Source organism: Chryseolinea sp. T2, assembly GCF_037203685.1.
In the GTDB taxonomy this organism is placed as follows: domain Bacteria; phylum Bacteroidota; class Bacteroidia; order Cytophagales; family Cyclobacteriaceae; genus Chryseolinea.
Genome location: NZ_JBBCAU010000001.1, coordinates 692,059 through 749,729, shown reverse-complemented (window position 1 = coordinate 749,729; position 57,671 = coordinate 692,059). Strand labels below are relative to the sequence as shown.

Annotated in this window: 55 protein-coding genes (2 of these 55 only partly in view); 19 read left to right on the top strand and 36 right to left on the bottom strand. The window is 47.8% G+C overall.

The genetic code is table 11. The features are described from left to right. Nucleotides 1-187, top strand: the 3' portion of a protein-coding gene (locus tag WBG78_RS03225; RefSeq protein WP_337324926.1) for a hypothetical protein. The gene continues 494 nt to the left of window position 1, outside the view; the window shows 187 of its 681 coding nt (coding positions 495-681); its start codon lies off the left edge, out of view; its stop codon occupies nucleotides 185-187. Nucleotides 188-360: 173 nt separating this feature from the next. Here WBG78_RS03225 and WBG78_RS03220 read toward each other — a convergent pair whose 3' ends face one another. Then, nucleotides 361-1,518 (bottom strand): S1C family serine protease, encoded by a 1,158-nt coding sequence (locus WBG78_RS03220; RefSeq protein WP_337324925.1) that lies wholly within the window; start codon nucleotides 1,516-1,518, stop codon nucleotides 361-363. Next, entirely contained in the window at nucleotides 1,499-2,056 is a 558-nt protein-coding gene (locus WBG78_RS03215; RefSeq protein WP_337324924.1) for an RNA polymerase sigma factor, read from the bottom strand. The genes WBG78_RS03220 and WBG78_RS03215 overlap by 20 nt, the downstream gene beginning before the upstream one ends. 118 nt (nucleotides 2,057-2,174) lie before the next feature. On the opposite strand from WBG78_RS03215, the gene WBG78_RS03210 reads away from it, so the two are divergent. Together WBG78_RS03210 and WBG78_RS03205 are read left to right on the top strand one after the other, a co-directional pair. After that, complete coding sequence (locus tag WBG78_RS03210; RefSeq protein WP_337324923.1) at nucleotides 2,175-2,363, top strand: hypothetical protein; 189 nt, start codon at nucleotides 2,175-2,177, stop codon at nucleotides 2,361-2,363. Between the two features lie 286 nt (nucleotides 2,364-2,649). Then, entirely contained in the window at nucleotides 2,650-3,492 is an 843-nt protein-coding gene (locus WBG78_RS03205; protein WP_337324922.1) for a DUF4349 domain-containing protein, read from the top strand. Nucleotides 3,493-3,504: 12 nt separating this feature from the next. On the opposite strand, the gene WBG78_RS03200 is transcribed toward WBG78_RS03205, so the two are convergent. The 6 genes from WBG78_RS03200 to WBG78_RS03175 all read right to left on the bottom strand — a co-directional run bounded on the left by WBG78_RS03200 (nucleotide 3,505) and on the right by WBG78_RS03175 (nucleotide 8,406). Then, entirely contained in the window at nucleotides 3,505-3,966 is a 462-nt protein-coding gene (locus WBG78_RS03200) for a DUF4268 domain-containing protein (protein WP_337324921.1), read from the bottom strand. Nucleotides 3,967-4,044: 78 nt separating this feature from the next. After that, nucleotides 4,045-5,151, bottom strand: coding sequence for an adenylate/guanylate cyclase domain-containing protein (locus tag WBG78_RS03195; protein WP_337324920.1), 1,107 nt, complete (start codon nucleotides 5,149-5,151; stop codon nucleotides 4,045-4,047). Between the two features lie 547 nt (nucleotides 5,152-5,698). Continuing rightward, a complete protein-coding gene (locus WBG78_RS03190) occupies nucleotides 5,699-6,316 on the bottom strand; it encodes an alpha/beta hydrolase (RefSeq protein ID WP_337324919.1) in 618 nt (205 codons plus the stop codon). A gap of 51 nt (nucleotides 6,317-6,367) precedes the next feature. Further along, on the bottom strand, nucleotides 6,368-6,673 hold the full coding sequence (locus WBG78_RS03185; protein ID WP_337324918.1) for a GNAT family N-acetyltransferase: 306 nt from the start codon (nucleotides 6,671-6,673) through the stop codon (nucleotides 6,368-6,370). Between the two features lie 81 nt (nucleotides 6,674-6,754). Continuing rightward, nucleotides 6,755-7,681 carry a ring-cleaving dioxygenase gene (locus WBG78_RS03180; RefSeq protein WP_337324917.1) on the bottom strand — a complete coding sequence of 309 codons (927 nt, stop codon included), beginning with the start codon at nucleotides 7,679-7,681 and terminating at the stop codon, nucleotides 6,755-6,757. A gap of 122 nt (nucleotides 7,682-7,803) precedes the next feature. Further along, entirely contained in the window at nucleotides 7,804-8,406 is a 603-nt protein-coding gene (locus WBG78_RS03175) for a Crp/Fnr family transcriptional regulator (RefSeq protein ID WP_337324916.1), read from the bottom strand. A 193-nt stretch (nucleotides 8,407-8,599) separates the two neighbouring features. On the opposite strand from WBG78_RS03175, the gene WBG78_RS03170 reads away from it, so the two are divergent. From WBG78_RS03170 to WBG78_RS03145, 6 genes are all read left to right on the top strand, one after another. Continuing rightward, on the top strand, nucleotides 8,600-10,168 hold the full coding sequence (locus WBG78_RS03170) for a choice-of-anchor I family protein (protein ID WP_337324915.1): 1,569 nt from the start codon (nucleotides 8,600-8,602) through the stop codon (nucleotides 10,166-10,168). A gap of 173 nt (nucleotides 10,169-10,341) precedes the next feature. Further along, nucleotides 10,342-11,499 carry an AraC family transcriptional regulator gene (locus WBG78_RS03165; protein ID WP_337324914.1) on the top strand — a complete coding sequence of 386 codons (1,158 nt, stop codon included), beginning with the start codon at nucleotides 10,342-10,344 and terminating at the stop codon, nucleotides 11,497-11,499. A gap of 12 nt (nucleotides 11,500-11,511) precedes the next feature. Further along, on the top strand, nucleotides 11,512-11,901 hold the full coding sequence (locus WBG78_RS03160; protein WP_337324913.1) for a VOC family protein: 390 nt from the start codon (nucleotides 11,512-11,514) through the stop codon (nucleotides 11,899-11,901). Nucleotides 11,902-12,038: 137 nt separating this feature from the next. Next, on the top strand, nucleotides 12,039-12,752 hold the full coding sequence (locus tag WBG78_RS03155; protein WP_337324912.1) for an ABC transporter ATP-binding protein: 714 nt from the start codon (nucleotides 12,039-12,041) through the stop codon (nucleotides 12,750-12,752). Beyond that, on the top strand, nucleotides 12,749-15,148 hold the full coding sequence (locus WBG78_RS03150) for an ABC transporter permease (RefSeq protein ID WP_337324911.1): 2,400 nt from the start codon (nucleotides 12,749-12,751) through the stop codon (nucleotides 15,146-15,148). The genes WBG78_RS03155 and WBG78_RS03150 overlap by 4 nt, the downstream gene beginning before the upstream one ends. A 108-nt stretch (nucleotides 15,149-15,256) precedes the next feature. Continuing rightward, nucleotides 15,257-15,922, top strand: a complete 666-nt coding sequence (locus WBG78_RS03145; RefSeq protein WP_337324910.1) for an FAD-binding oxidoreductase — start codon at nucleotides 15,257-15,259, stop codon at nucleotides 15,920-15,922. 83 nt (nucleotides 15,923-16,005) lie between these two features. On the opposite strand, the gene WBG78_RS03140 is transcribed toward WBG78_RS03145, so the two are convergent. Continuing rightward, nucleotides 16,006-16,470 (bottom strand): hypothetical protein, encoded by a 465-nt coding sequence (locus WBG78_RS03140; protein WP_337324909.1) that lies wholly within the window; start codon nucleotides 16,468-16,470, stop codon nucleotides 16,006-16,008. 294 nt (nucleotides 16,471-16,764) lie between these two features. On the opposite strand from WBG78_RS03140, the gene WBG78_RS03135 reads away from it, so the two are divergent. After that, nucleotides 16,765-17,088, top strand: coding sequence for a PadR family transcriptional regulator (locus WBG78_RS03135; RefSeq protein WP_337324908.1), 324 nt, complete (start codon nucleotides 16,765-16,767; stop codon nucleotides 17,086-17,088). Continuing rightward, complete coding sequence (locus WBG78_RS03130) at nucleotides 17,088-19,742, top strand: ABC transporter permease (RefSeq protein ID WP_337324907.1); 2,655 nt, start codon at nucleotides 17,088-17,090, stop codon at nucleotides 19,740-19,742. Before WBG78_RS03135 ends, WBG78_RS03130 begins: the two co-directional genes overlap by 1 nt. 101 nt (nucleotides 19,743-19,843) lie before the next feature. On the opposite strand, the gene WBG78_RS03125 is transcribed toward WBG78_RS03130, so the two are convergent. Then, entirely contained in the window at nucleotides 19,844-22,204 is a 2,361-nt protein-coding gene (locus tag WBG78_RS03125) for an ABC transporter permease (RefSeq protein ID WP_337324906.1), read from the bottom strand. Nucleotides 22,205-22,425: 221 nt separating this feature from the next. Beyond that, nucleotides 22,426-23,397 carry a helix-turn-helix transcriptional regulator gene (locus WBG78_RS03120; protein ID WP_337324905.1) on the bottom strand — a complete coding sequence of 324 codons (972 nt, stop codon included), beginning with the start codon at nucleotides 23,395-23,397 and terminating at the stop codon, nucleotides 22,426-22,428. Nucleotides 23,398-23,604: 207 nt separating this feature from the next. On the opposite strand from WBG78_RS03120, the gene WBG78_RS03115 reads away from it, so the two are divergent. Both WBG78_RS03115 and WBG78_RS03110 read left to right on the top strand, forming a co-directional pair. Beyond that, complete coding sequence (locus tag WBG78_RS03115; RefSeq protein ID WP_337324904.1) at nucleotides 23,605-24,138, top strand: cupin domain-containing protein; 534 nt, start codon at nucleotides 23,605-23,607, stop codon at nucleotides 24,136-24,138. Nucleotides 24,139-24,239: 101 nt separating this feature from the next. Further along, nucleotides 24,240-25,118: a c-type cytochrome gene (locus WBG78_RS03110; protein WP_337324903.1), complete on the top strand. Its 879-nt coding sequence runs from the start codon at nucleotides 24,240-24,242 to the stop codon at nucleotides 25,116-25,118. A 142-nt stretch (nucleotides 25,119-25,260) separates the two neighbouring features. Here WBG78_RS03110 and WBG78_RS03105 read toward each other — a convergent pair whose 3' ends face one another. Together WBG78_RS03105 and WBG78_RS03100 are read right to left on the bottom strand one after the other, a co-directional pair. After that, nucleotides 25,261-26,805 carry a GAF domain-containing protein gene (locus WBG78_RS03105; protein ID WP_337324902.1) on the bottom strand — a complete coding sequence of 515 codons (1,545 nt, stop codon included), beginning with the start codon at nucleotides 26,803-26,805 and terminating at the stop codon, nucleotides 25,261-25,263. Nucleotides 26,806-27,686: 881 nt separating this feature from the next. Beyond that, on the bottom strand, nucleotides 27,687-28,166 hold the full coding sequence (locus WBG78_RS03100) for an SH3 domain-containing protein (RefSeq protein ID WP_337324901.1): 480 nt from the start codon (nucleotides 28,164-28,166) through the stop codon (nucleotides 27,687-27,689). 228 nt (nucleotides 28,167-28,394) lie between these two features. Between WBG78_RS03100 and WBG78_RS03095 the strand changes: the two genes are divergently transcribed. Together WBG78_RS03095 and WBG78_RS03090 are read left to right on the top strand one after the other, a co-directional pair. Beyond that, nucleotides 28,395-29,228, top strand: a complete 834-nt coding sequence (locus WBG78_RS03095) for an alpha/beta fold hydrolase (protein WP_337324900.1) — start codon at nucleotides 28,395-28,397, stop codon at nucleotides 29,226-29,228. Between the two features lie 49 nt (nucleotides 29,229-29,277). Beyond that, nucleotides 29,278-29,592 (top strand): hypothetical protein, encoded by a 315-nt coding sequence (locus WBG78_RS03090; protein ID WP_337324899.1) that lies wholly within the window; start codon nucleotides 29,278-29,280, stop codon nucleotides 29,590-29,592. A 6-nt stretch (nucleotides 29,593-29,598) separates the two neighbouring features. Here WBG78_RS03090 and WBG78_RS03085 read toward each other — a convergent pair whose 3' ends face one another. The 17 genes from WBG78_RS03085 to WBG78_RS03005 form a co-directional block, all read right to left on the bottom strand. Continuing rightward, on the bottom strand, nucleotides 29,599-30,276 hold the full coding sequence (locus WBG78_RS03085; RefSeq protein WP_337324898.1) for an adenylate/guanylate cyclase domain-containing protein: 678 nt from the start codon (nucleotides 30,274-30,276) through the stop codon (nucleotides 29,599-29,601). 159 nt (nucleotides 30,277-30,435) lie between these two features. After that, complete coding sequence (locus tag WBG78_RS03080; RefSeq protein ID WP_337324897.1) at nucleotides 30,436-31,338, bottom strand: CheR family methyltransferase; 903 nt, start codon at nucleotides 31,336-31,338, stop codon at nucleotides 30,436-30,438. 32 nt (nucleotides 31,339-31,370) lie between these two features. Then, nucleotides 31,371-33,128 (bottom strand): PAS domain-containing protein, encoded by a 1,758-nt coding sequence (locus WBG78_RS03075; protein WP_337324896.1) that lies wholly within the window; start codon nucleotides 33,126-33,128, stop codon nucleotides 31,371-31,373. Between the two features lie 19 nt (nucleotides 33,129-33,147). Then, nucleotides 33,148-33,723 carry a chemotaxis protein CheC gene (locus WBG78_RS03070; protein ID WP_337324895.1) on the bottom strand — a complete coding sequence of 192 codons (576 nt, stop codon included), beginning with the start codon at nucleotides 33,721-33,723 and terminating at the stop codon, nucleotides 33,148-33,150. 4 nt (nucleotides 33,724-33,727) lie between these two features. Continuing rightward, nucleotides 33,728-35,482, bottom strand: coding sequence for a chemotaxis protein CheA (locus WBG78_RS03065; protein WP_337324894.1), 1,755 nt, complete (start codon nucleotides 35,480-35,482; stop codon nucleotides 33,728-33,730). 19 nt (nucleotides 35,483-35,501) lie between these two features. Further along, nucleotides 35,502-36,536: a chemotaxis-specific protein-glutamate methyltransferase CheB gene (gene cheB / locus WBG78_RS03060; RefSeq protein WP_337324893.1), complete on the bottom strand. Its 1,035-nt coding sequence runs from the start codon at nucleotides 36,534-36,536 to the stop codon at nucleotides 35,502-35,504. A gap of 8 nt (nucleotides 36,537-36,544) precedes the next feature. Continuing rightward, a complete protein-coding gene (locus tag WBG78_RS03055; protein WP_337324892.1) occupies nucleotides 36,545-36,901 on the bottom strand; it encodes a response regulator in 357 nt (118 codons plus the stop codon). Between the two features lie 21 nt (nucleotides 36,902-36,922). Then, nucleotides 36,923-37,387, bottom strand: a complete 465-nt coding sequence (locus WBG78_RS03050; RefSeq protein ID WP_337324891.1) for a chemotaxis protein CheD — start codon at nucleotides 37,385-37,387, stop codon at nucleotides 36,923-36,925. 17 nt (nucleotides 37,388-37,404) lie between these two features. After that, nucleotides 37,405-37,911: a chemotaxis protein CheW gene (locus WBG78_RS03045; RefSeq protein WP_337324890.1), complete on the bottom strand. Its 507-nt coding sequence runs from the start codon at nucleotides 37,909-37,911 to the stop codon at nucleotides 37,405-37,407. A 14-nt stretch (nucleotides 37,912-37,925) separates the two neighbouring features. Beyond that, entirely contained in the window at nucleotides 37,926-39,890 is a 1,965-nt protein-coding gene (locus tag WBG78_RS03040) for a methyl-accepting chemotaxis protein (RefSeq protein ID WP_337324889.1), read from the bottom strand. A 363-nt stretch (nucleotides 39,891-40,253) separates the two neighbouring features. Further along, nucleotides 40,254-40,898 (bottom strand): response regulator transcription factor, encoded by a 645-nt coding sequence (locus WBG78_RS03035; protein WP_337324888.1) that lies wholly within the window; start codon nucleotides 40,896-40,898, stop codon nucleotides 40,254-40,256. Further along, entirely contained in the window at nucleotides 40,891-42,324 is a 1,434-nt protein-coding gene (locus tag WBG78_RS03030; protein WP_337324887.1) for a response regulator, read from the bottom strand. The genes WBG78_RS03035 and WBG78_RS03030 overlap by 8 nt, the downstream gene beginning before the upstream one ends. Nucleotides 42,325-42,628: 304 nt before the next feature. Further along, on the bottom strand, nucleotides 42,629-43,951 hold the full coding sequence (locus tag WBG78_RS03025; RefSeq protein WP_337324886.1) for a glycosyltransferase: 1,323 nt from the start codon (nucleotides 43,949-43,951) through the stop codon (nucleotides 42,629-42,631). 140 nt (nucleotides 43,952-44,091) lie between these two features. Continuing rightward, complete coding sequence (locus tag WBG78_RS03020) at nucleotides 44,092-44,709, bottom strand: Crp/Fnr family transcriptional regulator (protein ID WP_337324885.1); 618 nt, start codon at nucleotides 44,707-44,709, stop codon at nucleotides 44,092-44,094. Nucleotides 44,710-44,790: 81 nt separating this feature from the next. Then, complete coding sequence (locus WBG78_RS03015) at nucleotides 44,791-45,246, bottom strand: DUF1569 domain-containing protein (protein WP_337324884.1); 456 nt, start codon at nucleotides 45,244-45,246, stop codon at nucleotides 44,791-44,793. 113 nt (nucleotides 45,247-45,359) lie between these two features. Beyond that, nucleotides 45,360-46,298: an SMP-30/gluconolactonase/LRE family protein gene (locus WBG78_RS03010; RefSeq protein WP_337324883.1), complete on the bottom strand. Its 939-nt coding sequence runs from the start codon at nucleotides 46,296-46,298 to the stop codon at nucleotides 45,360-45,362. A 113-nt stretch (nucleotides 46,299-46,411) separates the two neighbouring features. Next, entirely contained in the window at nucleotides 46,412-46,660 is a 249-nt protein-coding gene (locus WBG78_RS03005; protein WP_337324882.1) for a hypothetical protein, read from the bottom strand. 294 nt (nucleotides 46,661-46,954) lie between these two features. Here WBG78_RS03005 and WBG78_RS03000 point away from each other — a divergent pair, with 294 nt between their 5' ends. After that, the gene (locus WBG78_RS03000; RefSeq protein ID WP_337324881.1) at nucleotides 46,955-47,203 is read left to right on the top strand and encodes a hypothetical protein; all 249 of its coding nucleotides are present in this window, start codon (nucleotides 46,955-46,957) and stop codon (nucleotides 47,201-47,203) included. 82 nt (nucleotides 47,204-47,285) lie between these two features. Beyond that, entirely contained in the window at nucleotides 47,286-48,602 is a 1,317-nt protein-coding gene (locus tag WBG78_RS02995) for a M20/M25/M40 family metallo-hydrolase (RefSeq protein ID WP_337324880.1), read from the top strand. Nucleotide 48,603: 1 nt separating this feature from the next. Here the strand turns inward: WBG78_RS02995 and WBG78_RS02990 are convergent, their stop codons facing one another. After that, a complete protein-coding gene (locus WBG78_RS02990; protein WP_337324879.1) occupies nucleotides 48,604-49,998 on the bottom strand; it encodes a hypothetical protein in 1,395 nt (464 codons plus the stop codon). A 171-nt stretch (nucleotides 49,999-50,169) separates the two neighbouring features. On the opposite strand from WBG78_RS02990, the gene WBG78_RS02985 reads away from it, so the two are divergent. Beyond that, the gene (locus WBG78_RS02985; protein WP_337324878.1) at nucleotides 50,170-50,850 is read left to right on the top strand and encodes a hypothetical protein; all 681 of its coding nucleotides are present in this window, start codon (nucleotides 50,170-50,172) and stop codon (nucleotides 50,848-50,850) included. Nucleotides 50,851-50,892: 42 nt separating this feature from the next. On the opposite strand, the gene selD is transcribed toward WBG78_RS02985, so the two are convergent. The 5 genes from selD to WBG78_RS02960 all read right to left on the bottom strand — a co-directional run bounded on the left by selD (nucleotide 50,893) and on the right by WBG78_RS02960 (nucleotide 56,287). After that, entirely contained in the window at nucleotides 50,893-51,948 is a 1,056-nt protein-coding gene (gene selD, locus WBG78_RS02980; RefSeq protein ID WP_337324877.1) for a selenide, water dikinase SelD, read from the bottom strand. 29 nt (nucleotides 51,949-51,977) lie between these two features. Then, nucleotides 51,978-52,997 carry a tRNA 2-selenouridine(34) synthase MnmH gene (gene mnmH, locus WBG78_RS02975; protein WP_337324876.1) on the bottom strand — a complete coding sequence of 340 codons (1,020 nt, stop codon included), beginning with the start codon at nucleotides 52,995-52,997 and terminating at the stop codon, nucleotides 51,978-51,980. Nucleotides 52,998-53,016: 19 nt separating this feature from the next. Further along, complete coding sequence (locus WBG78_RS02970; RefSeq protein ID WP_337324875.1) at nucleotides 53,017-53,502, bottom strand: hypothetical protein; 486 nt, start codon at nucleotides 53,500-53,502, stop codon at nucleotides 53,017-53,019. Nucleotides 53,503-53,558: 56 nt separating this feature from the next. Continuing rightward, complete coding sequence (locus tag WBG78_RS02965) at nucleotides 53,559-55,697, bottom strand: heavy metal translocating P-type ATPase (protein ID WP_337324874.1); 2,139 nt, start codon at nucleotides 55,695-55,697, stop codon at nucleotides 53,559-53,561. An 89-nt stretch (nucleotides 55,698-55,786) separates the two neighbouring features. Beyond that, nucleotides 55,787-56,287 carry a Fur family transcriptional regulator gene (locus tag WBG78_RS02960; protein WP_337324873.1) on the bottom strand — a complete coding sequence of 167 codons (501 nt, stop codon included), beginning with the start codon at nucleotides 56,285-56,287 and terminating at the stop codon, nucleotides 55,787-55,789. 15 nt (nucleotides 56,288-56,302) lie between these two features. Here WBG78_RS02960 and WBG78_RS02955 point away from each other — a divergent pair, with 15 nt between their 5' ends. Further along, nucleotides 56,303-57,671, top strand: the 5' portion of a protein-coding gene (locus WBG78_RS02955; RefSeq protein WP_337324872.1) for a M81 family metallopeptidase. The gene runs 212 nt beyond the window's last position; only the first 1,369 of its 1,581 coding nucleotides appear in the window; its start codon is at nucleotides 56,303-56,305; its stop codon lies off the right edge, out of view.

Sequence of the window (57,671 nt, the reverse complement as noted above, 5' to 3'; positions counted from 1 at the left end):
CATTGCGCACGATTTTGATCGCGACTGGAATCACGACGCTCACTATTCGTCAGATGAGGACAAGGACAAAGACAAGGATAAAGTAAAAGAAGACAAAGAGGTCAAAGACAAGTCTTCGAAGACGAAAGCAGATAAAACGGATAAGTCCAAAGACGATAAGACCAAAGGACTGAAGAAGATTAACTAGATCAATTCGCTAAGAATCAAATTCGGTTAGTACGTATAATTTGCAAATGAAAGAGGGACATCAAAAGTGTCCCTCTTTCTATTTAATTCTGAGACGGCGCGGAGCGCCGCAGGCAGGGGAGACTGCGGCTTTGCTATTGTAGTGTGCGTGTAGGACCGCCGCGTTGATACCGGTTATTGTTCCTTGTACACACGCACCATGAAAACGTACTTACGCCATTCGTTCACCTGGTCTACGCGTGAAGGTATTTTCTGTGAGCTGACCCGTGAAGGTCGGATGAGGGTCTTGATGGAATCAGGTGCCTGATCAATTGATGCCAGCAGTATCGTTGACTTTATTGCGAATGCCGTACCCGAGCTTTGGGTTTGCTGCCCACTGATGATGCCGACAAGGTCGCCTCTGTTATTAAAGAGGGGGCCTCCGCTGTTGCCCGGATTCACAGGAACCGAGATCTGGTAGGCGATTGGATTTCCCTTGTAACCCGTCATCGCGCTGATAGAGCCTGCGCCAAAAACCACATCTTCCTTAGGATAGCCCAGTGTAAACACATCTTCAGCCAGACTGCTCTCCTTCTTCGATATTGCATAAGGAAGGCTCGATTTCTCCAGCACGAAACCTGGAATCTTTAAGAGGGCGATGTCGTTCTCGCGATCCTGGTAGACAACTTTTGCTTTGAGGTTACCAAATGCTTCATTCTCTACAAAGATTGAATCAGATTCACGTACAACGTGATAGCTGGTGGTCAGGTATCCGTTAGAAGAAATCATAAAAGATGTGCCGGCATAGTTAGCCGGTGCGGGCGCAACTTTCTGTTCCGCGATGTCATCCATCATCAGCTTCTGCGAGCGCTTGATCTGCTCAACATTTCTTCGGAGTTCTTTATAGTTAGCTGATTGTTCGTTCTTAAGTGAACGCGTGATGATGAACGTTGCCACGACGCTGATCAAGGCCACGGAAGCGGCGATTCCTGAAAGCTTCCAATAGCCTACCTCGAATCTCCGTGACTGTTTTTGATTGGTTTGGCGGGCTGAAGACGATATCATCGAAGCTTGAGATCCCGCGGCTGTACCGGCCTCTGCAAGTGCAGGTTCGGCGTTTACTTCGCGATGGGCTGCTTCAAGCAATTGCCGCACGCGCATGCGTTCTCCATGGCGTACCACCACCTGAATCAAGGCGAGGTGTTCCTTTGCAAGCTGGCGATAAGAGGCATCGGAATTCATCCGGTCCTCCACCGCTGCTATTTCCTTCTGGTCCGACGTACCCTTAGCATAGCGGTCCAGCTGGTCGATTTCTTCAACTGAAAGTCTCATATTAATCTTCCTGGCGTCCATCGAAGAATAGTTTCTTCAATCGTTGCAGGCATTTGTATTTCTGGTTCTTGGCGTTGTCGGCGTTGGTATAGTTATACTTGGCGCTGATTTCCTCCATTGAGTTTCCTTTTACATAGAAGTCCCGAATGATACTCTGGCAGGGCTCGCCGAGGCCATTCATGGCTTCATTCATTCTATCATAGTCGAGCTCCATTTCCTCGATGCTCCGCATTTCTTCTTCCACGCGAAGAAAGGACTCCGCTACCTCGAAGCTGCCATGGTATCGTTTCTTATGCGTGAGCCGTTTCAGCCAAAGACGCCAGCTGACTGCGTAGATGTAGGTTTTAATCTTGCAGGTCAGCACGAAATCAGGCTGTTGCGCTCTTTCGTAGAAGGCAATCATTGCATCCTGATAAATGTCCTTAGCCTCTTGCTCTGTGCCGTTGTTCGAGCAAATAAGATGGACTATCATGGGGTAGTGTGTCTTATAAAGCTCCTGGAGCGCTACTTCATTCTTCTTTCTGATTTCAGCAATGATCAGCTCGTCGAAATAGTACACAGGTTTTCGAAGTCGGTTTTATACTTGAACGTCCCAAAGGTAACCCAACAAAAATTCTCCTTTTTTCTTGGGTGACCTTTTCAAAAAGTCGGTATGAAGGCCAAATTTCTTAAAACCTATGAAAACAATCGTAAAATCTATCGCTTCTTTGATGGTTATCGCCGCACTCGTTGTAGCCTGCGGTCCTAAAACTGACAATTCAGCACAATCTGAGACTGAAACAGCTCAGGATTCTGTTGAAACGGTAGCTCCTGCTGACGAAGTTCCTGCGGACTCTGCTGCGGTTGACTCAACTGCAGTACACTAGTCGTCCCAAAAAAATACCCCGTAAACTAAAGTGAAATGGCGCGGGAGGTGTGCGAGCCTCCTGCCCTGACACTTTTCCGTATCCTCTCCGTTGCTTGCATTAAGCAAACCTTTAGGGCCTCCGCCCTGTCATAATTTCTGTTCACTGTATTGATTTATTGCTCAGCCGGCTATTGTCTGCGCAATACTGCTATGCGTTCTATTTCGAAAATGATCGTTTTCGGAGCGAGCGTCGCTTTGCTGTAGTGAAAACTCAAACCTCATTAAGAAACTAAATCATCGTTAATATGGAAACACGTCTTAAGTTCGCTTTGATTGCCGCACTCACTGCTGTTGTCGGATGCAGTGGAAAAATGGAGCCTTCATCAATTGAGGACGCTTCAAGTGATGCACTTGCCAAAGAAGTAGCCCAGGCTACGCCGGTTGCTCAGGCTAATCCCGTCCCCGACCTGTATTCGGACGGTTTTACAAAATTGATCAAGACTGCCAACTATCGGTTTGAGGTGGAAAATGTCCACAAGGCCTCTGATGCTATCGAAGTGGCTATACGCCGGCACAATGCATTCCTTTCCTCTTCAGATCTGCGCCTCGACAATCCAATACTGGAGAGTAAGATGACAATCCGCGTTCCAAATGAACAGTTTAATGATCTATTAAAGGAAATCGATCTGGAAGCGCGCTTCGTGAACTTTCGCGATATTAAAACGGAGGATGTATCCAAACAATTCGTCGACCTCGAGTCAAGGCTGAGATCCAAACGCGAAGTGGAGCAGCGCTACATGGAAATACTTCGAAAGAAAGCAGGCACAATTGAAGAGCTGTTGAAGGCCGAGGAACAGATCGGTGATCTGCACGAAGAAATTGAGGCAACAATCAGTCGCATCAACTACCTGAAAGATGAAGTCAGATACAGTACGATCAACCTGGAGATCTATCAGCAAGTGCAACAGGCCGTTGCAGGTACTGATCCATCTACGCTTGATGAAATGAAGAATGCACTGGCTTCAGGATGGAAGGGGCTCATAGGGGTAACAACGGCTGTGCTCTATCTCTGGCCGTTGATAGTACTCGGCGGTGCAGGTTTATTGATTGCCCGCCTTGTAAGAAGAAAGCATCGTGTACAGGTGTAAACTGTCCGGCATTCACCTTAGCGCTTCGAAGCTATAACGCGCATTCTCCCAGAATGCATCAAGCGCTATGATCCTGGGCTTAAAGAAAGAAATCAATTCGGGCCAGTCGTCCTTATTGAAAACCGATACGTTTGATAACTCTTTTTCAATGCGCGCCACCGGTCTGCCACTTTCATCGGTGGTCGCGCGTTTCCAATCCCATTCTTCGCTTAGCTGATCATGCAGCAGCATCTTCAGCTCAAGAAACTGTTCGAAGTACAGGTCACGGATACTTGCGTCGCCATGTTCAATTGAGATGGATATAGAAGCAGTTTTGTTTCCCGCGTGCATCCGGAAATAAACATCCTTCACCCTCGTGTGATAGTTGATCCAGTTAATGCGCAGTCCCTCGGATGAAAGCACAGGGTTCAGATATTTGCCGAAAGTCGTCCAGAACTCCTGCCTCGTCCGCGATGCCTCTTCACGTGTATACATGCGGCAAAATACAAAACAGCGGCCTGACCTTTGTTGCAGGTTATGTTGAGCTGAAGGAAGAATCCACGCTGCTTAAGGTCATGCAATGACACCAAGTGCAGAGTTTAACGGCATGTACGATTGTAAAGTAACTTCCCTCTCCTTTCCCTTAAGAGCAAAGGCTCCATGAGTATGAAACTCATATCTGCCACCAAGAATAGACGCCAGCTCTGAAGATAAGAGGAGATCTGTGTTCAGACGAGTGCACATGCTCATAATACGCGCTGCCGTATTTAATACGTCTCCCGAATAAGTGATCTCGCGCTTTACGGTTCCCACTTCTCCCGCAATGACGCGGCCATAATGCAATCCTGCTTTAAAAGAGGGAACGACACCATACCTATTGACATACTTGACTCCCTCTCTCGACATTTTCGCCTTGATATCAAAGAATGTTTTTACGCACCGATCGTTGGGTCCATCTTCCTGGTAATCCCACTGAACGACCACCTCATCACCTACATATTGATAGATCCTTCCACCATTGTTGACGATTTCGTCTGATATGTCGGCAAAAAAATCGCGCAGAAGTCCGTGATATTGTTCGTCACCCAAACTCTCAGCTAACCTGGTTGAATCATTCAAATCAAGGAACATAAAGATCTTCCGTTCCTGGTGGGCGACGTTGTATTGTCCCTTGAGTATGCGGAGCAAGTTGCCTTCTCCGAATCTCTTGTTGATCTGAAGGATGACCTGAGTGATTGCTACAACGCAATACCAGGTGAAGATATTCTTGATTCGAGTATCGTCAGAGAGAAAGCGCTTTATAACATTCCAGGTGTTGGAAACTTCAATTGAATTAGTCAACGCATGTAAATATGCAATGCAGGTAATGACGACAACAATGATGGCTATAACTCCCAAATAAACTACGGTCGCCACTAATACTGTTGATATGATGGGCTTCGTATCGTACCTCGTGTTGATAACGAAGATGAGGAAAGAACCGCCGGTGAGGCCACCGATCATAGCAGAAATACAATTGGATACCAGAGCGTATTGAAATGAATAGAACGAAGAAGCACCATTGGAGTTCATGGAGTTTATGATCAGGTGATCATATAACGTCATGACTATAGCAAAAGCCATCCATGCTCCCAGCAAAACAAGCAGTTGATAAAATTGGATCTTTGTTCTTGCGCTCATGACTTTGATCGTGTTTGATAAATCAAAGGTATGTATGAGCTGTAATAACAATAGCCAGCCAACACGACAAAGAAGGGGTGCTTTGCGACATTCGGGTTACGAGTGACTTTAAGAATCGTGGCCAGGAAGGATTGGCGGATAAAAAGCGAAGGGCCGTCTGCTTTGAGGAGACGGCCCTTCTGTCGAACTACTTGAAAATTTTCCTTTCGCTGGTTTTCAAGCCAGAGCAAGTTATGAGGATGTGATCTCAGACTTATTTTAGGGACGTGCCCTATCTAATTCAAAAGCCACTCCTAATTTTCAGTTGTTCTTTGACTGATCTATATACAATTGCATGCCATCAAAGCTTTGACGCTAATTCTTTCAAAAAAGGCTCTTTTGGTCGATAGTAACCCAATACTCGTATATCATACGACTCACGACGGGGACTGATCGTGGAGTTGTTTCACCACATGCAAAATTCCTTCCATTGATGGTAATTTGATTATCGTGAAGGCAGAGACTCGCAACGCCCGCAATCCATCGATCACCGTACAATTATCATTGCTCAGCTAAACAGGATCTTATTCACGATCTGAATTTCATCACGATTGATGGTATGTCCCATCCCTGGATAAACTTTCTCCGTCACGACACCCTTCATTTCGCGGATAATGCCCGTGGATTCATTGACCCGACTTACAGGAACGTGAGGATCGGGATCGCTCGTGCCAATAAACACCGGTGTTCCATTGAAGTCTCCCCTATAATTTTCACTATATATCCTGTCGCCGATAAGGCCGCCGGTGAAAGCAGCAACGCCACCCCATCGTCTCGCATTTCTTGTTGTGTACTCCAGAGTAAGACAGGCGCCCTGTGAGAATCCCATGAAGTAGATGTTCTCGTCTTTGATGCCGGCCTTTCTTATTTCCTCGACTGTTTCATCCACGATTTGTACCGCCGAGGTAATCCATGGCTCGTTTTGTTTCACAGGAGCCATGAATGAAAAGGGATACCAAGTGTAGTTTGTTGCTTGTGGTGCAATGAGAGCAAAGTCTTTAAGATTAAACTCTCTTGCCAGTCCAAGAATATCTTCGGCAGTTCCACCACGGCCGTGAAGCATGACCAGCGCCTTCGTAGCCTTATCTAACGGCTGGCCTGCTCTTACTATCTTCTTTTGATGCATAATGTCTCCTTCCTATTTGTTAACACGAAACTTTGGTTGTAATTCCGTGTTCTATCCATTCTTCCAATTCTGGTCCCAGATGTCGTTGTATAATTCCGGATGCCGCTTGAATTGTGCATGGACATACTGGCAAAGAGGTACAACCTTGAGATGATTGGAGCGCGCATAGCCTATCATTTGCTCCAGCAGTTTAGCAGCTATGCCTTCGCCGCGTAACTTTTCGGACACCTCTGTGTGATAGACCACTAAACGTTCTCCGATGATGGCGATCACCATCTCAGCGAATCGTTCTCCATTTTCTTCGATCACAAAGGCTCCGCGCTTCTGATCGTTTAATTTTAGTTCTATTGCGTTCATGGCCAGTCTCTTTCTAATCTGCTTGAATGATTGTATTTCTAAATGCTGCGTTCACTTAATCCGGAACTACAACTACCAGTATTATGACAACACAGGAAGTACTTGCTCAATCTTCGAACGACTTCCTTCGTATTGTGGCGGCAGCATGAGGTGCGTTCCCAGTTCTTCTACCGTTTCATCTGTTGCAAATCCGGGATTGTCTGTTGCTATTTCAAACAGCACGCCACCTGGCTCGCGGAAGTACAGTGAGAAGAAGTAGTTCCTATCGATCTTTGGCGTGATCTGATAACCTGCCTTAACGATTTGCTCGCGTATAGCGGCCTGTACTGTTTCATCCTTCACCCGGAAGGCGATATGGTGAATCGTTCCCGCTGCATTCACGCCGCGTGGACTGCTCACTTCGAGTATGTCGACTACGTTGGCTGTGTCGATAGCGTCAGTCGCAAACCTGTAACGGTTGTTTTCTTCAGAAACCAACTTATAGCCTAACAGCTCAAGTACTTTTTCTGTTGCGTCCTTTCTGTTCAGCGTTAGCGTCACACTATGAAAGCCTTTGATCGCTACATCGACTGCTACTTCTGCAGTACTCCAGCCTTTGCGATTGTCTTCTTTGTTTGAAACGAGCAGGGTCAGCGGTAATCCATCGGGATCTTTGAATGACACATAATCATCGCCAAATCTTTTACCTGTTTCATACTTCACCTGATGTGCTTCCAAACGGGTCTTCCAGAAATCAAGACTTCCTGCTGGGACGGCGTATACCACTTCCGTTGCCTGTCCTGCACCAGGTGTACCCGATGAGATACCTTCCCATGGGAAGAAAGTCAGAATAGAACCAGGCGTTCCTACTTCATCGCCAAAATAGAAGTGATAGGTTCCAGGATCGTCGAAGTTCACGGTCTTTTTAACCAGGCGTATTCCAAGCACGCGGGTGTAAAAGTCGAAGTTTCTTTTTGCGTTTCCAGCAATGGCCGTCACGTGGTGAAGGCCTAATATTGAGTTTTTCATATGTCCTTTGTTTGGTTCACTGGTATAACGCAAGTTTAGCCGCCAAAGATCAGTGATTATCTTGAACTAGATTAAGAAAACGTACAAGATCACGTTGCCCTACCCCACAGTATTTCAGCACTTTATTTCCTGATGGCAATGCGGCGCCTGATTTTGCTGAGGAACTCGGGCGTCATACCCAGATAGGAGGCAATGTTGTGCAAGGGAGCGCACTCCATTACAAAGGGATACTTCTCAGTAAAAGTAAGGTACCGCTCCTCTGCTGTAAGCGTGAGATTATTGATGATCCGCTGCTGGCTGGCCACCAGTGCATTCTCTGTAATGATCCTGAAAAAGCGTTCGAACTTTGGTATCCTTTCGTAGAGTTCTTCCTGTTTCTGCTTTGATAACAGGAGCAGACTTGAATCGGCGAGCGCCTCGATGCGCAATACGCCGGGCTTCTGATGAATCAGACTGTACATGTCAGCGATCCACCATCCGCTTAAAGCAAAGCTGATCACATGTTCATTGCTTTGCTTGTCTACAGTGTAGCTCTTCAATGCGCCGTCGACGACGAAGATAGAATGCTTGCATACTTCACCTTCTTTGGCCAGCAGCGTCCTTCTTGAAACTGTTTTCTCTTCAAGTCGGGAAAGGAAGAAGGCAACTTCGTCATCGCTAAGCCTGATGTGCTTTTCTACACTGGCGAGTAATGGTGCGGTATCAGTTTTATGCCTGCGTAGCATGTCTTGGTTTGTGCATTAGGTTTTCGTTAGGGCTTACTCTGGAAGAACCTCTCAACTTTTTGATAGTGCAAAATTAGTGAGAATATCGGCAGAACCGGCCATAGACGTTAACAGTATGTTAACCTATGCATCATCTGAACATAAATCCCGGCCAGTACTTTCACGGGATTAATCAACCCTAATCCCACGACTAATGAGACGATCGCTACCTCTGGCACTATGTGCTCTATTTTATCTTTCTTCCTGTCAGTTCTTTGAAGACCATCCCGGTAACTATGAAAAGTATACGCAGTTCGTGCGTGTCGATGAAATCAAGCTTGACGGTGGTGAAACCGCTGCTGAGATTTCAGCATTTGACCCAAAGACAAAAAGGTTGTTCACCGTTAATGCGGTGAAAGGTGCCATCGACGTCATCAACATGTCCGATCCTTTTAATCTGGCTTATGAGCAGGAGATTTCCATTACTCAATTTGGTGGAGGCGTTAACAGTGTAGCCGTAAAGAATGGCCTGCTCGCTGCCGCAGTCGAGGCTGAAGACAAGACCGCGCCGGGAAAGGTAGTCGTTTGGAATACGTCTACCCTGGCCGTGGTGTCGTCAGTGCAGGTTGGATCATTGCCGGACATGGTTGCTTTCAGTGATGACGGCAAGTTCATCGTATCAGCAAACGAAGGCGAACCCAACGAAGATTATACAGTGGACCCGAAAGGCACGGTATCTATCATTCGCGTTCCCGGATACCGCGTAACCACCATCGACTTTTCTGCGTGGGCGGGATCCGCCGAGGCCTTGAAAAAGAAAGGCTTCAGAACTCCTGGCCGTGCCGGTACCACATTCGCGCAGGATGTAGAGCCAGAGTATGTAGCGATCTCCGACAAGTGCGATAAAGCCTGGGTTACATTACAAGAGAACAATGCAGTTGCCCGCATCGACCTTTCAGGTGCACGTATTGAAGCGATCCTTCCACTCGGATATAAAGATCATTCTAAGGCAGGCTTTGAACTGGATCCCACAGATCGCGCCGGGCTCCCTCCAAAATTTGTTAACGGCCCCGTGAAAGGAATGTATTTGCCAGATGGAATCGCCGCATTCGGCAGCATTTTTCCCTATATCATCACTGCCAACGAGGGGGATAGCCGCATTCGTCCTACGAGCGACGATGCACTGCCACCCTATGAAGAAGGTGATCTGTTCAATGAAGAAGAACGCATCGGTGGCGTAAAGCTTGATACAGTAAAGTTTCCCAACTATAAGGAACTTCAGAGCAACGTGAACTTCGGTCGCCTGAAGATTACCAATACGCAAGGTGACACGGATGGCGACGGCGACTACGACGAGCTCTATAGCTTTGGCGCCCGCTCATTTACGATCAGAGATGGTCTCTCCGGAAATATCGTGTATGAAGCCGGCAGTGCATTGGAAAAGTTCCTCATCGAAAAGGATGCATCTCTTTATGATGATGCACGCAGCGACGATAAGGGCGCAGAACCTGAGTCGGTCCTTGTTGGTAAAATCGGCCCGAGGACATTGGCATTCGTTGGACTAGAGCGCGCAGACGCTATAGTAATAGTGGACGTAACCAATCCAAATGCTCCGATCTACCTGCAGGTTCTTCATACAGGCGATGCTCCAGAAGGTGTGTTGTTTATTTCTGCGAAGGAGAGCCCTAACAAGAAGTCGTTGCTTGTTACCAGCTGCGAAGGCGATGGAACGGTACAGGTATTTCAGTTGAGCGGCAAAGAGGAAGATCTCGCAGGCATATAATTACGCAACGGATCTCTGGTTAAACCAGATCAGCTAGCATTCGGGGCGGTACTGTTCATTCAGTACCGCCTCTTTTTTTTGGACTAATAAATAAAAGTATGAAAGTGATCACCTGACAGCATTCAATCGCCGTTGTTATTTTTTGAAGTAACTTAGCACTAAGGCACAACATCGTGGGGACTTTCATTCATCAGTTCTTTTTTTTGCTTTGCTATGGCAGCATCATTCTGAGTGCCTTCGTCGTGTTGCTTCTGAATTCGCGTGACGTTAAAAAAGGCAGGGCAAATGTATTTCTGTCCATTCTTCTCGGTGCGCTCGCTTTCAGTGTTGCTCATATTTTGTTCGCAGGTGCCGTAGTCTCACACCTTTCCGCCAGCGTTTATTCGGTAGGCGATCCGACGTTCTTTCTCATTGCACCATTGCTTTGGTTCTATATAAGAGCGCTTTGTGGTGAGTACATAACCATGAGCTGGAGCACGCTGCTTCATTTTGTTCCGTTCTTGCTGATCATAGCTCTATCACTTTCATTGAGATCAATTCAATCACAGGAAGCCATCGATGTACTTAACCGCATTCATGGAACGGTGATCCTGGCATTTTGGGTACTGCTCATCATTCAATTTACCAGTTACCTCACGGCCGCGCGTAGGAAGTGGCAGCAATTCAGATTAATGATTCAACAGGAAGTTTCGAATACAGAGCATGTAAGCATTGAGTGGGTACAGTTTTATATGATCATCTTCCTAACCATTAATGCGGTTTTGTTCATCAGCCTGATCGTTGCTTTACACCTTGACGACCGATCATGGCTTATCAGGATAACTGCGGTCCTGTTCTCTGTTTCGATTTTTGCATTAGGCTATAAGGGTATTCTGCAACGTGAGATTTTCTCCCAGCACACAATGCCGTTGACAAGCGAACCAAAGGCCTCCATGACGGTCCGGACGAACAATGAAGATGAGCGTGTTCAGCAATTGAAGTCGTTCATGGAAAAGAGTAAGCCGTATCTCGACGCCGAGCTAACACTGACAAGTCTGGCAACGCAATTGAACATCACGCGGGGGCAGCTTTCCCTTTTGATCAATGAAGGCACCGGAAGCAACTTCTACGATTTCGTTAACCGATATCGCGTGGATGAAGTAAAGAGGCTCATGACTGATCCTTCGAAAAGCAATTTCAACATGCTTGGCCTTGCGCTCGACGCGGGGTTCAAATCGAAATCAACTTTCAACCTGATCTTCAAAAGATTTACCGGTTTAACTCCAACCGAGTACCGTAAGAATTCGTCAGAGCAATCATCACTGGAATCAGAGCAACCACCTCAGGAATAGAACACAGTAAGCATGAACAACCAGACACAGTTTGCACCCCACCTTGCGATTAAAGTGCTTCGCCCTGCCGTCGACTTTTATGAAGCTGCGCTGGGTGCCAAAACACTTCATACATGGAATAACGACGACGGAAGCATTCATGTCGCGGAAATGTCTCTCGAGGGCTTACTTTTCCATTTGCATGAGGAGTCCCCCCATGTCAATCAACTAAGTCCTGAATCTGTGTCGTCGACAAGTGTACTCATCGGAATCTTTGTTGCCGATCCTGACACACTCTATAATAGAGCACTTTTGGCAGGAGCAACGATTGTCAGCCCTATGCAGGATTACGATTATGGGTATCGCCAGGCGACGGTCGTCGACCCGTTCGGTCATCAATGGCTGATTCAGAAGAAATTGTAGTTCCTCAATTGGCCATCTCTGATCTGCTGAAGTCTTAGGGCATTCAGGAAGTCCAAATGCGTTTTCACACGTCCTTCTGGATTCCGATGGACGACTAACAGGTCATCAAAGTGTTCATTGCAGCCAAAAAGCAAGCTATGAGCACACCTAATTCGCTGATCGAAATCTCTGATGTCAGTAAGTCGTATTCACTTTCGTCGGGTACATTCTTCGCGCTGCAGCAAGTGAATCTGAAGATTGATTCCGGGCACCTGGTGGCGATCACGGGAAAGTCGGGAAGCGGAAAGACAACGCTGTTAAACGTCATAGCGGGTATTGACCGGCCAACTGCAGGGCGCGTTGTGGTGAACGGGGCGCAGATCGATCGCATGACGGAGCGACAGCTGGCTCCGTGGCGTGGGGCGAACATAGGCGTCGTATTCCAGTTCTTCCAATTATTGCCAACGTTAACCATCGCCGAGAATGTGATGCTGCCGATGGACTTCTGCAATACGTTCCACCGATCTGTTCGCAGGAAGAGAGCCCTGCAACTACTTGAAATGGTCGATGTTGCTGAGCAGGCCGACAAGCTACCTTCCGCACTATCAGGAGGGCAGCAACAGCGGGCTGCCATTGCTCGCGCACTTGCCAACGACCCGCCCATTCTGATCGCCGATGAGCCTACAGGCAACCTTGATTCATCGACGGCGCAGACAATATTTCAGTTGTTTATCAATTTGTCGAAAGGTGGCAAGACAGTCATCCTGGTCACGCACGAACGCGAACTGGCAGAATCATTTGATGTTGTTTTTGAAATGAAAGACGGGCGTATATCTCAGGATGCCTCAAACAAAATGTCTGTTTCGATATGAGCACCAGGGTACTGAAAGTTATACGCGACCTCAAGCTTGAGTATGGCCGGTCAGCCATGCTGATAACGGCAATCTTTATCGGCGCAACAGCAATAGGAATTATACTCGGCGCATATGCAGTGCTGAAACGGGAGATGAGAAATAACTATATGGGCACTGTTCCTGCATCAGCAACCCTTGAGGTAGACGACAGCATTTCTACTGACATTCTAAACGCAGCCAGAAAATTTGACGGCGTCCTCTTAGCCGACAGGCGCGCAACAATAACAGCCCGCATGAAGGTAGACGGACGCTGGTTTCATTTGCTGCTTTTTGTTGCTGACGACTTCAGTGATTTACACACTAACAAATTCACTCCGGTATCTGGTAAAGTAATACCGGGCCGAGGTGAAATGCTTGTGGAGCAAACGGCCTTTGGAGTTATGCACGCAGCAGAGGGAGACAGTCTCCTGGTGAAGTTGGAGGACAGGGAAATAAAGATCAAACTTAGCGGCACCGTACACGATCCAAGCCTGGCACCCGCCTGGCAGGAACAGGCTGGATATGGATACATTTCAATGTCAACATTGAAGCTGTTGAATCCTGAGGCGAGGTTTAATCAGTTGCGTATTGTGGTAACTGAACGTTCGGATTCCAGAGAACATATTACAAAAATATCACGCGCGTTGTCAGATCATCTTGCGGGCATGAGTGTGGGGGTGCATGAAATTCAGGTTCCGTCGCCCGGCAGGCATCCTCACGAGAGCCAGCTCACGACCGTAATGACAATCTTCGTTGTGTTCAGTCTGCTGATACTTGTCCTTGCATCGATCCTCGTATCAACTGTAATGGAGACCGTAATGATTAAAGAGATCAGACAGATCGGCGTGATGAAAACCATTGGAGGCCGGACAGGTCAGATCTTTGTAATCTATCTGTTATCCATTGCAATTCTCTCAGGTGCCGGATGCATGCTGGCGATACCAACGGCACGCTTAGGCGCAGCAGCATTTTATAACATGCTCGCCGGACTACTGAATATTACGGTTCACGATAATAGTATCCCTTTTTGGACAACAATGGCGCTGATTTTCGCTGGCACAATGATACCATTAGTTGCCGCAGCAATACCGGTTCTTCGCGGCAGCAGGGTTAGTGTTAAGAAGGCGATCTCCAATTTTGGTTCGTCACAGCGCATTTCAAATATCACACTTGCCATTACAAAATACATTGAACTTCTGTTTGGTTCTCAGCTTTTCAGAATTGCCGTTAGGAACGTATTACGTCAGCAGCGTCGTCTGACCATGACAGTGTTGCTGCTTGCCATTGCCGGGGCGGTATTTATGACCGCCCTGAACGTGTCAGCGGCCTGGGACAAAAATCTTAGCCGTCTATATGTTCAAAAGAAGTTTGACTTCGATGTCAGATTCGACTCAAGCGTGGACACCGTTATGATCGGCAGGGAACTGAAGCAAGTGAATGGAATACACACATATGAATTCTGGTCTATGCTTTCCGCCTCCGCTGAAATTAAAGACAAGCTTTCTATCACGCGAACATATCCAGACAAGGGGCACGGAAGTTTCAATATTGCCGGACTGCCGCCAAACACGGAGTTGTTGAACCCAACGGTCAGGCTAGGACAATGGCTCAATGATCAACATCCGGAGGGTATTGTGCTCAATCAGCTTGCTGCTGCCCAGATAGAGGATGCTAAGCCCGGAAAGGATATCGAACTGATGGCCGAGGGAGTAGTAACGAGGTGGAAAATCATTGGAATAACCGAGGATGTTGGCACCCCGGCCACCGCGTATGTGTTGCTGGATGCGTTAATGAAACAGCGCGAATCTTCGGTAAACACCTTGCGGGTTGCATACAAAGACCGGTCGTATGAGAACGCCGTTGCCAACAATGAATCAATTGAAAAGTTGCTTCAATCGCTTTCTGTTCCGGTAGCCTTCGCGTTGCCTGTGTGGGTTCTGCGCAACGCCGTAGCTGCCCATATGAAAATCCTGGTGGATACATTGCTGACGCTCTCATTATTAATGGCTGTTGTCGGAACGCTTACGCTGATCTCCAGTATGAGTATCAGCATACTTGAACGGACGCGTGAGTTTGGTATATTGAGGACTATCGGCGCCACGCCCTCCAGGGTAATTCGACTCGTCGTATATGAGGTGGGTTGTGTAAGCATTCTGAGTCTGGCAGTTGCCTTCCCCCTTTCCCTTGGGCTATCAACCTACCTGAGTTACCTTGTTGGCGCCCTTTCTTTTGGCACTCCCCTTTCGCTAACGGTATCCTATCCGGGCATACTCGAATGGACGGCCCTTCTGATCGTCGTAGGATTAACAGCGAGCATCGCCCCTTCAATACGAGCTAACTCAATCACAATCCGTGAGGCAATAGCTTTCGAATAATAGTGTTTATTAAGGAGGATCACAGCTTAGTTTTTAATGCAAATACTTTTTCATTGCATTACTCCTTCATATTGATGACCTTTCAAGGGTAATCGCGCCTCTCAAGATATGGAAGTTCCTGTTAAAATTATTTCTGCCGAGTATGTAACGCACGATGTGAAGCAGTTTCGTGTTGAACGTCCGGCAGACTATTCATTTGTTCCCGGGCAGGCAACAGAAGTATCCGTCAATCTTCCTGAATGGAAGGACCGGAAAAGTCCGTTCACATTCACGGCACTGACAGACAAACCCTATCTTGAATTCACCATCAAGATCTATCCTGACCGGCATGGTGTAACGGACCAGCTAAGTAATCTGCGTCCAGGGGATGAGTTGATTTTACGTGACGTGTGGGGTGCAATCGAATATAAGGGTCCTGGTTATTTCATAGCCGGCGGCGCCGGCATCACTCCTTTCCTTGCGATACTGCGAATGCTTAAAGCGACTAATCAGGTCGCTGATAACATCCTGTTCTTTTCAAATAAGCGTGACGAGGATATTATCCTTGGAAGCGAACTCAAGTCTATCCTAGGAGATCGCGCGCACTTCCTGATCACCCAGCAAAAAGACACGAAGAACGACCGGCGTCGTATCGACGAAGCCTTCCTTAAGGCGGAGGTGAATGACTTTAGCAGACATTTCTACGTATGCGGCCCTGATCCGATGATCGCTGCTATCAATGAGACACTGGTGAAACTTGGAGCGAAGCCTGACTCTGTAGTATTTGAAAAGTAGGTCACGCTATCAGATAAGCCCCCTTCGTTATGGGGCTCCGGTCTTCTTTGAATCCTTTATTCTTAGTAGTGCTCCATCAATCACTACTTCGGGTTTGTCTTCATCAAGGCAAAGCCCTCGAGATAGTGGTATACCTCGCCAAACCTTAGCCGGCTATCTTCGGTCATTTCGTATGAAGGGCCGCTCGAGACATATAAGTTTCCGATACGTATGAAACGACTATAGCCGTCATCAACGGCAACCTTTGAGCCCTCACTTTGGATTTTCTCGGCTTTAAACTCCCGCAACTTCTTAAGTATTGCGTTACGGTCGTTTTCCTTCATTAGATACGAGCCCCTTACCGGCGCTTTGTGTCCGGCCTGATAAACAATTATGCATGAGTCATAGGTCATTTTCCCGCCCGTGTGACTGCCATCCATACTTCCGGTGTAGGAGAATTCAATAACAAAGTCTCTGCCCCAGGTCGACGGAATCGATTTTTCGGATGATTGTCCAAAGGAATTGATTGCGAGGATGCATGCAAGAACTAGTGTAATACAATAGTGCATAATGTTCGTTGGTTTCGAATTCAAACTTTAAACATGAGATGTAAAGATTGTTCTAATTCCATATAAAGTAGGAGACAAAATCGCATGTGCCTGTAAAGTCGTGCATACCTTGAATTGCGCAAAGGCCAAAGCATTTAAAAAATGCCACTAAGGCCTTCCTGACACTTGTGCGATTTCCGGCTAAGGACTGTTCAGAAGTGTACAACCAGTTTCGTCCGCCACTGCAATAGGAAGCGGGAAAGCGATTTCTTGATGCTGGCATGAATTTATCCTACAAGTGTTGAACAAATCGATATGGCGAGATTTTATCTGGGAGAACTGGAAGAGCTTATCCTTCTGATTGTGGCAATGCTTCGTGAAGAAGCATACGGCGTTACGGTGGTCACAGAACTGCAAAAGCAGGCTGGCCGCGAAATATCGATCAGTGCAGTGCATGCCGTGTTGCACCGTTTGGAAGAAAAGGGATTCGTTGAATCGCGTATGGGCGGTTCCTCCTCCGAACGGGGTGGACGCCGGAAAAGACTATTCAGGATGACGGCCTATGGACAGCAGGTCATCGAACAGCTGCGTGATACCCGAAACACAATATGGGACATCATCAGTAACCCCTCTGCGTGATGAACCCTCAACCCCCGAAAAGAATCGTTCGACTAATAGAACAACTTGCTCCACGCGCATTTCAGGAAGATATTCTTGGTGACCTGGACGAGATGTTTGCAAGCGACATTAAACACGGTAACGGATACGCCAGACGCCGCTATACGATAAACGGACTTGGATTTTTATTCAAGTCGTTCTTCTGGACTCAGAAACGACAACCTCGACAAATCATGATGATCGGCAGCTACTTTAAAATGGCCAGGAGAAGCCTGATGGCCTACAAGACAACTACTTCAATCAACATCCTCGGACTGGTGATCGGTATCGCGACAGCCCTTGTGATCTTTACTGTTACACAGTTTGAAAAGAGCTTTGACACCTTCCATAGTCAGGCTAATAATACGTACAGATTAGTGCGTGCAGGCGGTACAGACATGTCAGAATTCAGAACTGGTATTTCCTTTCCTGTGCCGCCGGCGATCAAAGCAGAAGTACCGGAGCTCGTGGACGTCACGTCGATAGAATACTTTGGCGGAGCCAACGTAGAGATATTAGATTCGTCTGGAACCACCCTCGACAAGTATCGTGAAGAGGCAGGATTCACGTTCGTGCAATCCAATTTTTTCAAAGTATTCGACTATAAGGGCATCGATTTAAAATGGATCTCTGGGAGCGCTGTATCTCTTGACAAGCCAGGAACCATTGTGTTAACCAAAACCATGGCGCGCAAATACTTTGGCGATAGCAATCCCGTTGGGCAGAACATCAAACTTCAACGCAAGTTTGATTTCACGGTAGCCGGCGTGATTGAAGACTTCCCTAGCAATACTGACTTCCCGTTTACAGTACTGCTGTCATATTCCACGCTGCCGCGGTTAAACGGTGAACAGCGTATGAATGATTGGGTAGCTGTGAATGACTCACATCACACTTATGTAACGGTCGCGCCAGGCGCGTCTCCTCAGGACATTGAAAAGAAGATCGCCAAAACTCACGCCACTCATACCTGGAAGGAACTTTCTGACTCCAGGCATTACCTTCTCCAAAAGTTATCAGACGTTCATTTCGATTCAAGGTTTGGAACTTATACGCGACGAACCATCAGCAAAGAAACGCTGATGGGTCTTGCTGCTGTGGCCTTATTCCTGCTGCTCACGGCGAGTATCAATTACATTAATCTATCAACGGCCCAATCGTCGTTGCGAGCCAAGGAGATTGGACTCCGGAAAGTGATGGGCAGCATACGTCGCCAGGTAATGGTGCAATACCTTATAGAAACATTCCTGGTTGTATCCATGGCAGGTTTTGTGGCGCTGGGAATTTGTCAGCTTCTTGTATTTTATCTCCAGGGACTGCTCAACATGCCGTCAAGCTTTATCACCCTTCCGGGAAAGGACATGATGGTGGTTGTCTCGGCAATAATAGTCGTCCTTACACTGTTCGCCGGCTTCTATCCATCCTTAGTGCTTTCGCGACTTAATCCAGTGGAAACGTTAAAAAGCAAATTTGGAACTGACAAAGTTGGAGGTTTCAGCTTCAGGAAAGTGCTGGTCGTGGCGCAGTTCACGTTAACGCAGATCATGGTCGTGGGCACATTCATCATCGTGATGCAAATGCGATACTTTGGCAATACGGACATGGGCTTCGACAAAGACAACGTTATCGCTGCACGCACTCCTGTCAGGGACCCGGTCGTGTTGAAAGGAATGGAAGACAAGCTTCGGTCGCAGGCCTTTGTGACAGACGTAAGCTTTAGCTACACCCTTCCGGGAGGCGTTCGACGTAACGGATCTTACGCAGACATTGGCCGACCCGAGGCATCATCCATGAGTGACTTTCAGGTATATGAATACGTGTCGATTGATGAGAACTTCCTGGACCTATACAATATCAAACTACTCGCGGGGCGTAATCTTGTAAAGGCTGACACAGCCAGAAACATTCTCATCAATGAAACTTTGCTGAAAGGTCTCGCGCTTGGAAGTCCAACTGAGGCCCTCGGACAAAAGCTGAAGATGGGTGATCAGACAATTGTCACAGTCGTCGGAGTTGTTGGTGATTACTACTCGAACTCAATGAAGGAGGCGCCGGGAAACATTGTGATGGTAATGCAGCCTGAAAACTATACTATTGTAAGCATCAAGATCAACACGCCTCCGAGCAAAGTAGCGCTTCAGAATGCCGTCAGCGTTGTGGACAAAATATGGAGTGAAACGTTTCCTGAGTTCATGTTCTCCTATGTGTTCCTTGACGAGAACATTGCAGCCTACTACGTGCAGGAAGACCGATATGCAAAACTGTTCCAGCTGTTCTCCATTGTGCTGCTAACTATTGGCAGCCTCGGCCTGTACGGACTTATTACATTCGTCGTCAACAGAAAAGGGAAGGAAGTGGCAATTCGCAAAGTACTGGGTGCAAGCATTGCGAACATTCTCACATTGTTTACGCGTGAATATCTGCTGCTGATCGTATTGTCGTTCGCGTTGGCGGTGCCTGTCGCAGTTTACTTCGTCAACGATTGGCTTTCCAACTTCAGGAACCACGTAAGCCTTAGCTGGTATTACTTCGTGGTGCCAGGTATCATTGTACTGGCAGTGGCGCTGCTGGTCATTCTCGGAAAATCTATGCGGGCAGCAACCCTTAATCCAGTTGATAAACTTCGTTACGATTAAGCTTAGTTGCAGCAATCCCCGAAGCTTCGACTACTGGCCGGGGCTTCGGTGATTGACTTGAAGTTGCGTGGATTAGCTGATGTTTTAAACTAACGTGGAGGCTACTGATCTCTCAGGCACGATGCAGGATTGGCACGCGCTGCGCGAAATGCCTGGATCGAAACCGTAAACCACGCAATCAATACAGCGAGCAGTCCAGCGATAAGAAAATACCACCCGTTCAATGAAGTTCTGAAAGCAAACGTATCAAGCCATGCGTTAGATGCGAAGTAGCTAACCGGCAATGAGATCAGTACTGACAGCAATACAATCTTTGTGAACTCCGACGTGAGCAGATAGACGATTCCCATCTCCGATGATCCCAGTACTTTCCGGATTCCAATCTCCTTGGTACGACGCTCCGCAGTAAATGCCGCGAGACCAAGAAGTCCCAGGCAGGAAATCAGTATGGCAAGTCCCGCAAAGTAACGCGACAATTTACTGACACGCTGCTCGGAAGCGTATTGACGCTGATATTGGTCGTCGAGAAAATTGTATACAAACGTGAATTTGGGATTGATCTTTTGATGAAGCTCCTGGAGTGATGCAACCACTGATTGCTCTTTGCCTTTTTCAATCTTCACGGCCATCAGCCAGGCATTGTTGTTCAATCGAAAAAACAGGGGCTTGTTCGGCTGATGCAATGATTCGTATGAAAAGTCTTTAACGATACCAACAATTTCAGATTCCTTGCCCCACAAGGTCACCTTCTCGCCAATGGGATTTTTCAGGGCCATGAACTTAGCGGCGGTCTCATTGATCACAAGCTTATTCGAATCGGCCAGGTTGCTGCCGTCGATTCCTCTTCCCTGGATGATCTGAAAACCGAAAACTTTATCAACGTTATTTCCCACACCAACTTGTTCGAACTCGGTGCGATCATTCGGATCCTTACCATTCCAAACCAGGCCCCAGGTACCACTGTTGTGGCCTGTCATGTTGTGGCCGATAACTGTTGAACTGATTTTGCCGGGGATTCTTTCCGCTTCTGCGAGGAACGTTTCAAGGCGTTTAACATCCCACATATCGCCCTGGCGTGGCATCATCAGCACATTGCTGCGATCATATCCCAGATTAGCTTCCTGAACAAAGGCGATCTGACTTTGAACAACGAGAACAGAAACAATCAGAATGACGGAAAGTGCAAACTGAAACACGACAAGCCCTTTACGGATCCAGACCTCACCGAGTGATGAATGAAGTTTTCCCTTTAACGTTGTTGCGGGACGGAATGCTGAAACGTAAAACGCAGGATACGTACCCGCCAGCAATCCTGTGATGAAGCCAATGGCGAGCAACACGACAATCATCTGACCATCGAATTGAAGGGAAAGCGATTTTCCGGTAATGTTGTTGAACGGTCGCATACACAGATCTGTCACGAGAAGCGCCAGCAGCAATGCTAAATATGATGTCACCAACGACTCCCCTATGTGCTGCGCCAATAGCGTCCAGCGTCCGGCCCCCATTGCCTTCTTGATTCCAACCTCTTTAATGCGCTGAGCCGACTTGGCCGTGGATAAATTCATGAAGTTGATACACGCTATTGAAAGGATAAACAGCGCGATAATGCTGAACAATTTCACATAAACGATTCGACCTCCCTTCTGAACGCCATTGAGATACTCGCTGTACAGGTAAACTTCCTGGAATGGCTTAAGAAATAGTGTTTTGTATTTGCTCGGGTCACTTGTCTTGATGCTTACGAAGTCGGCAATCTTTGCGTTAACTTGATTAATATCCGTGCCTTCTCTCAATAAAACATAGGTGGCAAATGAAGTGCTTCCCCATTCCTTTGCCCAGCTTTCCTTTGACTCGAAAAACGAGAAGGACAATACGAAGTCGAAGCGCTCACTTGACTGCTGTGGCAGATCTTCAAACACGCCCGACACTATAAACTGATCGCCATGATCGACTTCAATCATTTGATTCAATGCAGAACCAGTATCGCCAAAAAGCATTTTAGCAACGTTCCTTGAGATCACGATCGATTTCATGTCGTTCAATACCTGTCCCGCTTTGCCCTCGACCATTGGCAACGAGAATAACTCAAAGAAGTCCTTGCCAGCGTAGCGACCATCGACCTTTAATTCGGTCTCTTTGACCTGAAGCGAAAAGTTATCGGAGCGCGTTGTCGTGCATGTCAATTCAACTTCAGGCACTTCATCTTTTAACGCCTGGCCGAGTGGACCGTTTGTTCGGGACGAGGTCCATATTCCATCTGCTTTTTTACGGTGTTCCCAGGCAAAGTAAATCCGGTCGCCATTCTTATAGAAGGCGTCCATTGATACTTCGTCTTTGACCCAGAGGTAGATCAGTAATGCACAGGTTAATCCCGACGCAAGTCCGATAAGGTTAATGGCAAACACGCCGGCTGACCTTCTGGCGTTCCTTAAGATGATAAGCAGATTGTGTCGGAGCATAGGCGTTATATTTCCGGCAGGCCACACCACATTAATGCCAATTGCAGTGGCGCGTCAGAAGTGCAAAATTGCAGGAATTTGCCGCATTACCATTTGCCACCTGACCATTAATAGAAATGGAGCTGCCCATTAATGGACAACATATTGTATTATCCCGTTGGAAATAAAATTGAACGGCGCACTGCCTGGGACGGGAGTTGATTTGGATGGAAAGACCTTCGCTAATATTTCAAGCGTGACGGACTGATTCCAAACTTCCGCTTGAAGGCAGTTGAGAAGTGATTGGCATTTCGGTACCCCACCATTGGTGATACCTCGTTTACATTCATGTTCTTATCCAGCAACAGAGTGCGGGCAAAGTCCATTCTGAGGTCATACAGGTATGATATCACAGGCGTTCCGAATAGTTCGCGAAAACCTGTCTTCAGCTTGTTCTGGTTGATGCCAAATTTGCGCGACAATGCAAGAAGTGAGTGCTCCTCAAGAAAGGTTGCGCGTAGATGATCTTTGATGGCGTAGAAAGTTTCCTGCTCGCGATGACTAACCGGACTCGTCTGGTGTTGTGCACCCATCATGGAAAATTGAAGGGCCATCAACTGATGAAGACTGCCTTCAAGCATAATGTCTCCCAGCGGTCCATCCAGTGGACAATCAAAAACATTCTGTATCACCTGATAGAATGCAGGGAGTGACACCGCGCCGCCCGAGTTTGCAAATTCACCCCTGATTACCTGCTCCTTAAAATCCCACAATGGCGTATTTCTCCCTGGAGAAACACTCATCAGCAGCTCATTCAAAAAGTAAGGCTCAACCTGAATATAATGGGACTTCATCACGTTGCCGGCCTTGAAACGGTGAGCTTCTTCTACACCGGGATTGTACGTCATGTGGTATTCTCCCTTCACGACATTGAACCAATCCCGATCCATGAATTTTACCGTCGCTACTTTGCTATGCATGACTGCAATTCCGTAGTGTGTTGGTTGCCCTGGTGGTGGGACCAGAGTTACATCATGATTCAAGACCGCGAAGGTTTCTCCTAGCGCAAAATGTTTGTGGACGACTGTATCCATACCAAATACTCCGAGTTCAGGATCGATGTTAAAATCGACGCGCTGTCGGGGCATGCCCTGGTTAAACGGCGAACCGACCACCGTGACCTTGTCGAGTTCAAGTTTGAGGGAAACGCTCATGCTGGTCCCATACGGACAAATGTTGGTCTGAGTTGCAATTAACGTCGGGAATCAGACGGGATGTCAGCTGGGTATCTGTAAGATAGCCCTGAAACGCATCAAATCCCACGTCCGTGCAAAGTAGTTCTTTTCGCGTAGGTGGAAATCCTTTCCGCGTACTATCAGGAAAAGCTGCATTGCGTTAAGCCACTCCAAAATGCAGTCATCATGAATAAGCGCGTCTTTCACAATCCTGTAATTGGCGACAGAGTTACCCTTTTGAAATCATCTGACGAGACGAATGGCGAAACAACATTAATGGAAATCATCGTCAATCCGGGAGGAGGGAACACTCTTCACCGTCATATTGACTACTCCGAAAAGTTCGAAGTACTGAACGGAGATCTTACGGTTACAGTGGGCGATCAACAAAGGTTGTTGCGCGATGGCGATACTGCTCTCGTCATGGCCAACACGATGCATTGTTTTAACAACCATACAAAGAAGCCGGTAAAGTTCCTCGCCGAAATTACGCCGGCACAGCCAGGTTTTGAAAAGGCCATTGCCATTGGCTACGGCTTAGCCACAGACGGACTAGTCGACAAGAACTCTATCCCAAAGAACATTCGTCACATGGCCGTTCTTGTTACGATGTCCGGGATCATTCCCTCCGGCGTTTTCAGATGGTTCATGCCGCTGCTGCGCCTGATTGCATCCAGATCACAACATGTCGAAAGCGAGCTGGTCCGGCGTTACTGCTGATCTCTCATATTCAACACGATTGTTCTTATCGACTGCTCATCACTTCCAGATTCCACTTCACTATCATACTACACGTTACTCCCAGACTAAACATCATCCCCATGCTAAAAAAGATCTTCAAAATTACCGGCATTGTTATCGCGGGTATTATTGCTCTTGCGGGCATTGCCTATCTCGTCATCTATATAAACATGAGCATGCGCATCGCTACAGCATATGATCATGTAAACGCCGAACCAATTCATGTGACCTACGATTCCGCATCGATAGCATTGGGGGCGCGTCTCGTCTCCACGCGTGTCTGCAATGAATGTCATGGATCAGATTTTGGCGGTCGTATAATGTTTGAAGACGGAATGATCGGAAGAATCGTATCGCGAAACATTACTCACGGCAAAGGCGGATTGCCTGATGACTTCACTGAGAGCGACTGGGTGATGGCCATCAAACACGGTCTCGATCGGAACAAGCAACCCTTGCTCTATATGCCGGCAAATGAATTCGCAGAGATGAGTGAGGGCGACATCGCAGCAATCATTGCTTACATGTCGACGATACCAAATGTGGACCGCGAAAACCCATCCGTCAAAGTAGGCCCTCTGGCCTATGTATTAGGAATGTTCGATGTCATTCCCGTGATTCCCACGGAGAAAATAGATCACACAAAATCCTTTGCTCAAGCCGTAACTCCAGCGGCAACACCCGAGTATGGGAAGTATCTCGCCGTAGTTTGTACGAACTGTCATGGTCCACAGCTAAAAGGCCGCGGACCAATGATACCAGGCGGATCGCCCATCCCCGATCTTACCGCTACCGGCAATCCCGGCAAGTGGTCACACGGTGATTTCATTAAGACGTTGCGAACAGGCATAAGACCAAACGGAGCAAAGCTCGCTGATGATATGCCCTGGAAGATGACGTTGTCTTTCTCTGAACAAGAGCTCACTGCGATTCACCTGTATGCGCAGTCTTTGAAATAGTATTGACGATCAATTTTCGATCAGTGTACTTTGTGCAAGGCAGCCTTCGGAGGCTGCCTTTGCTTTGTGAATGCAGCTACGATGAGATCGTAACAGATGCTTCGGTGGAGGAATGTTTATCGCAATACGTGGATGCGACATATCAGTTCATCCTGTCATACTCCTTTTGTCTTCTGGCAAGCTCTTCCTGTGTTGCCTGAAGCTCTTCCATATTCTGACGAAGTTCCTCTTCCCGCTGGCGCATTTCTTCTTCTCTGGTTGCCGCCTCACTGAGCATTCTCTTCATTTGGGCGGTATTGGTTGTAGAGTTGATAGCGGATGCCAGGAACTCACCAGCGCGCTGCAGGAACGATATCTGATAAGGAGCCAATTGATGGAACGTTGCCACCTCCAGTATCGCGACAACCTGAGAATCTGTCTTTAGAGGAACAATGGCCAAAGAGCTTGGCGTCGAGTCACCCAATCCGGATGTGATGCGCGTATAGCCCTGGGGTATCTGCTTCAGCATAATCGGTTCACCTTCGAGATATGCCTGTCCTACAATGCCTTCGCCAATGCCAATCGTCTTCTCAACAAACTTTCGCTTATCGAAGGCATAACAACCGGCCAGTTTCAGTGCAGGTACATCGCCTGATTGATCCAATACGAATAATGAACCTTGCTGTGCCTGTATATATTTGGTGAGAAAACTGATACACTTGATTGAAAGCTCTTCCGGGTTTTGCTGATGTGTTCTCACGATCTCGGAAAATTCAGCGAGACCTTCATTGGTCCAGTTCCGTTGCTCGTCTTCTTTCTTGATTTCCTTCAGTCTGTCTCTGAGATTGACAAGGTTTCCAGCCAGTGTTGAATTATTGATTTTGATGTTTTCAGACGTCATGCCTTTCCACTCCACCTCATAGTTTCCGGAAGCCACTGCCTGCACAAATGTACTGGCACTGCGAATGTTCTCTATCGATGTTTCATTTATGGCATCGTCGGATTTTGACTCCTTAGTGCCCGGATTGAATACAAACGTCACGTCCGTAGTCTCCACACGTTCAAGAACTTTCTTCCTTGCTGCTCTTTCCTTTTTAACTTTAGCCACGAAAACAAAAATCATTGGAAAGCCTATAACAAAAAAGGCGATCTGTAAGATGAGGTTGCTGCGAACAGCAAACTGATAATCTGCCTGTGATTCCCTGATGAGGTCGTCTTCAAACTTAAACAGCGGCACTTTAAAGGCGGAGTATCTTTCCCATAGTGCGGTGCCACGATCTTCCATTAACATGCTTACGAGCTTCTCATTCTCGTTCGACTTCGCAACGGCCATCATCTGATTACTGAACACGATATACTTATCCACTTCCTGTTTTACATCCTGCAGGCCGGCGCGTTCCGGATAGTTCTGCACCGCCAGCAATGAATCAACCTGACGGAATGTTCCAGCCGAGATGGCGATGGCTTCCTGGTATGGAGCGAGCAGCTTATCATACTTTGTAAGGCCATATCCGCGCACGCCGAGGTCCAGGCCGTGCACTGTCTTCACCAGAATATCCTGTGTCTTTTGCTTGAGCAAGTCACTTTGTTTCTGGATAACATGGTTACGTTCAATGATGATGTTGTTACGAATGGCAAACAACGTACTCGTAAGAAATGAAACTCCTAAGATGATTACGACGAGGTTTTCTGTAAAGAATTTTTTCATGGTCACTTACAAAGGCGCAGGGCTCAGGTTATTAATTATTGCACGACAATGTTTGAAGAGGTTACTCTGTCATCCAGACTTCGTGATATCTAAAAAAGCTTCCTTTAACGGAGGCGATTACACTAGTTTAAAAAAACGTATGCCTGGCACTCAGCTCAGTCTTTAAATCACACAACACACACCACCCGCGGGATGCGACGGCGCTGATTGGGAGAGGGGATTGACATTAAGAGTTTCTTTGCAAAACGTAGTACCGGCAAGTAACTATGTACGGCACGATTAAAAAGATAAAAATGCTCCGGGATCGATGGCGTGTTGGTTTTCGACCTTTATGTTCTGTACACGAACGGTATGACAGGACCTTTTTCGGTGCTTGCCCTGATGAGAACCGCGAATGAACATTATTCAATGAGATTGCAGGCTTGTACCCTGGCAGCGGCGTGATGTAATGAATTAATATTTCCTGAACGAATATTTCTCGACCCCTCGCCTTGTGCGCGCACAAGCATTTGATGATCCCGCCATGATGGCTGGACAGGTCTGGCGATCCTGCCTGCGGCTGGACAGGTCCCGCCTATGGCTGCACAGGCTTGTTGATCCCCTTTGTCTGGACAGGTTTATTGATTTGGCTGACTTCTCAGTTGTTGCGGTGACCTGGAGTGCCCATTCAGGCTATATCAACAAATCACACCCAATGAACTACCTGTCAGACACCAATAGGATACGGGTCTGATACGGGTCTGATACGGATGAGACACGGGTCTGATACGGATGAGATACCAGTCTAAGACGGATGAGAAAAGAATGGGTAAGAAGGTTGATAATGATCAGGACCGGCTTTGGCAGCAAGCCGGCAGTCGTGCAACAACAAGAATACCTTCCTATTGCGCAATCGACACGTTCGACACTTCGACGAACCCAACAAGGTCGGCGTGGCTCACGACAATCTTGTACCAACCTTCACGCTCGCCGATGATGATCAGGGGATCGCGATTAGTAACCTTGCCAACAACCTTGAACGACTCACCGGGTCCGCTATGAACTTCGAGACTTTGCAACGTCGTCGCTCCTGGTTTGAGTGACTTGGCAGACCATTCCACTTTGGTGTAATCCTCTTCGTCCTGCTGAGTAGATGCTGCGTGATGAGATGCATTCTTTTTGCAGACACCACACTTGCCACCATCATCCTTGCAATGGGCGCATGAAGAACAGTTCTTGCATGCCGTGCAATCAGATGAACCGACACATTTCGCTGCCGTTGTTGACTGAGGCATGCGACCTGCTGTCGATTGAGAAAGCCCCGGAGTGGCGTAAAAAAATAGAATGACGAGTACAGATGTAATAAGAAGGCCGTTTTTCATCGTTTCTTCAGTTTACTTGAGGATCCCGGAAAGTAAGTTCTGTTGGTATCGAAGGAGAGCGATGCGGCCTGCCGGCATGTGGGGAGGGCATGTGCGCCGTTCTCATCTACAACCTAACAGGCGAGCACCTATTTGTCCAGTGGCACGCTCCCTGCATCAAAAAAGCCGCGTAAGAAATATCCTCTATATTCACTGGCTGTTTACTATTTGGTGACGTCAACTTCAACTATGCGTTATATTCACCTTCTCTTCATCTGCATCATGACAACAACTTCATCATCCATACAAGCCCAGTCATCGGGAAAATATGCTCACGTGAACGGGCTGAAAATGTACTACGAAGTTCACGGGACAGGCTATCCGTTGGTCCTCATCCATGGAGGAGGTTCTACACTTCAAACTACATTCGGACGTATACTCCCCGGGTTGGCAAACTCGAATCAGGTGATTGCTGTGGAAATGCAGGCGCATGGACACACCTCCGATATCAATCGACCTATGACGTTCGAACAGGACGCTGACGATATCGCCGAACTTCTCAGGCAACTCAACATCAAAAAGGCCAACATCTTCGGATTCAGTAACGGCGCAAGTACAACGCTGTTCGTCGCGATGCGCCATCCTGAGCTTGTCAACAAGATTATTGTGGCATCCACCATGTATAATAAGGCTGGTACGTTTCCGGGATTCTGGGACATGATGAAACAGGCAACCTTCGAAGGAATGCCTCAGCCCTATAAGGACGCTTTCCTGGAGATCAATCCTGACAAGGATGCGCTATATGCGATGTATAACCGCGATGTCACCCGGATGCAGAACTTTAAAGACATACAACAATATGATATTGCAGCTATCACGGCTCCTGCTTTAGTCATGTGTGGCAACCAGGATGTTGTGACCGTTGAACATGCGGTGGAGATGTTTCGTACTATGAAAAATGCGCAGCTGGCGATCTTCCCGGGAGGTCATGGCGACTACATTGGTGAGCTCACTACTTTGAAGCCGGGGAATGCTGGCGGACTGGTGGCTCTGCCGGTAATTGAAACATTTCTTTCCTTGTGAGGATAGCCATGACGTTGACGATGCCCGTGGTAAGCAATCGATTCTTCCCATGCATGCCGCATTGATCAAATATCCATTTCTCCTGGAAATTCCAGATGCAATACTGGCCAGGATCGATCTCAACGTTCTTCATATTCCGACGGGCAGCGAGCAGGAATTGATTACAGGGCTTTCATCCAATCTTATGAAGAATATCGTAGTGTACAAAGAAGGCGCTGTCAGCACAGGCGTTCACCTTTGCAGGGTGCTTCGATCCGCATCAATCACTCAGGAACAGCTCGAAGCAATAAACGCAGTGGAGAATCTATTTAAAGAAGGACAGATTGTGGTTGCGTACGACAACCCATTGGTGATTGAATGCTAATTGACTTTATGCGGCATACTTCTCACCTATCATTCGAACTTCCAGAGAAGCGTCAACACCCTTGAGAGTAAGATGGGCAGATTCACTTTCTGATGGCTGTTGCTTAAGCAACTCAAAGGCCACTGATGAAACAAGGAAATTGTTGTTAAGCTGTTTGGTCGCACCCTGCAGACGCGCAGCAATGTTCACCGCATGGCCCATCACGAGCAAATGCTCATAGCCATTCAAAGAGATCTTTCCGGTAGCCACTTTTCCGACATGAATGCCAATACCGACTTCAATCTTTCTGCCTATCTGAGATTCGCCGGACGCATTGAGGACTGCAAGCTGTCGCATGATAGAAGACCCCGCGCGGACCGCGTCATCAACCGCCCTTCCGATATCTCCATCAAACCCGAAAGCAGCATAAAATCCGTCACCTGTTGTCTCAATAATTCTACCATGATTGTTTCGGACGAGACGCTGGAAGGTAGACAGAAGCTTTCCAATCAGATGCAACACATCCGAAGGCCTGAATTGCCCTGTAAGGGGCGTAAAATTCCTGATGTCCACAAACATCAGTGCCATTTCCTGTTCCGGCTCAGCGGGTTGATTCCAGAGATCCCAGGCCTGAGACTGGATCTGATTTGTCTTCTTCCTGCCCCTGATGGCGGGTTTGGGCGACATAAAGAGTGGTAGCTGCATGGCTGTTCGCGTTTTGATTGTACTAATTAACGATAGCCTTGTGTCAGCCCTATGTCAGCAGGAAAAGTGAAAGGATAGGAATGTTGATTTTTTCGTACAGAAAAGGGTCAGGCAGGGCCTTGATCCTGGCAGCAAATCGTTTAAGACGGACGGATCATGTTACTTGCCGGCGTCAAAGAATCCTTCCTTAACTGAAGAGGTAAGATAATCGCGTGCCTCTGTACTGAGGGAGCCGTTTCCCCTCTTCCTGAAGATCTTTACGTCGGCGTCAACTACCTCCAGCTTCTCATCGTTCACGATGTTCATCACGGCATCATAGAAGCCGATGATGAAAAGACCGCCCGGGTTGAGCGCCTCATAAAACTTATCGAGAAGGCGTCGCTTCGCCGGGACATCAAAATAGATCATGACGTTGCGACAAAAGATCACATCAAACCCATTCTGAAAGGTGTCGGTGATAAGGTTGTGATACCTGAACTCGACATGCTTCACCAGGTCGCGGTGCATCTGAACCTGCGTCGAGTCAATTTCAGTGTAGTAAGTTGAAAAATCGCGATAGCTTGTTACCTGTTTATACGCGGCCGCGTTCTCGCTCGTCTTGATCTTATGATACACGCCAGCCTGGGCTTCACGTACCGCTGCGTCGTTGAAATCTGTGGCCAACGCAGTAGCTATGTGCTGGAGCTTCATCTCCTGTAACAAAACACCCAGGCTGTATACCTCTTCTCCTGTTGAGCACCCGGCATGCCACACTTTCATCGTCGAACGATGGCGGAACTCATTTGCCAGACGCTTCTTCAGCGCCACCCACAACTCCGGATCGCGAAACATTGAAGTCATCCCTACACTGACTTCACTCAGAAATGGTTTTACGAAGTCAGGCTCCTGCAGCAACTTCATCCACAACGCATAGGAATTGGGAAGATTGTAAAGGCTCATTACGCGCAACATGCGGCGTCGCAATGATTTGGGTTCGTAACAGGTGAAGTCTATTCCGTATCGCTTAAGAATACTTTGACAGAGGGAATTCATCTCCTCATTCGTCAGCTCCAAATTGTCCATCGTCCCTCCTGTTCTAAATCTCCACGCACAAATCAAGCGACCAGTGATATCTGATCCTTCGTCTGTCTGATAAGAATTAAGATGATCTTGTTTATTGTCCCATCGAGACCCCTGCTTACCGAAAAGCTGACCTCGAATGGCGCGACGTCTTCCTGCAAAGCCATTGGAACGTTCAGCTGTATAGAGTCCGATCGAAGAACCTGCTCGCGTTGCATGGACCATTGTTTATGGCCGCTGGGGGCCAGAAAGTCCTCGATTGCCTTTGACTTCAATTGAATTCTGCTGATGCCGAAGAGCTTCATTGCCTTTTCGTTCGCAGTCTTACAACGGAACTCTGCATTGAACTCGATAACGGGGAAAGTGGCCTTGAGAGCTGTAACCATGCCTCCGAGATCGTTAAGCTTCTCCTTCTCCTGAGTGGTGAACTGAGCGAGCATCAATATTCGCTGCGGCACATCGCCTTCAACGATAATGGGATTGAACGTTCCCGTAAGCCACATCTCTTTCCCGCTGTGGTCACGCATCTTAAACTCACCGGAGAAAAACTTCCCAAGTCTCAGATTCTCCCACATCAGGTTGATGGAAGGATCATCACCAGTGAAAGAGTTAATTGATTTACCGTGAACAGCATGTTCATCATAGCCGAGCACTTTGAGAAATATCTCGTTAGCATTGATGAGCTTTCCGTCCATCGTGAAGTTGGCTGTTGCCAGTGTACCGTCGATGGCATTGATGGTGCCCGATAACTCCGCCTGCTTGCGCGACATTTCCTGTTGGGTGGCGCTGATCGTCTCCAGGTGATGTTGCAATTCGTTCTCACGGCTTTGCAGCCTATCGGCAAGTACGTTCGATTCGGCAAGAAGCTTCTCCGTGTGAACAACATTCTGCAGGGCGGCCACTTCCGATGCAATACTCTTGCTGACTTCACGAACGAAGTCTACCTGATGTGGTTGAAGCGACTCGAATGCCACGAGTTCAACTGCACCGTAGAATTCGCCGTCAAACATCAAAGGAACGATGACTACGTTTCTTGGTGTGGATTCGCCCAGCCCTGACGTTATCGAAGTATAGTTGCGTGGAATGTCGGTGAGAAACATCACTTCGTGCTCGAGCATGCACTGCCCGAGCAAACCTGATCCGAGCGCTATGCGCGATTCAATCATTCTCTTCTTGTTGTATGCGTAGCAAGCCAGAAGATCAAGACAACGATTTCCCTCATCGTCCTTTGCCTCAATGTAAATTCCTCCCTGATTGATGTCGAGATACTTCACCAGCTCGCTGATGATGCGGCTGCCATACTGTTTGATCTCCTCTTTTGTTCTGAGAACTTCAGCAAACTTTGCTAGTCCTTGTGTTACCCAGTTCCTCTTTGTCTCTTCATCCTTGACGCGCTGCAGCTCTGTATGGATTGAAAGAATAGCTCCGTCTATGGCATCTTCCGAGTTGAGGTCATCGAACGAAGAAAGCTTTTCGGGGTGTGCCAGGCTGGCAATTAGTTCTGCCGACCTCTCAAACTTCTTGGAGATGGCGGCATGGTTTGATGTAAGGAGACCGAGACCCGTTCCCTGTATCTTAATATCCTTCTTTGCAGTTTCCAGAATTCGTTGTGACTCCAGGGCCAGCTTTCGAAGGACACGCAACCAGAGGATCATCAAAACCGCTCCGATTAAACCGGTCGTCACAATTCCTGAAAGAACAATAGCGCGCTCAAGGTCCAAAGCCACTGCAGCAATGGACAGCAACACAACGGTGATGAAAAGATAACTCAGTATTGATAACGGTCTGGCCATGGGCTTAGGGTACTAAACCTTATACCGGGATTGCATCAAAAATTCTATTACTCAGACTCCAGACGAACTGCGGATGAATGGTATCCCGATCGTCGAACTTGAATGACGTGTTGCAAAAGATAACGCTTGTGCTGGAGTCGCTTCCCAGTTCCTTTGACACAAAGCTTCTGAGATCGTGCGCAGGCAAACGTACCAGGGCAGGTACGTCGCCGTAAATTTCAATGGAAAGTGAATTCGCCATCTCGGAGATTACTGAAGCCGAAATGATGTTGTCGATTTCCATGAGAAACGCTTCGTTGAGCGCTTCGTTCGATAAACGCAAGTTCACTGCTTTGAATATCTCCTGGCTTTCTGCCTCATTGAAAATCAGGAAGCTCTTCCCTGAGACGTCACCGATGATTTGCGTAACCAGTACATACAGATGTCCTGCCTCCTCGGCAAATGCGTTCCAGCTGCTGCCTGCCTGGATCTTTACAGAGTTACACTTCGTCACCTTCACATTCTTGTTGACGAGAGTCGAGAATGAACGAGCGGCCCGCTCAAATCCGGCACCCATAATCTGCATCAACCTTTCTTCTCTATTCAGCGTGGCCATATTATTAATTCAAATGAAATGCTTTTGCTGCGCGCTGTTGTGCGGCATTGTTAAAAATGATTCCCAGAACGAAGGGCACATTCAGCACCAGGCACACGTTACCACTTCCAAGGATTGTATATCCACTTATATGTTTCACGCGATCTACCGGCCGCGTCAGTGGCTTTTCAACTATCTCTTTCTGTTGTAGAAGCTTATCTACAACGAACCCAACGGTGCGGTTGTTAAATGAAACAACAACAACGTGAAGGCTGGCAGAATCGGGAACCCTCTGAAGTGACGAAACTGCCATGTTTGATCCTGTATGAGTATTCAGTTCAAGAATGTCCGAAAGAAAGGTGATCGCGATGTTCTTCCCTAAATGATTTGCGACGAGGCCACCTCCCGCGCGATGAATGTCCGACTTGGCAACTGAAATAACGGACTGAGTATATGCAAGCGGAATTGCATACACGGACTCACCCAGCTCAAATAGCAACGATGACTTTACTGCCATCGATGCAGGCAGCGTAAGTTGTATCACCATACCGGCACCGTCGGTACTCATGAGTTTTATAAGTCCGCCGATCGAGTCCAGAGTCTTCTTCACCACATCCATTCCAACGCCGCGTCCTGCGATAGCGGTAACACGCTCCATAGTCGAAAATCCGGGCTCGAAGATGAGCATGCCCAGCTCGTCCTTGCTAAGTGAATCCGCCTCCGACGCTGATAGCAGTCCCTTAGCAATTGCCTTTTCCTTTATCTTCTGATAATTCAATCCCCGACCGTCGTCGCTTATTTCAATGACAACGGAGTCCGTTTCACCGCGTGCGCTTAGGGTCACCGTTCCTTCAGATTGCTTACCTGCAGCTTTCCGTTCTTCGGGAGTTTCTATTCCGTGACCCACGCAATTACGGATCAGGTGAATCAGCGAATCGCCGATTACCTGAAGAACATTTCTGTCTATTTCAGTATCCGTTCCTTCAAGCTTGAGTACTACGTCTTTTCCTTCTATGGTGGCGGCATCACGAACGACACGATGAAACTTATTGAAGAGAAATCCTACCTGCACGAGACGGACATCCATTACCGAGTACTGCAGATCTGCGCTGATGCGACTTAGTCGCGCAAACTCGTTGTTGCCGCGACGGCCGCTTGCTGAACTCATGGCGAGGATGCGGTCCTTCTCGATCATCAGTTCACCCACAAGTGTCAGCAGGTTGTCAAGCTTTCGGACGGGAACCTGCACCAGATCCGAGAAGGCCAGCTTCTCAGCCTGCTCGGGTTCATTCACCCGCTGTCCAGCATTTGATGTTTCGTTGTCGTCAATACCAGCTTCGCTGAAAGATGCTTTTTCTGCATCACGATGATGGATCGAAGCAGTCACGGGCTGCGCCTTTGTCCGCTTCAGATACACCTCGAGCTTTGTCTTGATGCCTTTATACTTTACTTCGCTGTTGTCGCGGATCGCCTGAATCAGATTGCCCAGTGCATCCACAGCTTTGAACAGCATGGCAAACAGTGACTCATCCATGAGTACACGCCCGTCACGCATCTCGCCAAACAGGTCTTCCAGTACATGCGACATCTCTGCAATGCCTGAATAGCCCATACCCAGGGCGTTGCCTTTGAGCGTGTGGGTAATTCTGAAAAGTGCGTGAACAGTCTCCTTATCCCCCGCGTGTTTCTCGAGGTGTGTGATCAGCCTGTTTACCTCCTCAAAATTATCGAGGGCCTCCGCCAGGAATATCTCCTTATATTCGTCGTCTCGGTTTGCCATGTTTAAATTCCTTTGAAGGCTACAAACAGCTTACAATAAAACCTGGTATTTCGTTTAGACTTACTATCTGTCTTACAGCACCCATCTCACTGGCAACGCGTGGCATACCGTAGACAACAGATGAATCTTCATCCTGTGCAATAGTATAGCCGCCGGATTCCCTTATCTTCTTCAAACCAACGGCACCGTCCTTTCCCATGCCGGTGAGCAGAACACCGATAGCGCGTCTTCCAAAAGTCTCTGACGCGGATTCAAACACGCTGTCAATAGAAGGGTAATTGAATTCGCGATATTTTCTCTGAGTGAAAACAATTATCGGCGAACCCGTTGCAATATTCCTTTCTATCAGAATATTCGTTTCGCCCGGCGCCACATACACATTTCCACCTTTCAATGATTCGCCTTTGGAAGCAAGCTTCACCGGAATAGTGTTGGTTTCATTCAGGCGCGCTGTGAATGATTCAATGAATCGCGTTGGCATATGCTGCACCACGACGACGGGTACCTGAAGATTGCGTGGCAGATTAGTAACAATGTGTTCGATAGCTGCCGGACCTCCAGTTGAAGCACCGATAACAACAATGTCATAGTTAATGGATTCAATGCTGTGCTGGTGATTGTTAGCACGCTTGGTTACACGCGACTTCAGGTGACTGATATCAGCGCGTGATGCTTCTTTGATCAGACTGAGCAGTCGCTCGCCGTGTAGTTCATTAGTCCTGTAGTCTGCCGGCTTGTCCACAAACTCGAATGCACCGCCTTTAAGTGCATCGAACACCCTGGTATCTGTTTTCTCCAATGAACTCAGGAGTATGATGGGTACCGGTTGCTTCTCCATCAGCGAGTTTACAACGTATACGCCATCGTAATCAGACATAACGACATCCGTGACCACTACATCCGGACGCAGATTCAGGGCGAGTTGTTCTCCCTCGCGTCCGTTCTTGGCTATGCCGACCAGCTCAATTTCGTTGTCACGACGAATGACATCGCCAATCAGCTTTCTCATGAAGGCGGAATCGTCGATCAACACTGTTCTGATACGGGATGGCATTCTCGTTACTAAGCTTTGTTAACAGCTTCTACGAGTTGATCATTGGTAAAGGGCTTTACGATATAAGCCCTGGCTCCTAGCCGAAGTCCTTCGTTGACCACGGATTCCTGTCCAACGGCACTGATCATAACCACTTTTGATTTCAAACCTTCGTCCTGATAAACTTTCAGGATGTCCGTTCCAATCATGTCGGGCAATATGTTGTCCAGCGTGATGAGATCGGGTTGTAGTTCAAACGCAAGGTCGATTGCTTCCTCGCCATTAGCGGCCTGGCCCACGACATTATATCCGCCACTTTCGAGGGCGTCTTTAATGAGGGTTCGCATGTACAGCGAATCATCAACAATCAATACACTCTTTGCCATGTTTGCTCTGTATTATTTGTTTCAAAAAATTGTTCCTGTCCTGTCGCCAGCGCGTCTCACGGTAAGCGTTCCTGTAGCTGTTTCAAATTGCGCCGTGCGGCTCACTGTTCCGCCCACATCAGTCGCAGCAATGAAAATGTTGCGCATGTGCAAGTGCTGCATCACTGATCTGACATTCCGTGCTCCTGTGCTGGTTGTTCCGAGAGTGTTTGCACCTCCAACCATCTTCGCTGACAATCCGGTCAGCGAACTTCCCTGTTGCTGAAAGCGTCGAAAAAGTTCCTCGATGGCCGCATCGGCACAATACCAGCCACGTGTGTCCGGCCCTTTCTCGGCATCAGGAAGAAGGATATGTGCAGCACCGGTCAGCCCCAACTGACGATCATTGAGAAACAACCCGATGCACGATCCCAATCCAAAGCAATTGTATTGAGCGCGTCCCTGGTGAGTAACTACCTGACCGATGTTGATTGTGTATACCTTCATAGTATCTAACGTATGCCCTAGGCAGCGATGTGGGCCTTCTTCATCGAGACTACCGCATCATAATCCACCACCTTGAATATGTCAACGAGGATGATCAATCGGTTGCCGGACTTCACGATTCCTTTTATATAACCACTGTCTGTTTGCCCGTCACCAACAATACCGGCGTTCGTGTCGATCTCAGCTGAATTCACCGTGATGGTATTAGGAACATCTGAAACCAGCAGGCCCATTCGCATCTCCTCGCTTTCCACCACTAATGTGTAGCGGCCGCCCTTTTCGAGTATGACCCGCTCAAGGTTAAAACGCTCTTCGAGATCCAGTATGGCAATCACATTTCCACGAACGTTGGCCACGCCTCTTATATACGAAGCTGACTGTGGCATGCGGGTAATGTTGGGAGTGATGACAACCTCCTTGATATGATCGATCTGCATCCCATATTCCTCGTTGCCTAGCTTGAAGACTACGATCTGCATTCCTTTGCCGGTCTTAATCGTCTCAGACTTTTCTTCTTTAGCCATTGGAGCGCTTACGTTTAGTTCTTTCTGAGTTTAAATTGCTGAAGCCCCGACTGCAACTGGGCAGCTACAGCGGAGAGTTCGTCTCCCGCCTTCGCGATTTCCAACATGCCATTGCTCATCTGCTGGCTGGAACTTGCAACTTCCTGGGTACCCGCAGCAGTTTCCTCCGACACAACAACGATCTGCTCGAAGTTCTTCACCACGATTCCGATACTGTCCTTTTGAGTAAGCGTGGCGGTTTGAATTTCCTGTGATGCTGTGAACGTCTCTTCGCTAGACCTGGCAATCTCCTGGAATATCAGCTCCGCTTCAACACTTGACTTATTTCCTTCTTTCACGCTTACCTCCATGCCCTCTATTGCTTTGCCCGCCGCCTGGGTATCACGTTGTACATCGCTGATGATCTTTTCAATCTCAACTGCCGAACGGCGTGAATCCTCAGCAAGCTTTCTTATCTCTTCGGCCACTACGGCGAAGCCACGACCCGCATCACCAGCACGCGCAGCCTCTATCGCCGCATTCAATGCGAGCAGGTTCGTCTGGCTGGCAATGTCCGTGATCACATTAAGCGTTCTGCCGATCTCTTCAGTGCGTCTGGTAAGTACCTGAATTGATTGCGCAGTCTGTCCGGCGGATTCCTTGATACCAGTCATGTTATTAACCAGAACCTTAACCGTCTTCATGCCCTGCGTTGAGCTATCACGTCCACGCTCGGCAGTCTTATTAATAAAGTTGGCCTTCTTTTCCATGTCGTTTGAAGACGACATTACGTGGTTGATCAGCTTCGAAGACTCATCCGTCTTTGACGCCTGGTCCTGCGCACCTTTAGCCATCTGTGAAATAGCAGATGCCACTTCGTTGGTATTGCGCTTCATATCGTCAGCCTTCTTCTGAAGAAGGTCTGATGACTTAGCCACGACAGAAGATCCCTGGCTGATGTTCATCAACACACCATTGAGGTTGTCAAGTGTCTTGTTGACCTCAGCAGTCAATCCATTGTTGTCTACAAAAGTGTCGCAGCGTTGACTCAGGTCGCCCTTCGACATAGCTTTGATGACACGGATTACTTCTGTCATATCCAGCGCGTACTTAACAACCTTGTAAGGTTTGCCGTCGCCGTCCTTTATCGGGTTATACGATGCCTGAATGTAAATCTCCTGACCGCGTTTATTGATACGAGTATAAGTACCCACGAAAAACTCCCCACGATTCAGAGTATCCCAGAAATTCTTGTACTCCATTCCACGTGAATATTCCTCCTGAACAAACATACGGTGATGCTTGCCTTTGATCTCCGCCAACGAATAACCCAACGTCTTTAAGAAGTTGTCATTGGCAGTGATGATCGTGCCATCCATATTGAACTCAATCACCGCATTGGAACGCCCGATTGCTTCAAGCTGTCCCTGGGAATCAATGTTCTTCAGTTTCTGATCGGTAACGTCAGTGGCATACTTAACAACCTTGAATGGTTTGCCACTCAAATCCAGAATTGGATTGTACGACGCCTGTATATAGACTTCTTTGCCACCCTTGCCAATTCGCTTGAATTCATCCGAAAGGTACTCACCGCGATTAAGCCTGCTCCAGAACTCGCGATAAGTGAAGCTGCGTCCGTACTCAGGATCTACAAACATGCTATGATGCTGACCCTGTATTTCAGCAAGCGAATAATTCATCGTCTTCAGGAAGTTGTCGTTGGCGCGAATGATCGTGCCATCCATATTGAACTCGATGACCGCCTGTGATTTGCTTATCGCCTCGATCTGTCCACGATAATCGACGAGCATGAGTTGCTCTTCCTCAGACTTGCTCTTTCCGTTGGACGACGAACCATGTTGTGTGCCGTTGCCCTTGTCCTGGTACAGGTTCTTATTCATTTGCTTAACTTTTTTGCGTTGGATTGATTTGCCGGTTGCAGCTTCTGATGCAGACAACTCCTGAATCAGAGTTGGATTTGCCGGTTGATGTTCATTCATTCAGTTTAAATAATAACCGTATCAACGGTGTTTTAAAAAATTGCACGCGCAATGCGCGAGGCAGTATGTAAAACTACAATGAGCTTCAAACCTCCACCATACCGTAACGACTGTATTTTAATCTACTCGTGACTACGGATACGCATTACGTAGAAATACCTATCGCCTGTGTCAGCGCTTATCAGTCGTCGATGAAATTGTGATGAAAGCGGTACGCAATTGTCGCTTCATCGGAAAACGGTTGATACTAAACATTGAGGAATAAATCTTCTTTGCGTTTAAACTTCGTTTGCTCAGCAATACGAGTATCGGCCAGTATTTTTTGTATACCGGCAGGAAATTGAGATGCTCTAAAATGACCGGTTAAATCAGACCGAGTTGGTCCACCTTCTTGACGAGCTCAATGGCATTCTTCACGCCAACCTTTTTCATGAGATTTGCGCGATGTGTCTCCACTGTACGCGCGCTGATAAACAAGCGATCAGCCATTTCCTGGTTCGTTAACCCTTCGCTGATCAGCTGTACAATCTCCACTTCCCGCGCTGTCAGTCGAATATCGCTATCGGTTGCTTTCTTACGGGAATTACCTGAGTAATGCTTCAGTATTGACTTTTGCACTTCACTGCTGAAATAACAGTCACCGCGAAGCACAGTTTGAACGGCCTCTTCCAGCTGGTCGCCAGTTTCACTTTTAACAACGTATCCGCGCACACCGTGCTCCAGGCACTTACTGATGTAATCGTCGTCATTATACATCGACAGGATGATGATCTTTGCATCACTGTTGCCCGTGAGAATGTGCTTGGCCACCTCCATCCCATTTACCTCCGGCATCGAGATATCCAGGATCATCAAATCAGGCCTAAGATCGTGAAAGTGTTGAATTGCTTCACGGCCATTTACAGATTCGCCCACAACGTTCCATTGTGAATTTCTGGACAGCAAACTCCTTACCCCCTGCCTGATCATTGCGTGATCATCAGCAATCAAAATCTCAACCTTACACATATACAACTGCTCTTGAATTGGGTACTTCGACGGTCACCAGTGTTCCACGATGATCATCACTTTCGATATTAAACTGACCGCCCATGATTTCAGCACGGTCACGCATGTTATTCAACCCGTTGCCTCCGCCACTGCTAAATGATGGCGACACGGAAGACATTCCTCGGCCATCATCCTCAACCGTAAGCCGGATCAACTCGCGCGACACATTCAGCTGAACGCTCACATTTTTTGCTCTTGCATGCTTCAACGAATTATTAAGCGCCTCCTGAGTAATCCGGAAGAAGTTAACCTTATTCGATTGATTCATCGGGATGGCCACACCGTGTGCCTGAAAATCAATCCGGATATTTGACGACTTCATCACGGTTGCGCATAGCGTTCGCAGGCACGTTGCCAGATCAAAGTCACGCAATTTTGATGGAAGCAAATTCTCTGAGATGCGTACTGATTCCAGTATGGCTTCGTCCAGTAGTTGCAACAGACTTTGTGCTGCAATCGGATCCTGAACAATGACACGCGTGTTCATTTTGATTGCGTTGAGCATCTGCCCGAGACCGTCGTGGAGATCCATTGCAATCCTTCCCCGTTCCTGTTCCTGACCTTCGATAACGGCAGCCTTACGATTCAGCTCAGCCAGCTTACGCAAGTTGTCTTTTTGTATTTTGTCCGAGACATTCTTGAAGACGATGATCAATCCGGTAAAGTTGCCGTGTGAATCAAGCATAGGACTCAGACTGCTTTCACCAATTGGAAGTGCATTCCCGGTCTTGCAAACAAGCAACAAGTCATCCGGCATTCTGCTTAGATTGCCCATCCCCAAGGGACACTGAATGGGATTGATATTGATTTGCTTCGCTGATGAACTTTTACAGCTCAGAATTTCAGCCGCTGTCCTGGCAATGACTTCCTGCGTCGTCCATCCCGTCATTCGAAGCGCGGCAGGATTCATGTACGTGATTCTGCAATCGCGATCAACTGTAACGACGGCGTCGCTAATTGAGCTCACGGTAGAAAAATATTTCTCTTCACTCCGACGCAACTGAAGCTCAATGTCGTGCTTGTATAATGCCATCTCAATCACGGCAATCACTTCACGTGCTTCAAAAGGCTTGGTCAGATATCCGTAAGCTTCACTTACTTTCGCTCGATCTATCGTTTGTCTGTCGGTGAGACCTGTAAGAAATACCGATGGTATATTGTATTTCTTTTTGATGAATGACGCGGTTTCAATACCGTCGATTTGCCCATTGATTACGATGTCCATGAGCACCAGATCCGGTCTTGTCGATTCTACAAAAGCAATGGCCTTCTCTCCCGAGTCACACGATCCTATCACCGCGTATCCATCAAGTTCCAGTGTTTGCTTTAATGAAAAGACCGCCAACGCAGAATCCTCCACAATAAGAATCGAAGCCTTCGCCATTATCTCTCGCTAACAATTATTGCCACGTGGTACGAGTATGTAGTACTTTCTCCCCAATCATGCAGGGGAAACAACGATTGTGGGTTACGCATCAAACTTACATTGTTGCCGGTGGAGCGGAGAATTCAAAATTGACGAGACGACACCCAAGTAATAAATTTTTGAGACTAACACTATTTCACTTCAAGACTTGGGGAAATAAAGAAACGTTCGAATCGTTAACCCCCCGAAAACAGGGGAGCCCCGCAGTGCGGGGCTCTTGCCTTGCAAATAGAAAATGAGAGGGAAATCGGCTGTGTAATCGTTAGCTAAGTATTTTCACGGAGTCAACTTTCTCCGAGACGAAATCGGTGGCATCATACACGTAGCCAGCAACCAGACGTAATGTATCGTACTTGCTGAACTCGGCTGCAAGTTTCATGACATTGAGTTTATACGTAGGGTCTTTAGCAATCATCTCAACTGCCGCTTTGATCTGAATTGAATCTGGCGTTTCCGTCTTTAGATCGATTCCAAGTTTAAAGTAACCGACACGCGCCGTGATCTCGAGTTTACCTTCATGTACGCCTCCAACGACCATGGGCGCACCGTGCTTAATGCCAAGCATTACTCCACCATATCCGCCATTGGTGATAAACACGTTGGTAAAAGGCAACACGTGTTCGAATGGAATATAGTCTTCTATAACGACATTGGTATATGGAAAGCGGTCGCGCAGTTCTCTCGTCTTTGAACCGCCGGTGGTAACAATAACCAAAGTGCGAGTCCCCTTGTAGGCTTCGATCACAGGAACAATGAGTTTCTCCGGATCCTTCTCGATCGTGCCCTGCGTTACAAGTATTGTCCTGCTGTATCGCTTAGATCTTTCGCGCAAGTCAGACTGCGGCTGTCTTCCTTTAGCCAATGGAAGTAGCGGGCCTATGAATCGAATGTTCTTACCAAGGTCACTCCTGTTGTATTCGAAACCAGGTGTACCACTTTGCAGCATAAATGTGGAAGAACGTATCAGATAGTCCATCGTATTACCCTTGACCATGAGACCATATCCTGCAAGAATGTCACGAAAAAGTTTGTGTGACTTGCTGAAGAGAACATTATCGGTAAGCCATCTGAAATAATCCTGCTTCAATCTACCCAACCTTGTCGTGGAAGGTGTCATGCCAAGACCGGCCGGACCAAGGTCCTTTGAAGTTTCAACCAAAGGCATCACTCCTATTGATATTACAGGCTTCTTTAGTATTTGACTTACGAGTGGAATAGCCGTGAACATCACATCGGCAATCAATACATCAAACGAAAATGACGCGTTGATTTCCGAAATGTCTGCAAAGAATTCAGGAGCTCTGCGGAGAAAGGAATGTTCAAGGTCAAAGTTCAGGCGTTTGATCTGGTTCGTATAACGCAGTCTTTCGGCAAATACCAGGTCCATGTTCTCCTGGTTATATTGTACAGCGCGCTTAAACGGATAGTGATGAATACCCATGCGTGCGAGCTTGTCGGCATAGTAGTCCTGAGTATACCAGCGAACGTCATGTCCCTGAGCTTTCAGATAAGAGGCGATACCAGTGAGCGGATTGAAATGACCATCGGCCGGAATGCAGGCCAGTAGTATTTTGAGGGGTTGCATTGTTGTGATTGTAATCTTTAATCCGTTTAACGTCAATGCGCATGAATGGACGTTCACGTATGTTAAGAAAGAAACCAGCCCAAACTTTGGCAACAGTCAGGTCGTGGAATAAACGTGGTGTTGGATGCTATTGAATAGCGCTAAGCGGCGCAGTCGATAGAGGTCTGCGATATGTTCTTACGAATACGGCTCAGCGATTGTGGTTTAATGCCGAGGTATGAAGCAATATCACGCTGCGAAGCGCGGAGAAGAATATGCGGATAAGTAGTGAGCATTTTCAAATAGCGAACTTCCGCTTCAACGTTTTTTGTTTCGAAGCATTCCTGTACGAGCTCCGAGTTTCGTCTTTCCTGCGCCACCATCATGAGGCGTGCAAATGATTTGCAGTTGTCGAAGAGGGAAAGGTAATGTTCTTTGTCGAGGCGACCGATAATCGTGTCTTCCATGGCCTGCAGGGAAGTGTGCGATGGCTCATTGTAAAAAATGCCACGTATATCACCGAAGCAGGAATCTTCAAAGTTAAAACCGACGACCGTTTCTTCGCGGGTATTCTTGTCAGCAATGAACTGTCGTAAGCAACCCTTAAACACGTAACCACCAAACGTGGGTATTGATCCTTGTTTAAAAACGAACTCGTTCTTTCTGATCACCGAGTACCTGGAACAGGAGACGACCATGTCGAAATCCTCTCTCGAGAATGGTGTCATGGCGTTGTAGTGACACCAAACACGGTCGTATGCTTCTTTCTCGTTGATCATGCCTGGAATAGTGGCTAATACGAGGATAACAATCGTTTGGTTACGCCCCAGGATAAATTACGGTCTCAATGGGAATTGCGGCTAAACAGCAAACTGGGTTAGATGATGATTTAAATGTTTATAGAAATAGTTATTCCATTCGGGCAATGTAAGCTTTCCGAAGGAATGCGATTCACGTCCCTCAAAAAATGCCTCCCCATTCTTCTCCGTTCGAATGATATAATCAGTTAAGCGGCCCTTCTCTCTCTCAAAATCACGCTGATCAGTGATCACAAAGGCCGGAGCCGTACGGGCATTGCGGGGATAGGGTTTGTTTCCGACAACCGTATCCTTGGCCACCAAAGTGATGAGGAAACGCATGAATGCATTGGGTCGCTTGTGCTTGTCTTCATACACCATTTCGTACATCACGCAAAGATGGGCAAGCATCTGACTTGCATTCATCTTACCCCATTGCGGACGGGTTTCGGGTGTCAGCTTATTGATGCGTACGATGAGCTCCCGGGTCGTATCTGGCGAAAAGATGTTTGTAGTCATAATCTAGAATTATCGGGGCAATGGTTTCAGATACGCGTTCCAGTGTACAAAGTTACGCAGCAATTTATACCGCGGAGGGCCGGCAATTGCAGCTGCGTCAAATGGACCGAATACTACTTCGGATGCGCCGAACGCCATTCCCTGCCAGGTATCAAAGCCTGGAACTTCTCGATGTTCCCCTGGTCCTGTAACGTCACATAGACCGTCTTCCCATCGGGTCCGCCAAAGGCCAGGTTCGTTGGGCTTTTACCTGTCAGTGCAACCTCATAAAGAACCTTTCCCTGAGGGCTTAATATGGCAACTGTGCCTTTGCCATAACGTGCGATATATAGGTTTCCGGCTTCATCACACCTCATGCCGTCCATTCCAAAGTCGGGGAACGTGATCAGGATGCGTTTGTTGGAAATGCTTCCATCGGGTGCAAGGTCGTACGCCCAGACGTTCCGTTGGGCAGATTCGTTTACATACAGTGTTTTGTTATCCGGACTTACTTCGACACCATTGCTTGTGCCCATGCTGTCTTCAAGCAAGGTGACTTTACCATCAGTATCAATACGCCACAAGTTGCCTGTATTCTCCTTCCAGTTAGGATCACTTGCATAGAGGCGGTTTTGATCATCGATGGCGATGTCATTCGGTTGATTCATTTTGTCCTCGTGAGCAAAAACTGAGATTGCGCGGGAGCCCATATCGACTTTGAGTATGTTGTGCTTTGGATAATCGGCAATGAACATTTCTCCTTTGGTGCTGAACCGTATTCCGTTACCCACGCTACCTTCTGGAAGCGTAACAAATAATGATGGCTTCTCCTGAGCATCCAGCATGCCAATAGTCCCCTCACTGGCAAAGTTTACGGCATATAAAATACCGTTGGCATCCACAGCAGGACCTTCAACTCCAGCGGTAAAGGTCTTTTGAGGAACAATTACAGTAGATGACTTGACTGTGTCTTGAGATGATGTCTCTGATTTCTGCTCCCCGGGCTTGCAGCCCGTGATCATGGCAACAAAGCAAAGCGGAGTGATCTGAAGGAGTAGTTTCTGATAATGCATAGGTGGGTGTAATGATCTGTTTTGATCATTAAAACTACATACACCTTCCGTACTTACATAAGAATTGGCTCCGGATTCGGATTCATGGTCGCATTACCGGATCGTCGGTATTGCTATACGCCCAGGACATATCCACTGCCCGGCGGGTCGATGTCGCGTTTGATGGTAAGTTGTCCTCCCACGCTTCTGCATACGAATATGTTTATCGGGCGGTTATCCATCTTGTTACGGTTCCTGTGAAGAACCAATTCCCATCGTTTCAGTTTGCGCCCAAGCTTACGTTGGGCTACCAGATGATGGATCAATTCACCGGAGTTGCAGAATCTTGCGAAACCCCTGTCGTCTATATATGAGCATTCCATGGGAATAGAGGTTGTGAATAAAATGACAAAGCTTGTGCCACCAACAATTTTGTCCCCGGAAGGGCTGATTCGACCCCTATTGGGGCCGTAGTATCCCTTTAGTTGTAGTAAGTTTTCCCATAATGAGTAGCTCCGGATCCTGTTGTGGTCAACAATCTCCGATGCCTTGACAACGACGGCGGGAGTATTCACCGACTGGGTCGCTGCATTCACCTACTCGTGGACTGAGACGGCCTTTTAGCCCTGGCCACGCCCCATCAGAGTACCGTTATTTACATCATAATCGAAAAGAAAATGAAAGCACAACTCACGAACCCTGCACAAAACGCAACCAGCAGCCGGGAGCGTTTTCGCACCGGACTTATCCTCGGTGGAATTGTTGTAGCCATCATCGCATCCATCTTCTTTTCTCAGGAAGTTAGCGGCCAGGCTATCGTTCCTTCTGTAATGCCTCACACTTCGATGCTGGTAAAACAGGTGACTCATCAGTCAACAAACGTCTGCGTTGAAGTAGTTAGCAACGTAATTGAACACCTGTTTTGATTTCATCCGATCAATGCTCCGCTGCCTGCACTTTATATACTGAAAAGCGATATCTTGGCTTAAACCGCCAACTTCAGAGTAAATGAACAGGAACTTTATCGCTGCATTGTTGTCAATCGCTGCATTCTCACTATCCGCTCAGGGCTTGAGTAAAGAAGATCGTCAGCTTGTAAAACTAATTCAGGACTATCAGGCCGAGTCTATAAAGTTCCTTGAACAGACTGTCAACATTAACAGCGGAACATACAACGTCGAGGGCATACGCAAAGTGGGTGCGATCTATCAAAAGTTCCTTGATGATCTGGGATTCGTCACAAAGTGGGTAGACATGCCTTCTGACATGCAACGCGCCGGTCACCTCATTGGAGAGATCAAAGGAAAGAAGGGCAAGCGCATCCTCCTCATCGGTCACATGGACACTGTGTTTGAGCCTGAGAGTCCGTTTCAGAAGTGGGAACAGAAGGACTCAGTGGCAAGCGGACCTGGCGCAAACGATATGAAAGGCGGCAACATGGTGATGTTGTACGCCCTGAAAGCTCTTCATGATGCCGGACTGTTAAAAGATCGTCAGGTGATTGTCATTATGCATGGCGACGAAGAGGCAGCAGGTCGTCCTCTGAATATCAGCCGCCGCGATATTATAGATGCAGCAAAACGCAGCGACATCGCCCTTTGCTTTGAAACAGGTACCGGATTCAATTATGCTACGGTAGCACGTCGGGGGAGTAGCGGATGGAAGCTCGAAGTAAAAGGTCGCCAGGCGCATTCATCGGGAATCTTTACAGAAGGAACAGGTGCAGGAGCAATCTATGAAGCTTCACGCATACTGAATCGCTTCTATAGCGAGCTGCAGGAACAATACCTCACGTACAATCCTGGCATCTTCATGGGCGGAACGATCGTCAACGCAGACACTACTGGCACGGAAGGTGAAGTGTCAGGCAAAACGAATATCGTCGCCAATTCAGTAATCGTGAATGGTGATCTGCGATTTATCTCTGAAGAGCAGAAGGCAAGGGCCCGCGAAAAGATGAAAGCAATTGTAGCGGCAAGCCTTCCTCAAACAACATCTGAGATCAAGTTTGATGATGGATATCCATCAATGCCGCCTACAGACGGAAATATGCAATTGCTTAAGAAATTAAGTCAGGTGAGTTTAGACCTTGGCCAGGGTGAAGTGATGCCGTGGGATCCTGGTAAAAGAGGTGCGGGCGATATCTCATTCGTCGCGCACTATCTCGACTGCCTGGATGGATTGGGTGCCATGGGCGGCGGAGCTCATGCTCCAAACGAATTCATCAGTTTAAACTCACTGGATGAAATAGAGACGCGGGTTGCAATTCTCGTTCATCGGTTAACGTCCGAGAAGGTAAAGGTAGACTCTAAATCGAAGCAATAGCTTATTGCAAAGGCAGGAGCGGGCGTGAAGGCGTCAGTTGGTAAACGGAGTCTTTTGTCTCGAACTTAGTTGAGCGTACAGACGCGGGTCCCCAAAAGCGAAACTGCACTCCTACAACTCCTTTTGGTTCGTCAGGGAAGTCTACTTCATAAACAGTTTTGCCGTTCACAATGAATTTCACGTGCTTGTTCTCGGACTCAACGCGAAGCTTTACCCATTTGGTCAGATCAACGCCAAAGCCAGACAAGTCAGCGTGTTTGCTGTTAACTCCATAGCCATACGCATACAAAAAGAGATCGCCGACACATGCCCTCGCCGAAAGTGGAATAATCATTACGTCATCCTTGCTTTGGATGAGAACCTGAACAAACTGACATGGATTGCTTCCTTCATTGAAGGGATTCTTCAACTCCGTTTCAAAGACAAAGTTGTCATTCATTATAGAGCCCATGTCGCTCTCGTTAAACATCCTAATTAACGGCGGGGCAGGATGCACTTCAAGATTGTATTTCTTTAGAGTCTCCAGGCCTACCGTAATACTATCACCGTGCTCGACTTCATCTTTGCTAAAATAGAGAGGCTGCGGTTCCTGCTGAACCAGGCACAGCCAGCCATCAGTAGCGATCTGAAGGTCATGCGTCTTCACGATTTCACCATCCACAATTAATTTAGTTCGGAAATATCCCGGATAATAATAGATAGCCGAGTGCTCGTGCTTTTCGCGATCTACATAAGTCTTACGGCTCATGTCCCAGGTCTGAACAATGAACACAGAGTCACTGGGTACTTTGCTGGCATCATAATGGAAGACAACCGAGTTGGGCACACCGACGGTGTACATCTTGTCGGCACGAAATGAAAACTGACTACTATCAAGATGGGTCTTCTTACGTGAAGCGATAAGGAGATATACGGCCAGCAACAATGGCACAGCAGCAGCAAGCCACATCACGCGCCTGTAGGTATACAACCGCGTACGTGCAGACACTGTTGATGTAGTGGTTTCGCGCTGATCCTGTTGGACCGCGGCTGATGGGTCGTTATGCGTGGATGTTTCTCCTGATACAGTTGATGACGCGTTCGTTGATTGAGAAGATTCACCACCGGAAGCACGACTTCGTTCCTGGTCGCGAACGAATTCACGCCAGTCTTCGAATCCGACGTAGCGCGCAAGAGCATTAAGCGTTGTGTGCGTTGGAAAGCTGTCGTACTTGATCCGGCCAGAAACCCGTTTTAATGTTGTCAGGCTTAACCGAACGCCTGTCACTACCTGAATGTCCTCGATCAATCGGTCAAAGTCATAATTTGACCAGCCTTCCCGGGGGCCACGATTCAGCTTGTTCTCAATTAATGTGAGACAGTGAAGGAGATGAATTTCGTCATCTGGTTTCGTCATAACGCCTATGATATCTTCTTGAACGGTTTTGGCGCGGGTTTGAATCACCGAAAGTAAACTTTTTCGCTACGTTTTCACGTCTTTTGACTTAGCGAACAATCAAAATTGTACACCAATAAGGATGGCATTGGATTCTTACTCTCGTAAATATGATCCACAACCAAACGAACAATGAAAACCAACACACGAACCAGCAGACCATTTCGTTTCACAAACAAAATGAAATTCACCTTGCTCGCTTTACTGATTGCCGGCGCGGCTCTTGGACAGACCAAAGTTGACTTTAAGAATCTTTCACGGGTCACTGTAGAAAACAGGAAGGCCGAAGTTGTGGCCGAAAACGGACGCCAGGTGATTAAGCTAAGTGAGGCAGAAGGCGACGGGCTCGCCATATTCAATGACATTGAATTTAGTAGCGGCACTATCGAATTCGATGTGAAGGGACGAAATCAAATGCAGGCAAGCTTTGTGGGCGTTGCCTTTTTGGTACAGGACAGAAGTCACTTCGATGCCATATATTTCAGACCATTCAACTTTATGAATGCCGACACTGCAAGAAGACATCGGGCTGTGCAATATATTTCACATCCTGATTTTCCATGGGAGAAACTTCGCGAGCAACATCCGGGCAAGTATGAGCATAGGGTATCACCTGTCCCAGATCCTGATGGTTGGTTTCATGCAAAGGTCGTGGTGGATGGAAAGGACGTAAGTGTTTATGTTAACAACTCTACTTCGCCGTCCCTTCAGGTGACGCGACTCACCGACGCCACCACTGGTAAGGTTGCCTTGTGGACAGGAAACGGAAGCAACGGAAGCTTTGCTAATCTCGTCATCACGAAGAAAAAGTAGATAACGGACATTCGCCCGTGGACTTGTTGAAGGAAGTTGTCTCTAGGAGTGAACTTCTATGAGCGACTTCCCTGCTGATCGCAGCGATCCAAAGGGGCGAAGTGTGTAGCCCAGCCGTGACATCTCCGCTTCAAAGTCTTTTTGAAAAGCAGGATCTACAGTGATCAGCAAACCGCCGCTCGTCTGCGGATCGGACAGAACAGCCCGTTCGAACTCACCTATCCTGCTCACTTTATGGCCATAACTATCCCAGTTCCTCGTTGTACCACCAGGAACACTCTTTTGGTTTATATAGTCCTTCAGGAATGGGAATCGCGGGATGCTTTCAAATGAGATCTGAGCATAGAGTCCACTGCCTTCACACACTTCAGATAAATGCCCAAGCAAACCGAAACCGGTGACATCCGTGAGTGCATGGACATACGGCAAGTTCCCGAGTCTTGAACCAATAACGTTGAGTGTCAGCATTGTTTTCACAGCCAGATCGTAGTGCTTTTGTTGAACAATGCCCTTCTTTTGAGCAGTAGTTACGATGCCAATTCCCAGTGGCTTTGTCAGGTAGAGAAGATCGCCGGATTGCGCAGTTTTATTTTGCTTAAGATTTTCTTTGTTGAGCTTTCCGGTAACAGCTAATCCAAAGACTGGCTCTGGGCAATCAATGCTATGTCCGCCGGCCAACGGTATGCCTGCCTGCTCACACACCTTGCGGCTTCCTTCAAGCACTTCGCGTGCTACTTCAGCCGGAATCTTGCTAATAGGCCAGCCTAAAATTGCGATCGCCATCAGTGGTTGTCCGCCCATAGCATACACATCGCTAATGGCGTTAACCGAAGCGATGGCACCAAATGTTTGTGCATCATCCACTATAGGCATAAAGAAGTCCGTAGTGCTGATAATGCAGGTTCCGTCACCTAGATCAAACACTGCTGCATCATCCTTCGATTCGTTGCCCACCAGCAGATTCGGAAACAGAGGCTTCGGTATGTCGCTGTGAAGCATTTTTTCGAGCACTGACGGAGCGATCTTGCAACCACATCCTGCACCGTGACTATATTGTGTCAGTCGTATGGGCTCCGTGTTCTGAACATCAAGCGTCATATGATCAGTTTTGATTTATTTGTTGTTATTCATTTGTGTAGGATCGCCTGCGAGTGAATAAGCTCACGCGCTATTGCGTCCAGGTCATTTCCATTCCAGGTGAACCTGCTGGCCAGCCGCGAACTTTTCTTTTCAAGACCCATGAGATACGCCTTGTCGTAATATGTGAGAAGTATGTCTATAGTAGCTGCCATGTCTCCTGATAAAAGCTTCTCCTTCGCAGCATTAAAATGCTGACCACCTAATTTCTTCGTGATCCGCGACATGGCCGCAAGAAATGCATCACGATCGGCCGGCCCGTATTCGCTAACAAGCCTTTTGATCCGTGCCTCTTTGCTCAACATCACTTCAATAACCGGATGCACATTCATTTGTTGCCAGAATGCATCTGGAAGAAATATTCTTCCAACTCCATGCGACTCATCTTCAACCCATATCCGTTTCGACCGATCGAATCCTGCCAGCACCTCAAATAAGTTGTTCTCGAACTGCTCAGTAGTTGGTTGTGCCGGCATCATCAACCCGCCGAACACTGAACCTTTGTGGTGAGCCAGATGCTCAAGATCTATCACCTGCTCGCCGTAATCAGCGAGCTTTCGAAGAATGTCGCTCTTCCCGCTTCCGGTACAGCCGCCGACAACGATCATGTTCATCGGCTCCTTAAACGACTCGTGTACCTTGTTCCGGTAAGACTTATATCCGCCCGCAAGCTGATGAGTCTTTTGTCTCGCCATCTCAACAAAGCCGCAGAAGTTTGACGAGCGCATCCCACCGCGCCAGCAATGGACGATGATTTCGTTACCCAATGCTGCAGACTCGTCTATAATGCCCGCCAACCTTGGCCCTACCAGTCTGAATCCGGTCCTAATGGCTTCGGCCTGGCCTTTCTGTTTGTAATCGATACCCACCTGATGCCGTTCAGCATCATTCAACACTGGAATGTTGTGCACCTTCGGAATGTGGCCCTGAAGATATTCACCCTCGGAACGAACGTCGACAACAGGCAGCTGGCGACGAAGATTCAGGAAGTCACTTATATCGAGACGCACGCTGCAAGTTAGAAAAAAGTTAAGGTATGTATTTGCCAATCATCCCTTCTGCCCAACGTCTTACGTTATAAGGGGGAAAAGTATGGAGCACACAAAAAGACGTCAAAAACCAGCCGGACGCTGCTGCTGCCAGATTTGGAATCTGATGAGGCACAATGTCGCCGTCTATGTTTACGTCGACTGTTGTTGTCATGAAAGGCAATGTTGAAACTACCAGCAGTACCAATCCAAGCAGCAGGCCGGAAAGTGCAAGCCAAATGCGTTTACTCCACCATGCATTAATTCGCTCGCTGAGTCGGATAGGGAGTCCGATAAAGACGCAAATGCCTATTGTGACAACGGTGATCAAACCACCAATGATTGGTTGAATTACAGTAGTCCCGATAAGGCCATCTATCCCTCCCTGATAGTCCATCAGCACGAAAATCATATATATGATCATAAGTGTAATAAAGGCAAGGGCCCCCTGTGTGAGGAGTATTGCGAGGTGTATGAGGGTACGCATGAAGTGGTATAACGGTTGGACTATCCTAAAGATAAATCCATGCCAATGTTCACAAGTTACTCGAATTTCATTCTCTGAATGCGCACAGCATTGACGATTGCCAGCAGTGCAACTCCTACATCGGCAAATACGGCTTCCCACATCGAGGCAACGCCCCAGGCACCCGCCGCCATAACAAGCACTTTCACCCCGAAGGCAAGGCCAATGTTCTGCCAGACGATCCTATTCGTTGCTTTTCCAATGCGTATAGCCATGGCGATCTTCGACGGCTGATCGGTTTGAATCACAACATCGGCAGTCTCAATGGCGGCTTCACTTCCGAGACCGCCCATTGCCATACCCACATCGCTTAACGCGAGTACGGGGGCATCGTTTATTCCATCTCCTACAAACGCCAGCGCCTTAGGTGCTCCTTTCATCAGACTCTCAATCTCTTTCACTTTCCCCTCCGGCAGCAAGTCGCCGTGGGCCTTAGATATCCCTAACTGCGTCGCCACTTTATCAACGACAGCTTGTTTGTCACCGCTTAGCATTACCGTAGTGATGCCCATATCATGAAGCTGCGATATTGCATTAGCGGCATCCGGTTTGATTTCATCCGCGATTAAGAGGTGCCCGGCATACTGACCATCAACCGACACTATGACTATTGTGTCAGTTGCTTCCGAAACCTGCTGGCCTATGGGTACCTTGAATTCCTTCATCAGCGTTGAATTTCCTACCAGGACCCGCTTGCCGTCGACTATCGCACTGAGACCGCGGCCACGCACTTCTGTAAAATCTTTCAGATCTGACGCTTGCTGATACGATTCGTTTTCCTTGGCATAGCTCACCACTGCATTCGCAACCGGATGGGTGGAATGCGATTCGATGGATGCGGCGAGCTGAAGCCACGTTCTGTCGTTGCCCGCACTGACTACCTGCTGCACTTTGAACACGCCTTTGGTTAATGTGCCGGTTTTATCCATTACAACGGTGCCGATACGCGTAAGTCTGTCCAGGTAACTTGATCCTTTGATCAGAATGCCGTTGCGTGAACCCGCCCCGATGCCGCCAAAATATCCTAATGGAATTGCCACGACCAGCGCACAGGGACATGAGATCACCAGAAAAATAAGCGCCCTGTAAAGCCAATCCTGAAACACATACTCCTGTACAAAAAAGTATGGCAGCAACGTGAGGGCTGCTGCACAAGCCACAACTATCGGCGTATAGACACGCGCAAACTTTCTGATAAACAACTCGGTCTTAGCCTTACGCCCCTGGGCATTTTGTACCAGCGTCAGTATCCGGGCCAAAGAACTTTCGTTGAACTTCCTGGTTACACGAAGGTCAACCAATCTGTCTTCGTTGATCATGCCCGCCAGGACGTTTCCGTTCTGTTCAATAAAACTCGGCTTGCTCTCTCCCGTGAGTGCTGAAGTATTAAAAGAACTTCCCTCACTCAGCATCACGCCATCAAGTGGAACACGATCTCCGGGTTTGATTCGAATAGCTTCCCCTACCTCAACGGTCAGCGGGTCCACTGAAATATATTCACCTCCGCGCAGCACAACTGCAACGTCCGGCCTAACATCCAGCAACGCCTTGATGCTTCTCTTAGCCTTGCTTACCGCTGCATCCTGGAACAGTTCTCCGATGGCGTAGAACACCATGACTGCAACACCCTCGGGATATTCACCCAGGTAGAATGCTCCGATTGTCGCGAGGCTCATTAACAGAAACTCCGTAAACAATTCGCCCCGGAACGCAAGCTTAATACCGCGTATCAATATTGGAAGGCCAACCGGCAAATAGGCAATCCCAAACCAAATAAAACGGATGTTGCCATAAAACCACGACGGTTTAATAAGATGATCAAGTGCGAGCCCGGCCGCCAGCATAACGAAACTAATGGAGGCGGACACCCATGGTGACGTTAATAGTGCCAGACCACCAGCCCCCGCGTTGCCTCCATGGCCGTGGTCGTGATCATCGTGATTGTGGCCATCGCCGTTATCATGTTCTTGCTCGTCGTGGCTAGTGTTACCCGCTCCAGGATTTGAAGACTTGTTCTTGCTATGCGCGTGATCATCGCAGCAGCCATCGGTGTCATGCTGATGTGCATGATTGGAAGCGCCGTCATTGAGGAAGTCAGTTCCGGTTTTCTTTCCTCTTACATCTGTGGAATTTACTCTCTCGTCACGTCTTTCCATCGGTCACCATATTTAATGCACGACAACAGCTTCTGTCGTTGATATGGTTCAAATGTAGAGGGGTGGAAGGTGCAAGTAAATTGCATTTGTCAGGGCTTGCACTTGGCGCAAACTCCTTTCACGACAACGTTGGCTTCCTCGGCTAAATAGTTGACTGGCAGTGCAATCGGTGGCACCTTCACTTTGGGCAGGCACTGCGTTTCGTTGCACACGCGGCAATGGAAATGAACATGTGCATCTTTCGGATAATCACATTCGCAGTTATCTCCGCACATCGCATATTTCACTGCGCCGGAACCGTCATCAATGCTATGAATGATCTTGTGTTCCTCGAAAGTCTTCAGCGTCCTGAACAGCGTAACCCGATCCGTCGATTCCAATCCGTTTTCGAGGTCTTTGAGGCTGATAGCATGATCATTTTGCTGAAAGAAATCCAGTACCAACAACCGCATGGCTGTGGGCTTGATCTTGCGACGTTCGAGTTGGTGCTCCAATTGGTCGTTCATATGCTGATTTCCCTGCAATAAATATACAAAAACCCGGCCGACTGCCGGGACGGAACATTCCCTAAAATGGGTATCTTGGTTCATAAACTCTAAGTTGGAATGTTCCGCCTGTTTGCCTTTTCTTCCTTAATTCTCCTTGTCGCATCGTGCAGCAAATCAGAAAAGCCAGCCGAGACACAGGCAGGCGCGCTGCCACGGATAGCGATTGCAGGACTTGCAATTGAATCATCTACATTTTCACCAGCAACAACAAGTGAGGCCGCATTTCACGTTCGAACGGGAGACACGATACTAACTTCGTACACCTTTCTTGCTGTCGACTCACCAGACTACAAACGAGCGCAATGGTTTCCTGCACTCATAGGACGCTCTATACCGGGAGGAATTGTCACTCATGAGGCCTATGAATCCATGGTGAACAAGATGTTGTCGCAACTGAAAAACAATCTACCGTACGACGGACTCTTCTTTGATATTCATGGTGCGATGAGCGTGCAGGGTCTCGATGATCCGGAAGGAGATATGATCAAACGCATTCGCGAAGTGATTGGATATACAACGCTTATTTCCACTTCCATGGACCTGCATGGAAATGTATCGCGGACGTTAGCGCAGCAAACGGATCTTATCACATGTTATCGTATGGCTCCTCACGAAGATGCCATGCAGTCCCGCAAGAGAACGGTTGAGAATTTATTGATGCGTCTCGAGCGTGGCAAAGGAAAGCCGGCATTTAAGGCATATGTTAAGGTGCCTATACTTCTTCCGGGTGAAAAAACGAGCACACGCGTTGATCCGGGAAAGACTCTCTATGCGCGTGTGACACCTGCCGCTGCAAAACAGGGGATCACGGATGCAGCCATATGGATTGGATATGCGTGGGCAGATGAACCGCGTAACCATGCCGTTGTGATGGTAACCGGCGACGACGAACTGGCGACACGATCAACTGCAGAAGACCTGGCCAGCAACTTCTGGGCTGTACGCAAGCAATTCAAATTCATTGCGCCTACGGCTCCATTGAAGGAGGCACTCGACACTGCAATCGCCAGCGACAAGCATCCTTTCATGATAAGCGATATGGGTGACAACCCTACGGCTGGTGGCGCCGGCGATGTTACCTGGACCCTTCAGGAGCTTCTCAAGAGGAAAGAATTCCAGAAAGAGGATGGCCCCAGCGTGATCTATGCTTCTATACCCGGGCCTGAGTTGGTTGAAAAAGCAGTTGCCGCAGGCATAGGTAACAAGGTGGATGGAACGGCTGGCGCTGCCGTGGACAACCGCTATGCACCGCCGGTGCGGCTTAAAGGAATTGTGAAGTTTATTCGTCAGGGCGACCCTGATGCTGAAACGGAGGTCGTCGTTCAGGTAGGCAGCATCAACGTAATTGTCACGAAAAAAAGAAAGCCATACCATCATGAAGCAGATTTCACCCAGCTGGGATTGAACCCGCGGAACACTCACATAG

What these genes read in the sequence shown, in the direction of transcription:
- WBG78_RS03220 (WP_337324925.1), bottom strand. Translation starts at nt 1,518, where the DNA reads ATGGACGCCAGGAAGATTAATATGAGACTTTCAGTTGAAGAAATCGAC.
- WBG78_RS03210 (WP_337324923.1), top strand. Translation starts at nt 2,175, where the DNA reads ATGAAAACAATCGTAAAATCTATCGCTTCTTTGATGGTTATCGCCGCA.
- WBG78_RS03205 (WP_337324922.1), top strand. Translation starts at nt 2,650, where the DNA reads ATGGAAACACGTCTTAAGTTCGCTTTGATTGCCGCACTCACTGCTGTT.
- WBG78_RS03200 (WP_337324921.1), bottom strand. Translation starts at nt 3,966, where the DNA reads ATGTATACACGTGAAGAGGCATCGCGGACGAGGCAGGAGTTCTGGACG.
- WBG78_RS03195 (WP_337324920.1), bottom strand. Translation starts at nt 5,151, where the DNA reads ATGAGCGCAAGAACAAAGATCCAATTTTATCAACTGCTTGTTTTGCTG.
- WBG78_RS03190 (WP_337324919.1), bottom strand. Translation starts at nt 6,316, where the DNA reads ATGCATCAAAAGAAGATAGTAAGAGCAGGCCAGCCGTTAGATAAGGCT.
- WBG78_RS03185 (WP_337324918.1), bottom strand. Translation starts at nt 6,673, where the DNA reads ATGAACGCAATAGAACTAAAATTAAACGATCAGAAGCGCGGAGCCTTT.
- WBG78_RS03180 (WP_337324917.1), bottom strand. Translation starts at nt 7,681, where the DNA reads ATGAAAAACTCAATATTAGGCCTTCACCACGTGACGGCCATTGCTGGA.
- WBG78_RS03175 (WP_337324916.1), bottom strand. Translation starts at nt 8,406, where the DNA reads ATGCTACGCAGGCATAAAACTGATACCGCACCATTACTCGCCAGTGTA.
- WBG78_RS03170 (WP_337324915.1), top strand. Translation starts at nt 8,600, where the DNA reads ATGAGACGATCGCTACCTCTGGCACTATGTGCTCTATTTTATCTTTCT.
- WBG78_RS03160 (WP_337324913.1), top strand. Translation starts at nt 11,512, where the DNA reads ATGAACAACCAGACACAGTTTGCACCCCACCTTGCGATTAAAGTGCTT.
- WBG78_RS03155 (WP_337324912.1), top strand. Translation starts at nt 12,039, where the DNA reads ATGAGCACACCTAATTCGCTGATCGAAATCTCTGATGTCAGTAAGTCG.
- WBG78_RS03150 (WP_337324911.1), top strand. Translation starts at nt 12,749, where the DNA reads ATGAGCACCAGGGTACTGAAAGTTATACGCGACCTCAAGCTTGAGTAT.
- WBG78_RS03145 (WP_337324910.1), top strand. Translation starts at nt 15,257, where the DNA reads ATGGAAGTTCCTGTTAAAATTATTTCTGCCGAGTATGTAACGCACGAT.
- WBG78_RS03140 (WP_337324909.1), bottom strand. Translation starts at nt 16,470, where the DNA reads ATGCACTATTGTATTACACTAGTTCTTGCATGCATCCTCGCAATCAAT.
- WBG78_RS03135 (WP_337324908.1), top strand. Translation starts at nt 16,765, where the DNA reads ATGGCGAGATTTTATCTGGGAGAACTGGAAGAGCTTATCCTTCTGATT.
- WBG78_RS03130 (WP_337324907.1), top strand. Translation starts at nt 17,088, where the DNA reads ATGAACCCTCAACCCCCGAAAAGAATCGTTCGACTAATAGAACAACTT.
- WBG78_RS03125 (WP_337324906.1), bottom strand. Translation starts at nt 22,204, where the DNA reads ATGCTCCGACACAATCTGCTTATCATCTTAAGGAACGCCAGAAGGTCA.
- WBG78_RS03120 (WP_337324905.1), bottom strand. Translation starts at nt 23,397, where the DNA reads ATGAGCGTTTCCCTCAAACTTGAACTCGACAAGGTCACGGTGGTCGGT.
- WBG78_RS03115 (WP_337324904.1), top strand. Translation starts at nt 23,605, where the DNA reads ATGAATAAGCGCGTCTTTCACAATCCTGTAATTGGCGACAGAGTTACC.
- WBG78_RS03110 (WP_337324903.1), top strand. Translation starts at nt 24,240, where the DNA reads ATGCTAAAAAAGATCTTCAAAATTACCGGCATTGTTATCGCGGGTATT.
- WBG78_RS03105 (WP_337324902.1), bottom strand. Translation starts at nt 26,805, where the DNA reads ATGAAAAAATTCTTTACAGAAAACCTCGTCGTAATCATCTTAGGAGTT.
- WBG78_RS03100 (WP_337324901.1), bottom strand. Translation starts at nt 28,166, where the DNA reads ATGAAAAACGGCCTTCTTATTACATCTGTACTCGTCATTCTATTTTTT.
- WBG78_RS03095 (WP_337324900.1), top strand. Translation starts at nt 28,395, where the DNA reads ATGCGTTATATTCACCTTCTCTTCATCTGCATCATGACAACAACTTCA.
- WBG78_RS03090 (WP_337324899.1), top strand. Translation starts at nt 29,278, where the DNA reads ATGCATGCCGCATTGATCAAATATCCATTTCTCCTGGAAATTCCAGAT.
- WBG78_RS03085 (WP_337324898.1), bottom strand. Translation starts at nt 30,276, where the DNA reads ATGCAGCTACCACTCTTTATGTCGCCCAAACCCGCCATCAGGGGCAGG.
- WBG78_RS03080 (WP_337324897.1), bottom strand. Translation starts at nt 31,338, where the DNA reads ATGGACAATTTGGAGCTGACGAATGAGGAGATGAATTCCCTCTGTCAA.
- WBG78_RS03075 (WP_337324896.1), bottom strand. Translation starts at nt 33,128, where the DNA reads ATGGCCAGACCGTTATCAATACTGAGTTATCTTTTCATCACCGTTGTG.
- WBG78_RS03070 (WP_337324895.1), bottom strand. Translation starts at nt 33,723, where the DNA reads ATGGCCACGCTGAATAGAGAAGAAAGGTTGATGCAGATTATGGGTGCC.
- WBG78_RS03065 (WP_337324894.1), bottom strand. Translation starts at nt 35,482, where the DNA reads ATGGCAAACCGAGACGACGAATATAAGGAGATATTCCTGGCGGAGGCC.
- cheB (WP_337324893.1), bottom strand. Translation starts at nt 36,536, where the DNA reads ATGCCATCCCGTATCAGAACAGTGTTGATCGACGATTCCGCCTTCATG.
- WBG78_RS03055 (WP_337324892.1), bottom strand. Translation starts at nt 36,901, where the DNA reads ATGGCAAAGAGTGTATTGATTGTTGATGATTCGCTGTACATGCGAACC.
- WBG78_RS03050 (WP_337324891.1), bottom strand. Translation starts at nt 37,387, where the DNA reads ATGAAGGTATACACAATCAACATCGGTCAGGTAGTTACTCACCAGGGA.
- WBG78_RS03045 (WP_337324890.1), bottom strand. Translation starts at nt 37,911, where the DNA reads ATGGCTAAAGAAGAAAAGTCTGAGACGATTAAGACCGGCAAAGGAATG.
- WBG78_RS03040 (WP_337324889.1), bottom strand. Translation starts at nt 39,890, where the DNA reads ATGAATGAACATCAACCGGCAAATCCAACTCTGATTCAGGAGTTGTCT.
- WBG78_RS03035 (WP_337324888.1), bottom strand. Translation starts at nt 40,898, where the DNA reads ATGTGTAAGGTTGAGATTTTGATTGCTGATGATCACGCAATGATCAGG.
- WBG78_RS03030 (WP_337324887.1), bottom strand. Translation starts at nt 42,324, where the DNA reads ATGGCGAAGGCTTCGATTCTTATTGTGGAGGATTCTGCGTTGGCGGTC.
- WBG78_RS03025 (WP_337324886.1), bottom strand. Translation starts at nt 43,951, where the DNA reads ATGCAACCCCTCAAAATACTACTGGCCTGCATTCCGGCCGATGGTCAT.
- WBG78_RS03020 (WP_337324885.1), bottom strand. Translation starts at nt 44,709, where the DNA reads ATGATCAACGAGAAAGAAGCATACGACCGTGTTTGGTGTCACTACAAC.
- WBG78_RS03015 (WP_337324884.1), bottom strand. Translation starts at nt 45,246, where the DNA reads ATGACTACAAACATCTTTTCGCCAGATACGACCCGGGAGCTCATCGTA.
- WBG78_RS03010 (WP_337324883.1), bottom strand. Translation starts at nt 46,298, where the DNA reads ATGCATTATCAGAAACTACTCCTTCAGATCACTCCGCTTTGCTTTGTT.
- WBG78_RS03005 (WP_337324882.1), bottom strand. Translation starts at nt 46,660, where the DNA reads ATGGAATGCTCATATATAGACGACAGGGGTTTCGCAAGATTCTGCAAC.
- WBG78_RS03000 (WP_337324881.1), top strand. Translation starts at nt 46,955, where the DNA reads ATGAAAGCACAACTCACGAACCCTGCACAAAACGCAACCAGCAGCCGG.
- WBG78_RS02995 (WP_337324880.1), top strand. Translation starts at nt 47,286, where the DNA reads ATGAACAGGAACTTTATCGCTGCATTGTTGTCAATCGCTGCATTCTCA.
- WBG78_RS02990 (WP_337324879.1), bottom strand. Translation starts at nt 49,998, where the DNA reads ATGACGAAACCAGATGACGAAATTCATCTCCTTCACTGTCTCACATTA.
- WBG78_RS02985 (WP_337324878.1), top strand. Translation starts at nt 50,170, where the DNA reads ATGAAAACCAACACACGAACCAGCAGACCATTTCGTTTCACAAACAAA.
- selD (WP_337324877.1), bottom strand. Translation starts at nt 51,948, where the DNA reads ATGACGCTTGATGTTCAGAACACGGAGCCCATACGACTGACACAATAT.
- WBG78_RS02970 (WP_337324875.1), bottom strand. Translation starts at nt 53,502, where the DNA reads ATGCGTACCCTCATACACCTCGCAATACTCCTCACACAGGGGGCCCTT.
- WBG78_RS02965 (WP_337324874.1), bottom strand. Translation starts at nt 55,697, where the DNA reads ATGGAAAGACGTGACGAGAGAGTAAATTCCACAGATGTAAGAGGAAAG.
- WBG78_RS02960 (WP_337324873.1), bottom strand. Translation starts at nt 56,287, where the DNA reads ATGAACCAAGATACCCATTTTAGGGAATGTTCCGTCCCGGCAGTCGGC.